Below are 55,991 nucleotides of genomic sequence, written 5' to 3'. Positions count from 1 at the left end.
GACGTGATCCAGGGCGGTGTCCCAGTCGGTCTCGACCGGATCGGAGTCGCGGTCCTTCCGCAGCAGGGGGCGGGTGAGCCGGTCGGGGACGGTGAGGACCTCGGCCGCGGTCCATCCCTTGCGGCACAGTCCGCCCCGGTTGGTCGGGAAGGGGGCCGGGCGGACGGCCGGACGTCCCTCCGGCCCCCGCTCCAGGCGCATGGCGCACTGGAGCGCGCAGTAGGGGCAGTGGGTGATGGTCATCGGGCCGTGGCCCCGACGTTCTCGACGGCGAGGGCGGGGCGTGCGGGGCGACGCATGTACACGGCCCAGGTGACCAGCGCGCAGAGAAGGTAGAAGGCGCCGAAGGCGAGGAAGGCGGGCGCGGTGGAACCGGTCGCGGCGAAGGACTCGCGGAAACCGACGTTGATGCCCACGCCTCCCAGAGCGCCGACCGCGCCGATGAGGCCGAGCATGGAGGAGGCCACGCGCTTGGCGCGGGCCAGGGCCCGGTCCCGGGGCTCACCGGCGGCGACGGCGTCCTCGGCGCGGGCCGCGTGGATGGAGGGGATCATCTTGTAGGTGGAGCCGTTGCCCAGTCCGGTGAGGGTGAACATCACCGCGAACGTCCCGATGAACAGGGGTGCCCGACCGGTCTGAACGGCCAGGACGAGCACGGCGGCGCAGGCGGCCATGGCGGTGAACACCCACAGCGTGACGCGGGCCCCGCCCAGGGAATCGGCCAGTCTTCCTCCGACCGGGCGGACGAGGGAACCCACGACCGGGCCCAGGACCGCGATCCCCGCGGCATGGACGGGTTCCAGGCCGAACTGGGCCTGAAGCAGCAGACCGAAGGCGAAACCGGTGCCGATGAACGAGCCGAAGGTGCCCACGTACAGCAACGACATGATCCAGAAGTGGGGGTCGCGGACGGCCGACAGGTGAGCGTCCGTCTCACCACGCGGGTGGACGAGGTTGTTCATGGATCGGTGGGCCCACCAGACCGACAGCAGGATCAAGGGCATATAGAAGAGCGGGACCAGGTGGCCCGCCGATGTGGTGAACAGGGCGATGACGGTCAGGCCGACCAGCTGGACGGTGGCGACCCCGATGTTGCCGCCACCGGCGTTCAGTCCCAGGGCCCACCCCTTCTCCCTCTCGGGGAAGTAGGAGTTGATGTTGGCCATGGAGGAGGAGAAGTTTCCGCCGCCCACACCGGCGGTGGCGGCCAGGACCAGGAGCAGCCAGAAGGGGGTGTCGGGGTTCCGGACGAGGAAGAACGCGGCGACCGTGGGGACGATGAGCGCCAAGGTCGCGATGACGGTCCACGTGCGTCCACCGAAGACGGGCACCGCCAGGGTGTAGGGCACCCGTAGGACGGCGCCGACCAGGGTGACCACCGACAGCAACAGGAACTTCTGTTCGGGGGTGGTGGAGAAGCCGTGCTCGGGGATCATGAACAGTACGAGCACCGACCAGATGCTCCACACCGAGAAGCCGATGTGCTCGGAGGCGATGGAGGCCCAGAGGTTGCGGCGGGCCACGTGGCGCCCCGTCTCCTCCCAGAACCGCCGGTCCTCGGGGTCCCAGTGGGAGATCCGGTCCCCGACCGCGCGCGGCGCGCGTCGGCCTGTCTCAGAGGTCACGTCCGGTGCCTTCCTACTCGACGGCTGTCGACCCTACCGAGGGTAGGAAGGCCGTGTTGCCCGGAGATGTCCGTCCGTGAAACACGAGAGACGGCCGGCTCACCCGGCGAGCACGGCCGCGGTGAGCGCGTCCGTCGGCGACGGATGATCCGTCCGGGGTCTCCGTCAACCCTGCTCGCCGTTGACGGCGAGTCTGCGCAGGGTCTGCTCCGAGGCGGTCGTCATCTCGTTCGGGACGCCGAGGGAATCGAGGAATTCGGCGGTGGCCCGCACCTCCTCACTGCGCCGGGAGGCGTGCTTGACGGTCCCGCTGAGAAAGCGGTCGACCAGCTCCGCGCCCCCCGTGAGCTGGGAGGCCACCTGTTCGCGCACCCATTCCTCCGCCCCCGCGGCCCTACCGGCCACGACGGCCTCGCACACCACCGAGGCGAGGGGCTTCATCAGGGAGCTGCGCAGGAGCTTGCGCGCCGTGGCCTCGCCCGGCTCTCCGGGCAGGACCTCCACGTCGGCGCCCAGGGACGCGCACACCCGCGCGACCTCGGGGGCGCCCGGACCACTGGCGATGAGGGCGGTGGCGGCTCCTCCGATCGTCATCGGGCCGAGGATGGCCACGTCGGCGAACCGGGCCCCGGTGGCCTGGACCTTCTCGCCGAGAGACCTCATGACGTCGGGGGTGGCGGAGGTGAGGTCGGCGTAGACGGTGTCCGGGGCGAGCGCTCCGAGCACGCTGTCCGCGACGGCGGGAGCGACGGAGGCGGAGGTGAGCACCAGCACCATGCCCGCTCCGGCCACGGCCTCGTGGGCGGACTCCGCGCGCCGGACGCCCTCGGGGGTGTCCGTGGGGCCGGGGTCGAAGCCGGTGACCTCGTGGCCCGCTCCGGCGAGCGCGGTGGCGTAGATGTTTCCGGCCTCACCCAGGCCGATGACGGTGATGCGCATGGTGACCTTTCGTCGTGTGAGAGCCGACGACGGGCCGGGACCGCACACGAGTGCGCCCGCTCGGTCCGGTCGCCGCTCCGCCGTGGTCCGGCGGGCGGCGTTCCCGATACGGGGTCGGGCGCTGGGCCGGATCACGGAAGGGGGTGCCGCCCACTGAGGGCGGAGGCTGCTCTTCGGAGTTCGGGGACGGCCTGACGCAGGCGGTCCCGGGATGTGTGTTCGGAAGGCCCGGAGACGGAGAGGGCGGCGAGCACCTCCCCGGTCGGGCCGGTGACGGCGACGGCCGCGGCGGCGACGGCGACGTCGCGCTCACCGATGGTCAGGCTGTAGCCGTCCTTGTCGATGTCCTCCAGTTCCCGGCGCACCCGCTCGGGATCGAGCGGTTCTCCCGAGGCGTTCGCGCACCCTTCCGACATCGCCACCACGGCGTCCCGCTCGTCCTTGGGCAGGTGGGCCGCGATGACCTTGCCGGACCCCACGTAGAGGGGGAACCAGCGGCCGATCGGAACCTGGTAGTGCAATTGAGGGCTGCCGTCGACCCGCGCCGCGAGCACGCGCTCGAAACCGCTGCGCACGTAGAGGGAGGAGGTCAGCCCGGTGACCGAGGTCAGACTCTGCATGACGGGCCGGGACTGCCGGGTGAGCCGGTCGTTGACCAGGAACCCATGGGCCATGCGCAGCACGGCCACACCCAGGCGGTAGGTCTGGTTCTCCGCGACCACGAGGCCTCTGCGCTGGAGTACCGCCAGCGACCGGAGCACGGTCGCCGGATGCAGGTCCACCAGGCGGCACAGGTCCACCAGACGCAGCGGAGTCTCGCTGCGCTCCAGGGCCTCCAGGACGTCGAGGGCACGCTCCACACTGCGCACCGTGGGCTGACCCGACGACTCTGTGGCCACTGCGGAACCCCTCAGACTCTGGAGCTGGATGTCCCGCAAATGCTACAGGGCGGCGATCCTGGCCCGAGCCTCCTCCTCGCCGGCGTGCTTGGCCTCGGCCGCCGCGACGATCTCCTCCAGACGGTGTCGAGGGATGACGGTGACCCCGTCGTCGTCGCCCACGATCACGTCACCGGGGTTGACCACCACACGGCCCACGGAGACCGGCACCTGGAGCAGGCCGGGGCCGTTGCGGTAGGGGCCGGCCGGGGTGACGGCGCGCGCCCAGGTCGGGAAGCCGATGGCGCCGAGGTCGTCGGCGTCGCGGATGGCTCCGTCCACGACGAACCCGGCGAGCCCTCGGGCCTTGGCGCGTCTGCCCATGAGGTCGCCGAGCAGGGCCCTGTGCGTGACCGCCTGGCCGTCGATCACGAGGACGTCACCGGGTGCCGCGGTGTCGATCGCCTCGTGGATGAGCTTGTTGTCGCCCCCGGCGGTCATCACCGTGAAGGCCGGCCCCACCACCTTCGCGCCCTTCCAGACGGTCGAGATGGCGGCCTCGGCCACGTACAGGCGGTCGAGCACGTCACCGACGTTGGCCGCGGGTAGCGATCCCAGGCGGCGGTACAGGTCTTCGGGAAGGGGCGTGGTCTGTCCCGTCATGGGATTCCTTTCGAGGGTGCGAGCCGCCGAGTATGTTCAGCGACATGTCTAACATTTCACCTAGCGAAGTTCATTGTCAATGTATGAAAAATTGACAGCTCCTCACACACGAATCGTGACTCTTGGTGATGGTTCGAGGCGGGGCGCCCGCCCTGGATCGGGCCGCGCCCCGCCTCAGCGAGTGGGAGGACCGGCGGGTCAGGCCGCCGGGGTCTCCTGGTCGTCCTTCTGGAGGTAGGAGGCCAGGAACGCGATGACGCCGAAGGTGGACGCGAGGGTCACCGCGGGGACCAGCAGGTGGTCGGACGCCGCGCTGACGAGCCCGGGCAGCGACAGGAGGGTCCCCACCAGCTGCCCCAGCACCATGAGGATCGCGACGAGGAAGAACGCGGCGAACGTCGCGACGAAGAGGACCCGGAGGATGCTCAGCGCGAGGTGGCGCGGCGACTGTTTGCGTTCGGACATCGGGTGCCCCTTTCTGTTCGGGCGGATGGCCGTGCCACCCGCCTGGGACCGCGGTGGATCAGACGACGAAGATGGGCAGGATTCCCCAGCCCACGAGGCAGGCCAGGAGGATGATGGGCACGAGGTAGAACAGGATCAGCGGAACGAAGGTCTTCTCCGCCTTGACCTGCACGATCCCCGAGGCGATGAAGATCGGCGCGGAGGGCGGAGAGGACCCCTCGGTCGAGGCGGCCACCAGCGGCACGACCAGCGCGATCACCGGATCCACACCCACGGCAACGAGGCTGAGGAAGGACACCTGGCCCACGGCGGTGAGGGCGGCGGTCGATGTCAAGGGGATGGAGACGATCGCGATCAGGAGTACGGTCAACGCCACCATGAGGAAAGGCCCGGCGTTGAAGTAGCCCAGCACCTGCTCGACGTCCTCGGCCAGGCCGAGGTCCGCGAGCACACCGCTGGCGGCCATCGCGAAGATCAGCAGCGCGCCGATGGTGCCCAGGCGCGGCATCGCCGCGAGCACGAAGTCGTACCACTGGCGCGCGCTCCCCGGCAGCTCACGGCGGCCGACGATGGCGGCGATGAGGATGATCAGGATCGGGATCCAGGTGATGAGCGAGATGTCACCGAGCGCGTCCCCGAGGCGGTCCGGCGAGCCCAGGTACTCCGAGAGCGGACCGGTGGTCACCGCGATCGGGATGAGGGCCCCGAGGTAGATGAGGGTGGCGGGCCAGCCGGTGCGCCACACCCGACCGAACGGCAGACGGGCCTGATCCTCCGCGGACCGTACGCCGTCCACCCGGATGAAGGCGAACGCCACCACGAGGCGATGCAGAACCTGGTAGAGACCGGTGACCAGCAGGGCCAGGTAGATGTCCCCGGTCGAGACGGCCGCGCCCGCGAAGCCGAGCATGATCACCATGGACGAACTGGGCGGCAGGGCGGCGCCCATGCCCCCGTTGCCCGCGAGGATCGTGGCCGCGCGCGCCCTGCTGAAGCCGTTGCGCACCATCCAGGGCCCGGTGACCGAACCGGTGGAGGCGACGTTGCCCGAGTTGGAGCCCGACAGCGCCCCCATCACTCCGGACGCCACGATGTCCACGTAGGCGGGGCCGCCCCGTAGTCGCCCCAAGGCGGCGTTGAGGATGTCGAGGATCTTGTTGATGAGGCCGGTGCGCTCGATCATGTAGGCCATGAACACGAAGGCCAGCGCGGCGTAGATGACCTCGTTCGAGGTGGTGTTCACGAGACCGGAGACCATCGCTCCGAAGAAGTCCCCTCCCGCGAACAGGCAGGTGGCGATGAAGCCGAGGAACATGGCCTCGCCCATGTTCCTCTTGAAGACGGCGCTCCAGACGATGATGACCGCGATGAAGGCGGCCAAGGCCAAGAGTGCAGAGGGCATGGGAGGCTCCCGAGCTCGGTGATGTGGGGACGGCGTCGCGGATTACGCCGGCGATGGCGCGCACCGCTCGGAGGAATCGAACGGTCGGCCCGATGGGGAGGTCGTCCTCGCCCGCATGTCGACACTTTTCACCTGAATGAAACAACGTTTCAAACAGTGAAGTTTAAGTTCGCTGTGTGAAGTGTGTCCCAGGTTACGTCGAACGTCAACCGTTGGCCGGAAATCTCTTGACCTGCGATGAAGCGGTCACACCACGCACATGACCGAGGGCACGCTCCAGGCACGCGTGGCGCGCCCCACCGCGATTCGTTCGGCGAGCGGGGCACTTCGGGGCCCTGAGGCGGGGGTGGGAAACGGACCGTCCCGCCTCAGGGGACGGGGCCTGACCTCAGTCCGCCCCCCGTTCGGCGATGCTCTCGGCCAGGGCGAGTGTGCGCAGGGCGGCCGTCACCACCGGCGCGTCGATGAAGCGACCATCGGCCAGGGCGATCGCGCCGCCTCCGCGGGCCGACCCGACGGAGGCGCACTCGGCCGCCTCCGCGATCTGGCGGGCACGGGACACCTCCTCCTCGGAGGGGGTGAAGGCCCGCCGGATCACCGGCACCTGGCGGGGGTGGATCGCGGTCCGGCCGAAGAGTCCGATGTCTCGCCCACGCAGGCAGGAGCGGTACAGGCCCTCCGTGTCCCGGACTTCGATGTAGGCCGCCATGCCCGGTGCCGCCAGCCCGGCGGCGGCCGAGGCGACGACGATGCGGGTCCGCAGCCAGGAGAAGGCCTCGTCGCCCCTGAGCCCCAGCTCGGCGGTCAGGTCCGCCTCGCCCAGGGCCAACGAGCGCACGGCGGGGTGCGCCGCGATCTCCGAGACGTTCTCCACCCCCCGCGCGGACTCCAGGAGGCAGTCCACGGGCACGCCCTCACCGACGGCTTCGACGACGAGGTCGACGTCCTCCGCCGACTCGATCTTGGGCACCCGGACCCCGTCCGCTCCCCCCGCCGCCACGGCGGCGGCGTCGAGCGCGAACCACTCGCTGTGCGGCGCGTTGACCCGGACGTGCACCCGCGCCCCATCGCCGACCGGCTCCGCGCGGCGGGTCTCGAGGAAGTCCCGCACGTGGCGCCGGGCCGCGTCCTTGACCGGCGGCAGGACCGCGTCCTCCAGGTCCAGGATGACCGCGTCCGCTCCGGAGGCCATCGCCTTGGCGAAGCGCTCGGGCCGGTCGCCGGGCACGTAGAGCCACGTGACCAGGGGCGTCTGCACGGCGCTCATCAGATGACCCCCGCTTCGCGCAGCCCGGTCCGGGCCTCCTCGGAGTAGCCGAGCTCCGCCAGCACCTCGTCGGTGTGACGGCCCTTGGGCGGACCCACCCACCGGATCTCGCCGGGGCTCTCGGACATACGGAAGGGCACGTTCTGGACGGCCACGCTCCCGAGCTCGTCGTCCGGGACGTGCACGATCGTCTCCAGGGCCCGGTACTGCGGATCGGTGGCGATGTCGGACGCGTCGTAGATCGGCGCGATGGCCGCCTGCGCCCGGTCGAACTCCTCGATCACCTCGTCCGCGTCGCGCGCGGCGATCCAGGCGCCCACGGCCTCGTCGAGTTCGTCGGCGTGCTCGTAGCGGGTGCGGCCGGACGCGAACCAGGGTTCGTCCACCAGGTCCTCGCGACCCACCAGGCGCATCACGCGCTCCGCGATGGACTGGGCGCTGGTCGAGATCGCCAGCCAGCGGCCGTCCCGGGTTCGGTAGGTGTTGCGGGGCGCGTTGCTGGTGGACCGGTTGCCGGTCCGCTCCGGGATCGCCCCGGTCGCATGGTAGGCGGTGAGCTGGGGGCCGAGGACCGTGAGGATCGGCTCGATGATGGCCAGGTCGATCACCTGGCCTCTACCGGTCTCCTCACGGTGGTGCACGGCGACCATGACGGCGTAGGCCACGGCCAGCGCCGCGATCCCATCGGCCAGGGCCAGGGGTGGGAGTGTGGGCGGACCGTCCGGCTGCCCGGTCATGGAGGCGAAGCCGCTCATGGCCTCGGCGAGGGTGCCGAAGCCCGGGCGGTGGGCCATCGGCCCCTTCTGTCCGAACCCGGTGACGCGGGCGATGATGAGCCGGGGGTTGCGTTCGAGAAGCGTCTCGGGGGAGAGGTTCCAGCGTTCGAGGGTGCCGGGGCGGAAGTTCTCGATGAGGACGTCGGCCTCGTCCAGCAGACGGAGCGCGACCTCCTGCCCCTCGGGCCGGGAGAGGTCGAGCGTGGTCGTGCGCTTGTTGCGGGCCAGCATCTTCCACCAGAGCCCGACCCCGTTCTTGGTGGGCCCGTGCCCCCGGGCGGGGTCGCCGCGACGGGGGTGCTCGACCTTCACGACCTCGGCCCCGAAGTCACCCAGGTAGGTGGCGGCCATCGGACCCGCGAAGAGCGTGGCAGCGTCGACGACCTTCAGGTTGCTCAGTGATCTCATATCAAACAACCTATAAGATATATAAACAGGCGCAAGGGGGTCGCCTCCGACGAACCACCCGGGACCCCGGCGGAGTGGGGGCGCCGGGCCTCTAAGCTTGGTTCCATGAACATCGTGTCGACAGGGAGGTCCTCTTTTGTCCGCCTCTGGTAGCGGGGAGACGGCGGGGCTCCCGCGCACCGGGCGCCCCCCGACGAGCAAGGCCGAGTACGTCCACGAGACGCTGCGACACGAGATCGTGAACGGGGTCCATCCCCCCGGCGCCTCCGTCAACCAGGACGAGGTCGCCACCCGTCTCGGGGTCTCCATCACCCCCGTGCGCGAGGCGCTGCGCCGCCTGGAGAGTGACGGCCTGGTGACCTACCGCGCGCACCATGGCGCCACCGTCTCCGCGCTCGGCGTCGAGGCGGCCGAGGAACTCCGACAGCTGCGCGCGGCGGTCGAGGGTCTGAGCGCGCGCCTGGCGGCCCAACGGATCACCGACGCCCAGCTGGCCGAGCTCACGGAGGTGCACGACCGCATGGTCTCCGGACGCGAATCGGCCGACTCACAGGATCTGGCCCGGGACAGTCACCTGTTCCACCAGATGGTCGCCGATGTGGGAGGCCCCGCCTTCCTGGGTGGACATGTCCGTTCCCTACGGCGCAACAACCCCATCCTGGAGACCGTCTCGCGCTGGAAGGATCCGGCCAGGGCCACCCTGTACCTGAACGCGCACGGGCGGATGTTGGAGGCCTTCGCTCAGAGGGACGGGGCCGAGGCCGAGCGCCTGATGGCCGAGCACATCCTGGCCTCCCCCGGGGGGAACGGCTCCGATTAGGGCCTCCCCAGGACCACGCCGCCGGTCGGACGGCACCCGAACGGAGGGCGCTCCGGGCCCGGGCCCGGAGCGCCCTCCTCGATCATCCGCCCTCGGTGAACCGCAGCCGGTACAGCGCGGACACGGAGGTCGCGATCGCCCTGCACTGGGTGAAGTGCGGCTGGGCGTCCGGGTGCTCGATCGCCTTGGTGAAGTGCTCCTCGCTCTCCCACTGCGCGTAGTTGCACACCTTGGTGCCGTCGAGGCCGACGTGCACGTTGGCCGAGACGAAGCCGGGGAAGTGGCGCATGACGTCCTCCGTCGCCTCGTGCAGGAGTTCCACCAGCCTCTCCTGGTCACGGGGTTCGACCGTGAACGTGTTGATGAGCGCGACGAGATCGCGATCGGTATCGATGACGGCCATGGCGGGCTCCTTGTGTCGTCTTCACCGTGACCCGCGATCTCCACGCGTGATCCGAGCATGTTCGAACACGTTCCGTGACGACCGGGAAGCCGTCCGGGGCCGCCAAGGGGGTGCGCCGAGCTCCGCCCAGGGGTCGTGACGCCGGTCGCGGGGGTCGAGGGCGGGCCCGGTCAGGATACGACGTCGCAGGTCGGGCGGCACGCAGCGTGCCTGGGCGAGTCGATCCCGGCCGCGGTACCGGTGAGGCGAGAGGGGGAGCCTCCCCCACCCCCGGAGGAATGTGACCGGAAGCACATCGGCACCGGAAAGCCCGTACCCACCGGCCCGGCGCTCTCTCCGGCACTCCTGTGAACTTCTGTGCCCCGCACCCCTGGTGTTGTCGTTTCCTATCATGTAAACGTTTACACGCACCGTTCTCGACGGTGCCGCCCTGGAACGCACGAAGGAGGTGGGGGACGCGATGGTGGGTATCAAGGACGTCGCCGAGGCCGCGGGACTGTCCGTGGCCACGGTGTCCCGGGCGCTCAACGGGAACCCGTCCGTCAGCGACGCGGCCCGTGAGCGGGTCCTCGCCGCCGCCGACGCCCTCGGCTACCGCCCCAACGTCGTGGCGCGTTCACTGCGCACCCACCGGACCGGCACGATCGGCCTGGTCATCAGCGACGTCCTCAACCCCTACTTCACCGAGTTGGCCAGGTCCGTGGAGGAGGAGGCCCGGGCGCTGGGCTACAGCGTCATCATCGGCAACGCCGACGAGCGGGCCGACCTGGAGGACCACCACGTCCGCAACCTGCTGGAGCGCCGGATCGACGGTCTTCTCGTCTCCCCCGCCGACGGCCACTCCCCCAGGACCCTGGAGGCGGCCTCGGGCCCCACCCCGGTGGTCTTCGTCGACCGTTGGATCCCCGGGGTCGACGTCCCCGTGGTGCGTTCCGACGGGCGCGGCGCGATCCGGGACCTGGTCGACCACCTGTGCTCGCTCGGTCATCGCAGGCTCGCCATCATCACCGGTCCGACCGCCACGACCACCGGACGCGAGCGGGTGGACGCCTTCCGCGAGACCCTGGCCGCGCACGGGATCCCCCTGCCGGAGTCCTACATCGGCCGCGGCGACTTCCAGGTCGAAAGCGGTCGGCTGGCCACGGAACGCTTCCTGGACCTGCCCGAACGCCCCGACGTCGTCTTCGCCACCGACAACCTCATGGCGTTGGGCGCCCTCGACGCGATCGGGGAGCGCGGCCTGCGCGTGCCCCACGACATCGGTCTGGCCGCCTTCGACGACATCCCGTGGTTCTCGCACACCGATCCGCCGATCACGACGATCTCCCAGCCCACGGCGGAGCTGGGACGGGTGGCCGTACGGGCGTTGGCCGACCTCGTCGAGGGCGGGGCCGCCTCCTCCACGGTCCTGCCCGCCCATCTCGTCGTACGCCGCTCCTGCGGCGAGCCCGATCCCCGAACCCCGAGCGGAGGAGCCGCACGTGAGTAGTCCGGACGAACTGCTGCGCATCGAGGGGGTGCGCAAGGCCTTTCCCGGGGTGGTCGCCCTCGACGAGGTCGACTTCGACCTCCGTCGCGGCGAGGTGCACGTCCTCCTGGGCGAGAACGGGGCCGGCAAGAGCACCCTCATCAAGGTGCTCTCCGGTGCCCATCGCCCCGACCGGGGGCGTGTACTGGTCAGGGGCGAGGAGGTGGTCATCCGTGACGCCCAGGACGCCGCGCGGCTGGGCATCGCCACCATCTACCAGGAGTTCAACCTGGTCCCCGACGTGACGGTGGCCGAGAACATCTTCCTGGGACGTCAGCCTCGACGTTTCGGGCTCATCGACCATCGCCGCATGGAGGCCGAGGCGGCCCTGCTGTTGGACCGGGTGGGCGTGGACGTGTCCCCGCGCGCCAAGGTCCGCGGTCTCGGTATCGCCCAACTCCAGATGGTGGAGATCGCCAAGGCGCTCAGTCTGGACGCCGGGATCCTCATCATGGACGAGCCCACGGCCGTGCTGACCACCGAGGAGGTCGAGCGGCTCTTCGCGATCGCCCGAAGGCTGCGCGACGAGGGCGTGGGCATCGTCTTCATCACCCACCACCTGGAGGAGATCGCCGCGCTCGGCGACCGTGTGACGGTACTGCGCGACGGCCGTTCGATCGACCGGGTGGCGGCGTCCACGCCCCAGGACGAGCTGGTGCGCCTCATGGTGGGTCGCGACATCGAGGAGCAGTACCCGCGTGAGCGCCCCGAGGCGGGCGAGCCGCTGCTGAGCGTGCGGGGTCTGACCCGGGCCGGTCGTTTTCACGACATCGACCTGGACGTACGGGCCGGCGAGGTCGTCGGACTGGCCGGTCTGGTCGGCGCCGGACGCACCGAGGTGGCCCGCGCCGTCTTCGGCGCCGACCCCTACGACTCGGGAACGGTCGAGGTCCTGGGCCGACGGATCCCCGGCGGCGACGTGAACGCGGCCATGGGCGCGGGTCTGGGGCTGGTGCCCGAGGACCGCAAGGGCCAGGGCCTGGTGTTGGACGCCTCGGTAGAGGAGAACCTGGGCCTGGTCACCCTCGGCCCGACCAGCCGGGTCGGGTTCGTGGACCTGGCCGGGCAGCGGGCCTCGGCCCGGCGGATCGCCGGCGAACTCGGTGTCCGTATGTCCGGCATCGACCAGCACGTGCGCACGCTCTCGGGCGGCAACCAGCAGAAGGTCGTCATCGGCAAGTGGCTGCTCGCCGACTCCAAGGTGCTGATCCTCGACGAGCCGACCCGGGGCGTCGACGCCGGCGCCAAGGTCGAGATCTACCGTCTCGTCAACGAACTGACCGCCTCCGGTCACGCGGTCCTGATGATCTCCAGCGACCTCCCCGAGGTCCTGGGGATGAGCGACCGGATCCTCGTCATGGCCCAGGGCCGCGTCACCGGTGAGCTCTCCGCAGAGGAGGCCACACAGGACGCCGTGATGTCCCTGGCCGTCGCCACCGACCCCGAAGAGAACGTAGTGGAGGGCCGGAATGGCCACTGACACAGCAAAGAGCGGCGGCGCCCGGTCCGTCGTCGGCCGTTTCCTGTTGGAGAACGGGGCCCTGACCGCGCTGGCCGTCCTGGTCGTGGTCATGTCGCTGCTCTCCGGCGACTTCCTGACCGCGCAGAACCTTCTGAACGTCGGTGTCCAGGCGGCCGTCATCGCGGTCCTGGCCTTCGGCGTCACCTTCGTCATCATCTCCGGCGGGATCGACCTGTCGGTGGGGTCGGTGGCGGCGTTGTCGGCGACGGCGCTGGCCTTCCTCGCCGCGATCGACGGGGTGCCGATCTGGCTGGCCGTGGTGTTGGCCGCCGCCACGGGTACCGCCTGCGGTCTGGTCAACGGGGCCCTGATCGCCTACGGCAAGCTTCCGCCGTTCATCGCCACTCTGGCGATGCTCTCCATCGGACGCGGGCTCTCCCTGGTGATCTCCGAGGGCAGCCCGATCGCGCTGCCGGACCCGGTGGCCCGTCTGGGCGACTCCCTCGGCGGGTGGTTCCCCGTCCCCGTGCTGATCATGCTCTTGATGGGTCTGGTCACCGCCGTGATCCTGCGCCGGACCTTCACCGGGCGCGCGATGTACGCGATCGGCGGCAACGAGGAGGCGGCCCGCCTGTCCGGGATCCGGGTCGAGCGGCAGAAGCTGGGCATCTACGCGCTCTCGGGTCTGTTCGCGGCCGTCGCCGGTGTCATCCTGGCGGCCCGTCTGGCCTCGGCCCAGCCGCAGGCGGCCCAGGGTTACGAGCTCGACGCGATCGCCGCCGTCGTCATCGGCGGCGCCAGCCTCGCCGGGGGTGTGGGCACCGCCCTGGGCACCCTGATCGGCGCGCTGATCCTCGCGGTGCTGCGCAACGGCCTCAACCTGCTCTCGGTCTCGGCGTTCTGGCAGCAGGTCGTGATCGGTGTGGTCATCGCGCTCGCCGTCCTGTTCGACACGCTGCGCCGCCGTTCCGGTGGCGCGGGCGGTGGTCCGGGCGCGGGCGGTCCGGGTGTCGGCGGTGGTCGACGCGGGGTCCGTCTCGCGCTCGCGGCCGCGGTCACCGCGCTGGTCGTGGGGGCGCTGTCCTTCCTGGTCCCGAACTCCTCCTCCGACGGTCCCCGGGTGGGGATGTCGCTGTCGACGCTCAACAACCCGTTCTTCCTCCAGATGCGCGACGGCGCGCAGGAGGAGGCGGACGAGGCCGGGGTGAACCTGATCGTCACCGACGCCCAGGACGACGCCTCGCAGCAGGCCGACCAGATCCAGAACTTCATCAGCACCGGTGTCGACGCCATGGTGCTCAACCCGGTGGACTCCGACGCCTCCGGCCCCCCGGTGCGCGGCGCCAACAACGCCGACATCCCGGTGATCGCCGCCGACCGCGGTGTCGAGGGCGCCGAGGTGGAGACCCTGGTCGCCTCCGACAACGTCGAGGGCGGTCGTGAGGCGGCCCGGGTGATGGCCGACGCGCTCGGTGAGGAGGGTCGGATCGTGGTGCTCCAGGGCACCCCCGGCACCTCCGCCAGCCGTGAGCGCGGGTCCGGTTTCGCCGAGGGGATCGCCGAGTTCCCCGACATCGAGGTCGTCTCGCAGCAGCCCGCGGACTTCGATCGTTCGCGCGGTCTGGACGTGATGACCAACATGTTGCAGAGCAACGGCGACGTGGACGGTGTCTTCGCGGAGAACGACGAGATGGCCCTGGGCGCGGCCGCGGCGCTCTCCTCCGCGGGGAAGGAGGCCGTGGTGATCGGCTTCGACGGCACCCCCGAGGGAGTCGACGCGGTCGGTGAGGGCGTCCTCTACGCCACCATCGCCCAGCGGCCGGCCGAGCTGGGTCGGGCCGCCGTGCGCAACGCGATCGCCGTGATCGAGGGTGAGCGGATCGAGGAGACCGTGAAGGTGCCGGTGGAGGTCGTCACCGAGGAGAACGTCGACGACTTCTCCTGACGTCGTCTCCCGTCGCGGGCCCCGCCCACCAGGGCGGGGCCCGCGGTGTGTCCAGGGTGTGGACACACCGTTGTCAGGCCGTCGCACCCTGATTAGCATGACCCGGGCCACACCCGGACCGGTCCCCTCCCTCGCCCCGGGGTCCGGTGAGAACGTTCGGAGCCCCCGTGAGACCACGCGCCCTCGTCGTCCCCCTGTTGTCGGTGTCCCTCCTCGCGGGTTGCGCCTCCCCGAACGCGGAACCCTCCGGGGAGGCCGCCGACGAGAGCCGTCTGGACCGGGTCCTGGACACGGGCGTGATCCGGGTGTGCACGACCGGCGACTACCGTCCCTTCACCTATCTCGACCCGGAGACCGACGAGTTCGTCGGCATCGACGTGGACATGGCGCGCGATCTGGCCGACGACCTGGGTGTGGAGGTCGAGTGGGTCCAGACGAGCTGGGACGACCTGATGGAGGACTTCCTCGCCGACTGCGACATCGCGGTGGGCGGCATCTCGATCAGTACCGACCGCTCCCGTCAGGTGTACTTCTCCGCGCCGGTGATGGAGGACGGCAAGACCCCCATCACCCTGTGCGAGAACGTCGACGACTATCGGACGATCGAGCAGATCAACCGGCCCGGGGTCCGTTCGATCATGCCCAGCGGCGGCACCAACGAGATCTTCGCCGAGGAGCACTACCCGGAGGGCACGCTCATCCGGCACGACAACAACACCGTCTTCGACGAGATCGTGGCGGGCAACGCCGACGTCATGACCACCGACGCCTCCGAGACGCTCTGGGTGGCCAACGAGTACGAGGAGCTGTGCGCCGTCCATCCGGAGGAGCCCTTCGACTACTTCGAGAAGGCGTTCATGCTGCCCCGAGGCGACGAGGTGATGAAGCACTACGTCGACCAGTGGTTGAACATCGCCCTCCACGACGGGACCTGGGACGAGGCGGTCGAGCCCTGGTTCGGCCCCGACGTGGAGCTGTGAGCCGGGCGCCTCTCACAGATGGGTGAGGGGCGCCTCGTTTTCGACCCAGCGCCAATCGACGGGCTTCCACTCCTTCTTGAGCCGGTTGCGTCGACGGTTGTGGTCGGCCAGGGCCTCGGCGACGACGGGGCCGAGGTCGGCGAGGTCGTCCGGGATCTCGATGTCGAGCATGAGGCCGTGCTCGGGCCGGATCAGGATCAGGGTGCCGTCGGGGGCGCAGGCCATCGGCTTCAGGTGCCGCAGCCCCTTGTAGGCCTTCTCGGTCGTGGGCAGCCTGGCGAGCAGCCGACCGTCGGCGTCCCACATGTACAGGCCGGAATGGTTGACGTGATAGGCGCGGCCTCGGGCCGGGTCGGTGACGACGGCGTAGTGCTCGCCCGGGATCGGGGAGGAGTCTCCCCGCCCCGGGCTCTCCAGTTCGCCGATCAGGGTGCCTCGGTCGTCGATCAGGGCGTAGCTGTAGGAGCTCCACCGGTCGGGTCGGGGGCTCTCGAAGAGGGGGATGACGAAGCGGTCCTCGGCGAGGACCCGATAGGCCTCGTAGTGGAAATCGGCGCGGCGGGGCGACAGAGACCAGACGCCGCCGCAGCCCCGGTCCCGGACCTCGGTCAGGAGGCTCGGGGTGGGGCGGTTGCCCGGTCCGGCCGGTGCCCCGTCGTGGATCGTGTGGGGGAGGCGCGGTGATCCCTCGTCCGCGACCCATTTCCCGGTGAACGGGCCGTCCCCCGGGACGACCAACGCCTTGATGATCCTTACGGTCGGCCGTTCCTCGGCGGTGAGGGGGTCTTCGGCCAACCCGATCAGGTTGGGTCGCGTCCCCATCCCGCCGGCCTCCCGTTCCGGGACCACGCACAGGAGCCGCCCGGCAGGGGTGGTGCGGATCAGCGTGGCGAAGCCGCCCCTCAGGTGTTCGGAGACGTCCCATTCGTCCCAGGAGGTGGACCGGTCCCCTCCCCAGGAGCCGATCGTCCCCCGCAGCTCGGCGTCGACCAGGAAGACCTCCCCTTGAGCGGCGGTCAAGGCCAGGGAGCCGTCGGGCAGGACGCACAGATCGTCGATGGTCGTCGGTAGCCCGCCCAACGTCTCCCGCTCTCCCACCCCTCGGGACAGGTGGAGGCCGAGTCTGCCGGCGAGCCCTCCGTCGGGGCGGAACCGGGAGATCAGGTGGGCGCACATCCCCTCCTTCCTGCCGGCGGAGATCTGGCGGATCCGGGTCAGCAGGTACCGGTCGCCCTTCGGGGAGACGTCCATGCACACGTGTTCGACGCCGGAGTAGGCGCCCGGACCGTCCATGTCGGACAGCAGGAGGGAGCCGGGCAGGGTGAGGGGAAGAGTGCGTGCCATGCCCACACTCTGCCCGCACGGTACGACAACGGCGCCTCGTGCCAGGTCGGAGCCGCTCCCAGGGGGCCGACCCCGCGACCGTCGGACCGGGTCGGCCGGCCCCGCGGATCCCCCTGCCGCACGCGCTTCCGGCGGCCCGCAAGGCCGTACCCAGGGGCTCTACGGTGAGCGCGCATTGGATTTCGGCGATTTTGTATGGAAACATCCCATAGTTGTCGTGCTCTCCTGAACGGTCGCCCAATTCCCTCCGAATGGGAACGCGCCCTCAGAGCGAGAGCACCGACCCGTCCTGTCCCCTACAGATCGAAAACTAAGTGCAGTCATTTTCTGAAGAATCCACCCTCACGCAGTTGGGCACGCCCGGCGTGCTCGCCCTTCTTCTCCTCTTCTACGGCGGCACCATGTGGATGTCCGTCGCGATTTCCAAGCGCAAGGAGAGCGCCGACGGCTACATGACCGCCGGCAACCGGATCGGCTTCGGTATCTCCGCCGCCTCCATGACCGCCACCTGGATCTGGGCGTCCTCGATGTACGCCTCGGCCACCGCGGGCTACACCTACGGTGTGGCCGGGCCCATCCACTACGGGCTCTGGGGCGCGCTGATGATCCTCTTCATCTACCCCTTCGGTAAACGGATCCGCGCCGTCGCGCCCAAGGCGCACACGCTGGCCGAGGTCATGTACGCCCGTCACGGTCGTTCCTCGCAGCTCATGCTCGCCGGATCCAACGTCCTCGGCTCCGTCATCTCCCTGACGTCGAACTTCATCGCGGGCGGGGCGATCATCGCGATGCTCTCCCCGCTGAGCTTCGGCGCGGGCATCGCCATCGTCGCCGGAGGCGTGCTGCTCTACACCCTCTGGTCCGGCTTCCGCGCCTCCGTGCTGACCGACTTCGTGCAGGTCGTGGCGATGCTCGGCGCCGCCGCGATCGTCATCCCGGTCATCTTCTTCGCCGCCGGCGGCTCCGAGATGTTCGAGGCCGGCCGCGCCATGGGCAACGTCACCCCGCAGCAGGAGAGCTTCTTCTCCTCGGACGCGTTCATGAACCAGGGCGCGCCCTACATCGCCGCGGTGCTGGCCTACGCGATCGGCAACCAGACCATCGCCCAGCGGCTCTTCGCGGTGCGCGAGGACCTGATCAAGCCCACCTTCGTCACCGCGACCGTGGGCTACGGCGCCACCGTGATCGGCGCGGGCATGGTCGGCGTCATGGCCCTCTACCTGGGCGTGCAGCCGCTCGACGGAGACGTGAACAACCTGCTCCCGCAGATGGCCGCCGAATACCTGCCGCTGCTCCTGCTGGGGCTGGCCTTCCTCATGATCATCGGCTCCCTGTCCTCCACCGCGGACTCCGACCTCGCGGCGCTGAGCTCGATCGTCATGGCCGACGTCTACGGCCAGTCCGTGGGTCGCGAGAAGGCGAACCCGAGGACGATGCTGCTGATCGGCCGCGCCACCATGGTCGTCGCGACGGGCGTCGCCCTGTACTTCGCGACGGCGAGGTTCAACATCCTCGACCTGCTCGTGTTCGTGGGCGCGCTGTGGGGCTGCCTCGTCTTCCCCGTCATCGCCTCCTTCTACTGGAAGAAGGTCACCAACCTCGCCTTCACCGTCTCGGTGCTCGCCGCGCTCGCGATGTTCCTGCCGGTGCGGTTCGAGTTCATCGCGCTCACCGGGGTCTGGGCCGTCCTCGTCGAGGCCCTGGCGATCGTGGGCGTGGGCGTGGTGCTGGGCATCATGGCCTTCGGTTTCTTCGGCCGTAAGGCGGCGGTCTGGGTGGGCGTGGTCGCGACCGTGGCGACCCTGCCGTTCGGTTTCGACTTCCTCCGCGACTACGCGGTGCTCTCCGGCTCCCTGGTCGCCTACGCGGTCTCGTTCCTCGTCTGCTGGGCGCTGTCGGTGCGCTCCAAGGCGGACTTCGACTTCGAGACCATCAAGCGGGTCACCGGGGACTTCGACGACGGTGGCCTCGACCCGCGAACGCAGGCCAACGAGAACACGGACGAGCCCGCGCCCACCACCACGAAGAACGAAGGGAACTGATCATGTCGGCGACCATTCTCACCGCCTACGTCCTCATCTGGCCGGTCCTCGTGGCCGGCGTCCTCGTGGCGATCGTCCGCGGGTTCGCCAAGGACGTGAAGGAGGCCCGCAAGGAGGGCCGTCCGCTCATCTGATCCCGTGCCCGGCCCCGACGGGGCGACGTACGCGGGATCGTCCGTCCCGGACCGGGACGGTCGGCCGGGGGCCGCTCGCGGTCACCCCCTCCCCCGGCTCCACCGCCCGTCACGATCGGCTTGTCGCCGAAGTCGACGACGAATACCCCGAGAAAGCGCGTGGTTCCCCGGAACATTCGCATAATCACCCTCGGTGATCGAAGTGGTCCGTTCTCCGCTTTCTCCGCACGGATTTCCGCCACGATCGAACGCCGGACGGCGCGCGAAATAGGAGCCGCCGTCCGGAACCGCGAACGTATCCGCCCGTGGATATTCGAGGAATTCACGCGCCCGCGTCTCATGGAGCGGACCGGATCCTCACTCTCCGGTGAAGACCGGATCGACACGGGCGAGGGAGGCGGCCACTCCGGCCTCGCTGTCCTCGGTCGCCAACAGGCGGGTCTGCTCGACGATCTCCCGTTCCAGGGCGGCGGGCAGCTCGGCGAGCAACCCGGCGCGCATGGTCGCCTTCATCGAACGCACCGCGAGCGGAGCGGAGGCGGCGATCCGATGGGCGTACTCCAGAGCCGCCTCGCGGACCGCGCCGTCCTCGACCAGGAGGTCGGCCAACCCGATGGCGTACGCCTCCTCGCCGGGGACCCGACGGGCGGTGTAGAGCATGTCGGCGGCCTTCTGGGCGCCCACGATCCGGGGCAGGGAGACGCTCAGCCCGAACCCCTGGTGCAGTCCGAGGCGGCCGAAGTTGGCGTGGAAGCGGGTTCCGGGAGAGGCCACACGGAAGTCCGCGGAGCAGGCCAGGCCGAGTCCCCCGCCCACGGCGGCGCCCTGGACGGCGGCGATCACCGGGACCGGAAGCGAGTACAGGCGCAGGCCCTGACCGTAGATGGCGCTGAGCGTGTGCACGGGGCTGTCGCCCACCCCGCCCGAGGCGAAGTCCACACCGGCGCAGAAATTCTTTCCCTCCGAGCACAGGACCAGGGCCCGGACGCCGTCGGCGACCAGCCTCTCGACGGTGTCGGCGAGCTCGGTGAGCACGTCGAGGGAGAAGTGGTTGTCGGGCGGACGGTGGACCTCCACGACGCCGACGTGATCGTCGACGTGGACGGACAGCTCCTCGCTCATGGGCGCCTTCCAGGGGTTCGGGCCGGAGACGGGGGGTGGACGGCCACGAGGGTATCGGGCCGCCCTCATCGGCCCGGCGGCGGTCCACGGATGACGCGCCCGGAGTGGGCGCGGTCCGTTCCCGCCGGGTGCCCCCTGGTTAACGTGACGCCATGAGCAACGAGATCGATCCGACCGTGCCGCCCAGCGGGAACGGCTGCCAGGAGTGCACGGAGCAGGGCGGCTGGTGGGTGCATCTGCGTCGCTGCGCCGCCTGTGGTCACGTGGGCTGTTGCGACAGTTCTCCCGGTCGGCACGGGACCATGCACTTCCGCAGGACCGGCCATCCGATCGTCCAGAGCTTCGAGCCCGGCGAGGAATGGTTCTACGACTTCCGCACCGAGGCGGTGGGCCGGGGACCGGAGCTGGCCCCGCCGACCTCCCACCCGGAGAGCCAGTCGGTACCGGGCCCGGCCGACCGGTTGCCGCCCGACTGGACGAACCGGGCCGGCGGTTGAGGGGGCGACCCGCCGTCCCCTTCGCTCGGCCCCGGCGGGGTGAACGGGCATAGTGGTGCCATGACGGACGCACAGCCCACCGTCGCCGACGCGGGCGACAGGTACACGATCACCGACGGCGGCGAGGTCGCCGGGTTCACCCGGTACGTGGACGCGGGGAACCGACGCATCTTCTTCCACACCGAGATCGAGGACCGTTTCGCCGGGCGCGGACTGGCCCGGACGCTCGTGGAGCGCGCTCTGGACCACACGCGGGGGCTGGGGATGCGGATCGTTCCGGTCTGCCCCTACGTGCACGGTTACGTGGATCGGCATCACGATTTCGACGACGCCCTGGAGCCGGTGACACCCGAGATCCTGGAGATCGTCCGGACCTCCCAGTACTGACCGCCGGCCCGGGGCCCGTCCCCGGGCCGCCCCTCGGCGGGCCGGGAGTGGATCACGGGCCGGGTCGTCCCTACCGTGGGGGTGACCCTCCCCTTCGATACCGGAGCGTGCCCGCATGACCACCGCCCACGACATCCCGGATCTGCTCTCCCCCGAGTTCCACGACGACCCCTACTCCGCCTACGCGCTCCTGCGCGAGCACGCCCCGCTGCTGTGGCACGAGCCCACCTCCGGTTACGTGCTGTCCCGTTACGCCGACGTCCGCCGTGTGTTCCAGGACCGGGAGGGGGCGTTCTCCACCGAGAACTACGCCTGGCAGTTGGAGCCGGTCCACGGGCGCACCATCCTCCAGCTCGACGGTCGTGAGCACGCGGTACGTCGGGCCCTGGTCGCGCCCGCCTTCCGGGGGCGGGACCTGAGCGAACGCTTCCTGCCGGTGATCGAACGCAACAGCCGTGAGCTCGTCGACGCCTTCCGCGACACCGGGCGCGTGGACCTGGTCTCCCAGTACGCGACACGGTTCCCCGTGAACGTCATCGTGGACATCCTGGGTCTGGACCGGGCCGACCACGACCGCTTCCACGAGTGGTACACCTCGATCATCGCCTTCCTCGGCAACCTGTCCCAGGACCCCGAGGTGACCGCCGCCGGGCTGCGCACCCACGACGAGCTGGCCGCGTACATGCTGCCGATCATCCGGGAGCGGCGGAACGACCCCGGCGACGACCTGCTCTCCCGGCTCTGCCTGGCCGAGGTCGACGGCACCCGGATGACCGACGAGGAGATCAAGGCGTTCTGTAGCCTCCTTCTGGCCGCCGGCGGGGAGACCACCGACAAGGCCCTGTCCTCCCTGTTCGCCAACCTGATCGCCCATCCCGAACAGCTGGCCGCCCTGCGCGAGGATCGTTCGCTGGTGCCCCGCGCCCTCGCCGAGTCCCTGCGCTACACCCCGCCGGTGCAGATGATCATGCGTCAGGCCACCCGGGACGTGGAGTTCGACGGTGGAACGGTGCCCCGGGGCGCCACCGTCACCTGTCTGATCGGGTCGGCCAACCGCGACCCCGAACGCTTCGCCGACCCCGACGCCTTCGACCTGTTCCGGGAGGAGCTGTCGGAGGCCACGTCCTTCTCGGCCGCGGCCGAGCACCTCTCCTTCGCCCTGGGGCGGCACTTCTGTGTGGGCGCCCTCCTGGCCGAGGCCGAGGTCCGGGTGGCCGTCGACGACCTGCTCGACGCCATGCCCGACCTGCGCCCGGCCGAGGGCGCGGCGCCGGTCGAGCGAGGGCTGTTCACCCGGGGGCTCGAGGCCCTGCCGTTGGAGTTCTCCCCGGTCCCCCGCGCTCGCCGCGCCGACTGACCGGATTCGACTCGCGCGGCCCGGCCCCGGACGGGCCGCGCGAGGGCTCCGGGCGGCTCAGCGGCCGGTCGGGGAGAAGAGCACGGGGAGTTCGTGGAGGCCGCGCATCCACACCGAGGGGCGCCGACGGAGCTCCTCCGAGGGCACCGCGAGACGCACGTCGGGCAGCCGGTCCAGGAGGGTCTCCACCGCGACGCGGGCGATCGTCTCCGCGATCATCGGCGCCGGGAAGGGGCAGCCGTGCTCGCCCGCGCCGAACGACATCTGGGCCCGGTTCGTGGTGTGGACGTGCGGCTCCCCGGTCTCCAGGCGCGGGTCGCAGTGGGCGGCGGCAGGCCCCAACACCAGCAGATCCCCCCGTTCGATCCTACGTCCTCCCAGTTCACAGGCTTGAACCGCCCAGCGGCCGATGATGTTCTGGGTGGGGGTGTCCTTCCACAGCACCTCGTTGAGCGCCTCGCCGACGCTGCCGCGTCCCCCTCGCAGGGTGAGCGAGAAGTCGCCGTCGAGCAGCATGAGGCGCAGGGTGTTGCCGATCCAGTCGCCGGTGGGCGCCTGGGCCGCCGTCAGGACCACGAGCAGGTCGACGACGGCCTCCTCGTCGGTGAGCTCGGCCTCGTGCGCCAGCAGGCGGGAGGGCACGTCGTTCCTCGGGTCGGCGCGCCGTTCCATGACCATCCGGACCATGCGTTCCCGGAGCCTGCGGTGGGCGCGGGGCGCCTCCGGCGTCACGTCCAGGGAGACCAGGACGTCCTGGACCAGGTCGGGCACCTCCTGTTCCGGGATCCCGTACAGGCGGGCGACCACCTCGGCCGGGATCCGGTGGGCGTACCGGTCGATCAGGTCGGCCCTCCCGTCCCCGGCGAACCGGTCGACGAGCATGTCCGAGACCTGACGGCACAGGGCGTTCAGGTCGGCCCGATGGACGGCGCCCAAGGCGTCGCCGACCGCGTCGATCCGCCTCCGGTGTTCGGCCCCTTCGGTGAACGTCACCGAGGGGGTCCACATCACGTACGGCATCAGCGGCCAGTCGTCGTCGACGCTCTCCCAGAGGTTCCACCGCCGACAGTCGCGGGCGAACCGTTCGGGGCTGCGGGTGACGTGGTGCAGTTCCCGGTAGCCGAGGACGAACCAGGCCGGGACGTCCCCGTCGAGGAGGACGGGCGCCACCGGACCGAACCTGCGGCGCATCTCCTCGTAGAGCGCCTCGGGTTCCCTCGCGATCTCGGGACCGTACAGGCGCATGGCGTGCTCGTGGTCGGGGGACGAACGCGCGGGCTCCGTCCCGGGGGATACGACCCCCGTGTCGTCGTTCACGTCGGTCCCTTCGGGGCGCGGCCCGTCGGTCGCTGTCCGGTCAGAGGCGTTGGAGGGCATGGAGCACCTGTTTCAGGGTCTCGGGGTCGTTCCGGGTCCCCTCTCCGTTGATCGGGGGCACGGGGTGGCGGGCGATCACCGCCCCACGATCGAGCAGGTCGCCCAGAAGGATCCGTACGACGCTCAGCGGGAGCCCGAGCCGGGCCGCCAGCTCCACCACCGCGACCGGCCGGGCGCACAGACGCAGGATGTCCACGTGTTCGGACTGCATGTCGGGCGAGGGGCCGGACTCGGCGACGACGAGGGACACCGGGTCGAGGGCGACGTCGACGCCGCGGCGCCCTCCGATGACCGTGTACAGCCGGTCGGGGCTCTCCACGCCGACGGGCCCGACCGTCACCACGGGGGCGCCGTCTCGTGGTCGCCGAGGGGGGACGGGTCCGATCCCGGGTGGAGCCGATCGGGGTGTTCCCAGACCTCCTCGGCCAGAGCCCGTCCCCGGGAGAGGCCGGTCCCGTTCCCCCAGGGCATCGAGGGGCGGATGTCCTCGTCCTGCGGCTCGATCCCGGGTCGGGCCCCGGCGGGCGCTCCGAGCCGGGCCCCTCCCCCGGACATCTCCCGGGCGACCTCGTGGGTCCGGGCTCCGACGTCCTCGCCCTCGAACGTCTCCTCGGCCGGCGCCGCTTCCGGTCGAGGGCCCACGTCGGTGAGGAGGGCGGGCGGGATCAGCATGACGACCCCGAGCCCGCCCCGTGCCGAGGGACGCAGGCTCACCTTGAGCCCGTACGCGGCGGCCAGGCGGCCGACCACGGCCAGCCCCGTCCGCGAGCCGGGCAGGGTGGACAGGTCCCGGGGCTCGGCGAGAAGGCTCTCGATGTGCCGGCGCTCCCGGTGGCGGATCCCCGGTCCGCTGTCCTCGACGGTGATGGAGACCCCGGTGTCCTCCTCCTGGGCGTAGACGTGCACGTCGGTGTCGTGGGCGGAGAAGCAGGCCGCGTTGTCCATGACCTCGGCCAGCGCCTGCATGACGCCCTCGGCGGCGTGCCCGACCACGGCCGTGGTCCCGGTGTGGTGGAGGCGGACACGGCGGTAGGCGGTGATCCGCCCCATGGCCCCGCGCAGGATGCTCTCCATCTCGATGGGCCGGGTCCAGCGTCGTCCCGAGCGGCCGCCGGCCAGGACGACGAGGCCGTCGGCCAGGCGTCCGGTGCGGGAGACGTTGTGGTCCACCTCCAACAGGTCGGTGAAAACGTCGGCGCGATCGCCGTAGCGTTCCTCCAACCCTCGGAGTTGGGCCAGCAGGGTGGTCAGGTGGGCCTGGAGCCGCGCCCCCGCGTCGGCGGCGGAGAGCATCGCCGTGTCGCGGCGGCGGTCGGCGGCCAGGAGTTCGCCGAGCACGCGGCGGCGCAGCCGTTCCACGACGGGGTCGACCCGGCGGAACTCCCGGCTCAGGGTCTCCTCCGCGAGGGGCCGGTCCTGCCGGATGCGGAGCAGCATGAGGGGGAGGTCGAGGTCGGCGAGCGAGGCGACCTGCTCCTCGATCCGCTCGGCCGTGTCCCGTTCCTCGGCGGAGCGGCGTTCGGCGCCGGCGATCCTCGTGGTGACGGCGTGGGAGAGGCGGTCGATGGCCGGGTGTGCGGGGCGGGCGTGCTCGCCCAGGACGTCGTGGACCGCCCTGCCCTCGCTCACCGCGTGGGAGAGGGCGGGAAGGAGGACGTCCACGACCCGGCCGGCCTCCTCCTCCAGTAGACGCGCCCCGGCGCCGACCCGGGCCGCGTGTTCCCGGGCGTTGCGGGCGATGGCGACCTGGTGGACGGCCACCGCCACGGCGACGCACAGCAGGAGCGCGGCGACCCCTCCGAAGAGGCCGACGGCCGGTCTGGCCGGATCGGGGCTCTCGCTCACCGTCCAGGACCAGGCCGGAACGATGACCGCGGAGGCGACCAGAAGTGCGACGAGTGCCTGTTGGCCGGGGCTCGGAAGGGGCCGTTTCCGGTCGGACAGGTGTGCTGTCATGGTGATTTTCCTGGCTGCGTGGGCGAGGTGGGAGAGAAAGGGCCGCATCGCCCGACCACACGGGCATGGGCGTCTCCACTGGAGCCCGGAAAGGGTCGATCGAGGCGGCCGGATTTCACGTTAGACCACCTCAGAGGGGAGTGGGAGCTTTCCCGGGAACACATCCGAAAGGCAGATCGGAGCATCCCTCTCCCCGGACGACAAAGCAGAGGAAAAGAGAGTGGCCCCCTTTGTTTGGTTTTCTCACAAAGGGGACCGATACGGTTTTAAGGGCCTTTTTCCTAGAGAACGCCCTTGGCCGCGGTGAGGATGACCAGGAGGGGCACCCGGCGGTCGGCGGGGACCACGTAGTGGCCGCGGCGGCGGGTGGTGAGCCATCCGGCGGAGGCCAGCAGGTTGACGTGGTGGTAGATCTGCCCGGTCGTACCGAACCCCTCGCGCTCCTTGAGTTCGGCCACGGTGGAGACCCCCGAACAGACGGCCTTGAGGATCGCGAGACGGACCGGGTGCCCGAGCGCGTCGAGGGTGCCGGACAGGGCGGACCAGTCCAACCCGTCGACCTGGTCGACGGTCAGACCGTACTGCCAGCCGAGGGGCCCGTCGTCCCCGTCGAGGCGGCCCGCGTAGACCACAGCTCCGACCCCGTCCGGGACGGTCTCCTCCAGCCCCTTCAGCACCCAGAGGTCCTCGGCCCTCGCCCCTTCCGCCTCCGATACGGGCGTGGAGGGGGCCGGGCCGCGTTCCAGCTCGGCGACCCGGCGTTCCAGATCGGCGAGGCGTTCCTGTGTCGATCGTTCGCTCACGCGGCCAGAATAGCCGATTATCCGAAATTACGTAGTAACGGACTGACCAGCTCGAAAATACAGAGAAAACATGACTTTGCCCGATCCGAAGCAACCGCTTCCGTGCCCCTTGCCCGACGTGCCCCATCATGAAGGAGCGGCGTTCGGCTCCGCTCGCCCGTGTCCATCCGAGGTTCCGTCCCCCGGCGACCGGTTCGGCCGGACGGGACGACCGGTAAGGAGCACACCCCATGCGCTCGTCCAACGGTTGGCAGTACTTCGTCTGCACTCTGCTCGTCGTCATCGGCGCCATCAACATCATCCAGGGGCTCACCGCGATGTTCACCCCGGCCTTCTTCCTGGCCGACGAGTCCCGACTGCTCATGTTGGAGTACGAGGGCTGGGGCCTCCTGCTCGGAGGCTGGGGCGTGGTCATGGTCGTCGCCGGTCTGGCGATCCTGTCCGGCAGCGCCTGGGCCCGGATCTTCGGTATCGTCCTGGCCTCCGTGAACGCCCTGGCCCAACTGGCCTTCCTGATCGCCATGCCGCTCTGGTCGGCCATCGTCATCGCCATCGACATAGTGGTCGTCTACGGGCTCACCGCCGGCTGGCCCTCGGCCACCCGCGACGAGGAGGCCCCCGAGACCCGGAACTCCGCGTACCGGGCGGGCTACCGGGCGGCCCACGAACGTCCCGCCTCGACCCCTCCCCCCACCCGCTCCCCGGAGCACGGCGACCAGCGTCGCAGGACCAACGGCTGAGCCGTCCCGTTCACCGCCCCGTCCCGCCGGTTCCGGGACGGGGCGGTCCGTGTTCGGCCCCCGCGAGGCTCGGCACGGCGGGGGCGGCCGCACTCGTCACCCGGCGAGAGAGCGCCTCACGCCCCTTCGCCGCGGACCGGCCCGACCGATACCGGACGAGAACACTCCCTACGCGGAAAAGGGCCTGTGGACGACCGGGGGGATCGTCTCCGGAGAACGTAGGGTCGAAGACATGATCTCCCCCCGTCCCGGCCTCTCGCCCTCCGTATCCGTGTCCGTGATGAGCCATCCCGACCGCGCCGAGGCCGCGCGGCGCCTGGCCGACTCCCTGCCAGAGCTCTCCCCCATCGTGATCCCCGACCCCGATCACCAGGGCCCGCCCTCGGCCCTCCGCGCCGCCGGGGCCGCCTGGGCCGCCGCCCCCGAGGGGGCCGGCCACCATCTGGTCCTCCAGGACGACGCCCGGCCGGCCGCCGGGTTCGCCACGACCCTGGAGCGGGTCCTGCGGGCCCACCCCGAGGCCGCCGTCTCGCTGTTCGTCGAGTGGGGTTCGCGCACCGCCGTCCTGGCCCGCTGGGCGGTGTACACCGGGGCCGGAGCGGTGCCGGTGGTCAACCCCTACGTGCCCACCGTCGCGTTGGCGCTGCCGGCGGAGCACGCGAGAGCGCTGGGCCGCTTCCTGGCCACGGCGGACGAGGACGAGGCGGACGACCGCGCGGTGCTGAGGTTCGTCCGTCGCTCCGGGCTCACCCCGCTGGTCGCGGTGCCCAACCCGGTCGAACACGACGACCGGCCCAGCCTGGTGGGCAACTCCGACCACGGGATACGGCGGTCGGCCTGCTTCACCCCATCGCCGGCGGCCGACCTCTCCCCCGCCGTCCTCGAACCGCCCCGGTTCCTGCCGTTCCTGCGCTGGAACATCGGCACCCCGGTCCTGATCGACCTGGACCACGACGTCCCGGAGGCGCATCGCCCCTTGGCCGAGGTCCTCGACGCGTGGGGTCTGCCCGAGGACGATCGGTCCGAGGCCCTGCGGAAGAGGGTCGAGGCGGGCACCCTCTCCGAGGTCGTCCCCGAACCGCACCTGACCGCTCTGTGGCACACGGTGGTGGCCGAAGGGGTGGTGCTCCGATCCCGATGGCCGGAGGTCGTCGACTCCCTGCGCTCTCGAGCCGACGGACCGACGGTGCGCGCGGCCCTGGCCTCCCTGGCCCCGGGGGCGCTCCGATGCCTCGTCGACGTCGAGGCCCTGGCCCGCCACGAGGCGGAGGTCGTCGACCTGGTCCTGGCCGGGCTGGAGTACGGGGCGGCCCACGGCCGGATCCCGAAGGGGTGGACATGACCCTCATCGCCCCGCCCATCTCCCTCTTCCGGAAGACGAGGTTCCCTTCATGATCGACCCGTCCACCCGATCCGCCGAGGCCACGTCGAGCGTCCGGATCTCCTGCGCCGTGATGAGCCACCCCGACCGTGCCGAGGCCGCGCGGCGCCTGGCCGACTCCCTCCCCGAACTCTCCCCCGCCGTGGTCACCGACCCCTCGCCCGAGGGCCCGCCCACCACTCTGCGCACCTCGCTCGCCGCCTGGGCCGCCGCCCCCGAGGGTGCCACCCACCATCTGGTCCTCCAGGACGACGCGGAGCCGTGTCCCGGCATGGTCGAGACCCTGACCCGGATGGTGACCGCCCACCCCGAGCGGGTCCTGAGCCTGTTCTGCGAATGGGGTTCGGGCACCGCCACCATGGCTCGCTGGGCGGCCCTGGGCGGATACGGGCTCGCCGAGTGCGCGGACCGCTACGTGCCCACGGTCGGGATCCTGATGCCCACGCCCCTGGCCCGACGGCTGGTGGCCTCGGTGTCCCCCGAGGGCCGAGAGGAGGAGCCCGACGACGAGGCGACGGCCCGCTTCCTGGAGGGGATCGGCCGTCCGGCCCTGGTCACCGTGCCCAACCTGATCGAGCACGATGGGGACCTCAGCCTCGTCGGCAACGCCCACCGGATGGGGGTGCGCCGTTCGGTCCTGCTGCGCGAGAAGGGGGATCCGGCGCCCTCGCCCCGGGTGCTGCGCGCCCCCGCGCGCGTCCCGTTCATGAGTTGGCGTCGGGCCCGCGCGTCGATCGTCCGTCGGGACATCGACAGAGGCGTGTACGACAGTCACGACGGTCTGGTCCGGGCCGAGGCCGAACGCTCGGGGACCTCGCGTCGGTCCGTGGTCGAGGCCCTGGACCTGTGGCTCGACACCGCCGAGGCGGGGCGTCGGCTGGAGGGGGCGCTGGGCTATGGGACGACGTACGAACTGTGGCTGACGGCGGCCGTGACGGCCCTGTGGGCCCCGATCCCCACCGCCGATCTGCGCTCGCCCACGCCGGCGGCGCGCAGAGCATTGCGCACTCTGGCCCCGGGCGGGCTGCGCACGGTGGTCCCCGAGGTACTGACCGACGCCGGGCTCCGCGCCGACCTGGACGTACTGGTGGGCGCCGCCCACGACTTCGGCGTCGCCCACCGTTAGGGAGTCCTGCCCGTGTCCGCCGGTGGTCCGGCGGACACGGGCGCGGATCAGCGCTTCTTGACGTGCAGCCGGCTGGTGACGGCCAGCCGGTTGTAGAGGTTGATCATCGCGATCGCCGACATCAGGGCGGCGAGCTCGGTGTCGTCGTAGTGCTCGGCCGCCTCGGCGTAGGTCTCGTCGGACACCCCGTGCTCGCCCATGCGGGTCATCTCGTCGGTGAGGGCGAGAGCGGCCCGCTCGGCCGGGGTGAAGATGTCGCCCGCCTCGTACCAGGTGGCCACCAGGAAGAGCCGCTGCTGACTCTCCCCCTCCTTGAGGGCGCGCTGGGTGTGCAGGTCCACGCAGAAGGAGCAGCCGTTCAGGACCGAGGAGCGGAGCTTGACCAGTTCGAGCAGCCGGATGTCCAGCTCCTCGGCGATGACCTGGTCGATCTCGTCCAGCTTCTTGTAGACCTGGGGGACCTTCTTCGCCCAGACCACGCGTTCGTTCGCCATGGGGCGCCTCCTCAACCGTCGGTCGTCCTGTCGAGGCCGATGCTACGGCCAGCCCCTCGCCCGAGGTCGGCAACCCCCCGAGGAGCCGCGTCGGCCCGGGTCAGTCCGGGTCGCGGGCGTCGTGGGCGAGCAGCGCCAGTTGGATCCGTCCGCTCAGGTCCAGTTTGGTGAGGGCACTGGACACGTGCGCCTTGACCGTCCCCATCGACATGTACAACCGCTCGGCGATCTCGGCGTTGGACAGTCCGGCCGTCACCGCCTCGGCCACCTCGCGTTCCCGTGCGCTGAGCAGCGCGAGCCGGGCTCGGGCCCGGGCCCTGCGGTCCGCTCCGGAGGAGCACTCCTCGGGGTCCTGACCGGCGACCCGGTCCATCAGGGCGCGCGCCACGCTCGGCGACAACACCGGCTCTCCCGAGGCGGCCCGTCGTACCGCCTCCACGATGCGTTCGGGGTCGGTGTGCTTGAGCAGATAGCCGGCGGCTCCGGCTCGCAGGGCCCGGGCCACGGTGGCGTCGGCGTCGAAGGTGGTGAGCACGATGACCTGGGGCCCGGGGGCGCTCCCCGACCGCAGTTCCTCGGTGGCGGCGATCCCGTCCATGACCGGCATGCGCACGTCCATGAGGACCACGTCGGGCCGGCATTCGGCGACCGCCTCGCGGACGCCCGCCCCGTCCTCGCTCTCCCCCGCGATCACGATGTCGCCGTCACCGGAGAGCATCATGCGCAGCCCGGATCGGACCAGGGGGTCGTCGTCCACGAGCAGGACTCTGATCAGGGGTCTGGTCACCTTCACGGCACCTTTCGATGGTCGTTCCTCCTGGAGGCGTCGGCCCCCTCCTCGGGCCAGGGGAGGACGACGGCCAGCCGGAAGCGGCCCTCCTCGGGCCCGTACTCCAGACTCCCGCCGTCCAAGCGGACGCGTTCGCTCAGCCCGGCCAGCCCTGCCCCGGTCCCCGGCACCTCGCGCCCCGCCCGGCCGACCGGCAGCGCGTTGACCACCACGATCTCCAGCGCCCGCCCGGGAGCCCCCGAGACCTCGACCGTGGTCCTCGCCCCGGGGGCGTGCTTACGGACGTTGGTCAGCCCCTCCTGGACCACCCGGTAGGCGGTGCGCTGCACCTGGTCGCGGGGTTCGGCGTCCTCGGGCAGGTCGAAGGAGGCGTGGACCCGCTCTCCCGCGTCGACCGCCTCCTCGACCAGCCGGGGCAGGTCGGTCAATCGCGGCTGAGGTGTGCCGCCCTCTTCTCCGGCGAGGTCGCCGGAGCGCAGCACGTCGAGGATGTCGCCGAGTTCGTCCAGGACGCGGTGGGCGTTGTCGCGGATCACCCGGACCGCGGCGCCCACCTCGGCGGGTGTGGGGGGTTCGCCCCGTCCGCTCTCGGCCCGTTCCGTGCGGTAGGCCAGGGCTCCGGCGTGCACGGACAGCAGGGACATGCGGTGGGCGACGACGTCGTGCATCTCGCGGGCGATCCGGCGGCGTTCCTCCACCCGGGCCAGGCCCAGGCGCTCCTCCCGTATCTCCCGCTCTCGTCGCACGTCCTCACGGAGCCGTTCGACGAGTCTTCGTTGGGAGCGGATGGCCGCGCCCCAGGCCACGCAGGCGTTGAGCATGATGACGATCGCGACCATCGTCACCCCGACGGCGCCGGGGGTGACCGGGACCAGCAGTGCCCAGGGCAGGGACAGCACCGTGGCGAGGGTGGCCGCGCCGATCGCCATGAGGGGCGGCCGGTGGATCGCCAGGGAGATCAGGCAGACGATCAGGGCGCCGATCACCGCCACCGAGAACGAGGAGACCAGGATGATCCCCGTGGCGACCGCCAGGGGGTGGGAACGCCGCCACCACAGGGCGACGCAGGCCGGCGGCAGACAGCTCAGGTCCGCCCACAGCACCCAGGTGGGCACCCGGTCGGTGGGGTGCAGGTCGTTCCCGTAGGCGGAGAAGGCCAGAAGTCCGCAGACCAGCACGAACACGGTGAGCAGGACGTCCACGGACAGGTCCCGACGGCTCCGTTCCACGCCCTCCCCCTCCGTCCCTCCGTATCGTCCGAGTCCCCAGGGTAGAACGGGTTCCTCTCCGGCGCCTCGACCGTCCGGCCGGCGTGGGCGCGCCGGTCGGAGGGGGAAGTGGTCGCCCGACCAACCCCGGATGTCCGTACGGCCGATGCGCCCTTCGAACACGGGCTCTCACGATGGGGACATGACAAGCGCTCACGGACCCGAAGAGAGCGTGCCGGCGTTGGAGCTGGACTCGCTGACCAAGACCTTCGACGAGACCCGGGCCGCCGACCGGGTGAGCCTCTCCGTGCCGAGGGGGTCGTGGACGGGGCTGGTCGGCCCCAACGGGGCGGGGAAGACCACCTCGCTGTCGATGGCGGTGGGTCTGCTGCGGCCCGACTCGGGCACCGCCCGGGTCCTGGGCGTGGACGTGTGGGCCGAACCAGTCGAGGCCAAACGTCGCCTGGGCGTCCTGCCCGACGGTCTCTCCCTGCCCGAGCGGTTGACCGGGGGCGAGCTCCTCGACTACTGGGGGCGGTTGCGCGGCCTGGATCGCGATCTCACGCGTGACCGGAGCGAGGAGATGCTCCGGATCCTGGAGCTGGATCGGGCCGAACGGAACGGGACCCTGATCGCCGAGTACTCGACGGGGATGCGCAAGAAGATCGGGCTGGCCACGGCCCTGCTGCACACGCCCGAGGTTCTGGTCCTGGACGAGCCCTACGAGGCGGTGGATCCGGTGTCGGCGCGCGTGCTGACCGCGATCCTGCGCCGCTACACCGACGGCGGCGGCACCGTGATCATCTCCAGTCACGTGATGGCCCTGGTCGAACGGATCACCGACCGGGTCGCGATCATCGCCGACGGTCGGGTGCTGGCGGACGGGCCGCTCGACCTGGTGCGCGGAGACGACCCCGCCTTGGAGGACACCTTCGTCCGGTTGGTCGGCGCTCGTGAGGTCGGGGAGGGGGATCTGGCGTGGTTGGGGTTCTGATCCGGCTCGAATCCACCCTGGGGCGGCACGGCGCCTCTGGGACGCGTGGCGGCACCCTGGCTCTGCTCGTGGGCGGGGCCGCTCTGACCTGGTACGTCACCGTGGTCGCCTCCTCCGCCGAGGTCAGGTCGCAACTGTTGATGCTGCTCGGCGCGGTGTGGGCGGGCGCCTGGATCCTGGGGCCGACCATCACCAACGGCGTCGGGGTGCTGCGCCCGCAGTACTTCACCCTGTTGCCGTTGGAGCGTTCGCAGGTGGGCACCGGTCTGTGGGCGACCGCGTTCGTGGGGGTCGGGCCGGCGCTGACCCTCGTGGCCATGGCGTCCACGGCCCGTCACGCCTGGCTCTTGGAGCCCGCCACCCTCTCCCTGGGGCTGCTGGGGATGCTGTTGTCGGTGGTGTTCATGGTGTCCCTCTCCCATCTGGTGTTCCGTGCGCTGGGGGCGGCGATGCACACGAGGGTGGGCATGGAGATCGCCTCGGTCCAGTGGGGGCTGATCGTCGCCGGCCTGTTCTTCGGCTGGGCGGCGATCGGGCCCGCCCTCTCGGCGGCCGGGGACCTCGCCGAGCGGGGGTTCCCGGCCCCGGTGGTCACGGTCCTGGCGGCCCTGCCCACCTCGTGGCCGATCGCGGCCGTGGACGCCGCCGCCTCCGGGGCCTGGGGCACCGCCTTCGGCCTGTTGGGGGCCTTCACCCTGCTGACCGCGGCGACCGTACTGGCCACCGTGCGTCTGTTGGCCCCACGCGTGAACGCCCGAGGTCGGGGAAGGCGTTCACGTCCTCTCGGGCATCGACGTTCGGCGAGGCGCCTCCCCCTCCTTCCGGACGGTCCGCTGGGCGCGGTCGTCGGCAAGGAACTACGGTCCTGGTGGCGGGATCCCTGGCGGGCCCTGGAGTTGCGGTCGGCCCTGTACGCGGGCCTGTTCATCGGCCTGTTCGGGCTGATGGCCGACCGTCCCTGGATCACGCTGTCCGCCGGGGTGTTCACGGCGCTGGTCATGGCGATGGGCGGCTCCAACATGTACGGTCACGACGGCAGCGCCCTGTGGCTGACCGTCGTGGGGCAGGGGCGGGACACGGTCCGTGCCGACGTGCGCGGTCGTCAGATCGCCATCGCCCTGCTCATCGTGCCCGGCACGCTCCTGCTGGGCCTGGTCTCCGTCCTCGTCTCCGGGGAGCCCGGCGCGTCGCCGTACGTGCTGGCCGGGCTGCTGGTGATCCTCGGGGTGGGCAACGGTCTGTCCGTCCTGCTGTCCGTGGTGGCGGCGACCCCCGGGGTGGAACCGCACCTGCGGGTGGACGCCAACGACACCGGGGACACCCGGGTCCAGGTGTGGACGTCGCTGATCGCGATCCCACTGCTGTCCTCCCCCACCATCGTGGTGGCCCTGCTGGCGGGGGGTTGGTGGGCGGTCCCGGTCGCCCTGGTCAACGGCTCGGTGGGGGCCTGGCTGTTGGGTCGGCTGGCCCACCGGCGGCTGGCCGCACGTCTGCCGGAGACCTTCGCCCGGATCCGTTACGGCGGTCGGGTGGCGGAACGGTCGCTGCCCCGGTCCGGTGGGGACCCGCTCGATCTGTTGGAACGGACCGCTCTGAGCACGAACGAGGACACCCGTCCGACCGGTTCGTGAGGTTCCGGGCGTTCCGGGCCGTGTGGACGGCGGCCCGGGGCCCGGTCATCCCCGGGAGGTCCGGACCGTCTCGAAGACGGGGGTCAGGCCGTCGAGGAAGGCGGTGAGCGCCAGTTCGAAGCTGTCCTCGTCGATCTCGGTGGCGACCTCCGCCAGCAGGTGGGCCTGGGAGAGGTTGGGGTACCGGTCACGGTAGACGCGCGCGTCGTCGTCGAAACCGCGCGCGAAGGAGCGGGTGGCGGCTCCGACCACCAGGTACTTGGTGGAGGCGCCGATCATGGTGGCGTAGCGCGGCGGCCATCCGGCTCCGACCAGACCTCCGTGCACGACGTCGGCCCGGCGGAGCGCCTCCTCCCTCCGCCCGGGCCCGGAGGCGATCACCGGCAGCAGGTTCGGGTGCTCGATCAGGGCCGCCCGGTAGGAGCGGGCCCAGGTGGCGAGTCCGGCCCGCCAGTCCCCGCCCTCGAAGCCCGAGACGTCGATGTCGGCGGTGACCTCGTCGGCGATGTCGCCGAGCAGCTCCTCCTTGGTCCGGTAGTGGCCGTAGAGGGAGGCGGCCCGCACGTCCAGCTCCTCGGCGAGCCTGCGCATGGAGAGCCGTTCCAGCCCGTCCCGGTCGAGGAGTTCCAGCGCGGCCCGCCGGATGACCGGTTTGCTCAGGATCGGCGTCTTGGGTCGGGCCACGGAAAGGGTCTCCTTCTGCGCTGGGCCATCACGGGGCCGGTCGGTCCGGCGTCCGCCGATCATCGCACGACGTCCTGCGGCCGTCTCGGAGCCGACGCCCCTCTCGAAGACGACCACCCTTGCGGTCATCGCCGACCACGTCGTACCTTCGTATAACCGAACACCGTTAGGTTAATGGGAGCGGCCGTGATCGATTTCTCCTTGAGCGAAGAACAACGGGCCATCCGGGACTGGGTACGGACCTTCGTACGACGCGAACTCATGCCGTTGGAGAACGAGGCCCTGCGCCGCGAACGTCAGGGGCACCCGCCAGGTCTGACCACCGAGGAACGCCACGGGCTGCGCTCCCTGGCCCGCTCCTCCGGTTTCTGGGGCGTGTCCACCCCGCAGGAGTACGGCGGCATGGGGCTGGACGCGGTCACCGAGGCCCTCATCGAGACCGAGCTCGGCCGCACCTTCCTGACCTTCAAGTTCGGCGGCGAGGCGGACAACATCCTCTACCACGCCGACGAGGAGCAGAGACGGCGCTACCTGCTGCCCACCATCGAGGGCGAACTCCGGTCCTGTTTCGCCATCACCGAGCCGGGCGCCGGCTCCGACGCCAAGGCCATCCGCACCCGCGCCGTCCGGGACGGCGACGCGTGGGTCCTCAACGGCGAGAAGACCTTCATCACCGGCGGGAACGAGGCCGATTTCGCCCTGGTGTTCGCGGTCACCGACCCCGAGAAGGGCGCCGACGGCGGCGTCACCTGCTTCCTCGTCGACCGCGACATGGGGTGGACCTCCGAGCCCATCGACACCATGGGCGAGCGTCGCCCCGCCTCCCTGGTCTTCCAGGACGTGCGGGTCCCGAACGCCAACGTCCTGGGCGAGGAGGGCCGCGGCTTCGCGCTGGCCATGCGGTGGATCGGCAAGGGACGCTACCTGCTGCCCGCCCGCGCCCTGGGCGGCTGCGAACGCCTGCTCGACATGGCGATCGAGTACTCCCGGACGCGCGAGACCTTCGGGGCGCCGATCGCCGACCGGCAGGCGATCCAGTGGATGATCGCCGACTCCCAGACCGAGATCGAGGCGCTGCGGCTGCTGGTGCTGCACGCCGCCTGGCTGGTCTCCCAGGGGCGGGACTCCCGGCACGCCCAGTCGATCGCCAAACTGTTCGGGGGCGTGAAGGCCAACGAGATCGTCGACCGGGTCCTCCAGATCCACGGCGGTATGGGCTACACCCGCGAACTGCCGATCGAACGCTTCTACCGCGACCTGCGGCTGTTGCGCATCTTCGAGGGCACCGACGAGATCCAGCGGCGCACCATCGCCCGCGACCTGCTCAAGGGCCACGTGAAGGTCGGCGCGGGCCTGACCTGACCGTACGCGCCCATCGTTCCCGCTACCGGGGGCGGTGGGCCGTGCCCGGCAGGGTGTGCAGCGAGAGAGGGGCCGGCGGGGGCAGCCTCGCCCCGGAGGTGTCGGCGCGGAACGCGTGGAGCAGGTAGGCGACCAGCCTCCGGGAGGCCGCCTCGTCGTCCGGAAGCGTCGCCACCAGACCGGCGTGCGCCAGCATGACCAGGACGAGGTCGGAGGGGTGGAAGTCGGACCGCAGGGCGCCCGAGGCCTGCGCACGGCGCATCAGACGCACGAGATCCCCTTCGGCGTGTGCCCGGACCCGCGCGTGTTCGTCCGCCCGCTCGGGGAAGGTCGCCATGAACGCGGCCGGAAACCCCCGTTCCTCCCGTTGAAGTTCGCAGAGCGTCTCGACCAGTCGGACGAACCCCTCCCAGGGGTCGGGGTCCGCCAGAGCGTCCACGAGCGCGTTCGCGCAGGTCCGCATCTGTCGCTCGAACGCGCTCCGGACCAGGTCGTCCCGGGTCGGAAAGTGGCGGTACAGCGTCGCCACGCCGACCCCGGCCCTCCGGGCCACCGTCGCCACCGGGGCGTCGATCCCCCGCTCGGCGAAGACCTCGCGCGCCGCGACGAGCACACGCTCCCTGTTGCGTCGGGCGTCGGCCCGCATGCCTCCGGTGTCCCCGATCCGAGAGGATCCCGCCATCACCGTCTCCCACTTCCGGTCCGTACGGACGATCGCGTCCACCGCAGAGCCTACGGTCGGCCCCGGATCCCCGTCACGAAGGTGGAGTCATGGACGATCGGATGATGAGGTCGGTCCTCTTCGACCGCTACGGCCCTCCCGAGGTGCTCTACACGGCCCGGGTGCCGCGTCCCGAGCCGGGGCCGGGAGAGGTGTTGGTGCGTGTGCGCGCGTTCAGCGTCAACGGTGGTGAGACGGCGGCCCGGGCCGGGCGGGTCCGGATCCTGACCGGTCGGCGCTTCCCTCAGCGGACGGGGCTGGACTTCGCCGGTGAGGTCGCCGCCCTGGGCGTCGGCGTGACGGGGTTCGCGGTCGGTGAGCCCGTGTGGGGCGTGCTGGGCCGTACCTCCGGGTTCGGTAGCGCGGCCGAGTACGTGGTCGCCTCCCCCGAGCGGCTGGGCCGGATCCCCGACGGGACGGACCCGGTGGCGGCGGCCGCGCTGCCGGTCGCCACCACGGCGGTCACCGCGCTGCGGGACAAGGCCGGGCTGCGGCAGGGGGAACGGCTCCTCGTCCGAGGCGCGGCGGGCGGTGTGGGCAACGCCGCCGTCCAACTCGGACGGGCCTACGGCGCGAAGGTCACCGCGCTGGCCCGGGACGCCAACCTCGACTTCGTCCGCGACCTCGGAGCGCACGAGGCCTTCGACCACCGATCGACCCCGCTCGAGGCCCTGAGCCGTTTCGACGTGGTCATGGACACCGTCGGGACCGGGCTTTCGGCCTTACGGCGTCTTCTGAACCCGGGTGGTCGCATGGTCGCCATCGCCTTCGACCTGTCCCGTCCGGTCGGGTCGCTCGGAGGTATCGCGCTCAGCGCGGTCCACGGGCGCGGCCGGGTGCGTTTCTTCAGCGGCGACCCCCGTCGAAAGGACTTCGACGATCTGGCCCGCCACGTGGTCGAGGGGTCGCTGCTCCCGGCGGTGGACACGGTCTTCTCCCTGGAGGAGACGGCCGAGGCGCATCGGGCCCTGGAGGCCGGTGGGGTGCGGGGGAAGTACGTGGTCAAGGTCGGCTGAGAGAGGTCGCCCGCAAGAACACGGGGGCGTCGAGGAAGGGCTGTGCGCACCGTTCCTCGGCACCCCCGATGTGGAGGCGTGGCCTAGGCCACGTCCACCAGGTCCACGACGAAGACGAGGGTCTCGCCGCCCTTGATGACGCCGCCGGCGCCGCGGTCGCCGTAGGCCAGGTGCGGCGGGATGATGAGCTCGCGACGGCCACCGACGCGCATGCCCATGACACCCTGGTCCCAGCCGGGGATGACCTGCCTGGCACCGAGCTGGAAGCGCAGGGGCTCGCCGCGGTTCCAGCTCGCGTCGAACTCCTCACCGGTGGAGAAGGCGACGCCGACGTACTGGACGCTGACCTTGCTGCCGTGACCGGCCTGGTCGCCCTCACCGACCTTGATGTCCCTGATCTTCAGCTCGGTGGGCGGGGGGCCGTCGAGGAAGTCGATCTCGGGGCGTTCGAGCGCCATGGTGGGTCCTCTCTGATTCATGTGAACGTCGAGGGCCAAGGTTATCGGTGATGTCCGAGTGCTCCCGAAGCTCCGACCGGCCGGGACGAGCACCGATGGGCGACCGCGCTTCTCAGTCGGAGCCGACGGTCGCCGCGATCACGTGACCGTGTCCCTCCACCTTGATGGGACCGCTGTCGGCCTGCACGAACACCGATTCACCGCGCCGTAGGAGCATGCCCTCGCCGACCTCGGCGACCAGTTCGACGTCGCCGTGCAGGGCCAGCACCACGGTGGGCCCGTTCCCGGGCAGGTAGGCGGTGATCCGTCCGGGGCCGATCTCGTGGAGGGCGAACTCGGGGGCGGCCGGGCGGAACTCGCGGCGTCCGTCGAGGAGGTCGGGGCGGGCGTAGGGGATGGGCAGGACGGAGAAGTCGACGACGTCGAGCAGTTCGGGGGCGTCGACGTGCTTGCCGGTGAGCCCGGCCCGGAGCACGTTGTCGGAGCTGGCCATCACCTCGATGGCGGTGCCCTGGAGGTAGGCGTGCAGGTTGCCGGCGGGCAGGAAGAGGGCCTGCCCCGGCCAGAGAGTGATGCGGTTGAGCAGCAGGGCGGCGACCGCGCCGGGGTCGGCCGGGTAGCGGTCGGCCAGGTCGGTGATGATTCCGGCGTGGGCGCAGAGCCGTCCCCGCTCGGCCCACTCGGTGACGAAGGCGTCGATCAGTCGGGGGCGGTCGGCCTCGGGGAGACTGAGCAGGCGGGTCAGCGCGGCGCGCAGCGCGATCCGGGTATCGGGGTTCGACAGATCGTCGCGCAGCAGGGCCGCGAGTTCGGAGTCGAGTCCGACCAGGTCGGCGAGGGCGGCGGAGGGCTCGCGGAAACCGCACAGGGCGTCGAAGGGTTCCAACGCCAGCAGCAGCTCGGGCTTGTGGTGGGGGTCCCGGTAGTTGCGGTGGGGGGCGTCCACCGGGATGCCGGCGCGTTCCTCGGCCTCGTAGCCGGAACGGGCGCGGGCGGCGTCGGGGTGCACCTGGAGGGAGAGGGGCGCCTCCGCGGCCAGGTACTTGAGCAGGTAGGGCAGGCGGGCGCCGAAGCGGGCGGTGGTCTCGGGTCCGAGGACGCGGTGCGGGTCGTCGGCGATCAGGGTGGGGAGGGGTCTGGAGCCGTCCTCGCAGTGCACGGTGCTGGGGGCGCCGTGGTGGGCCCCCAGCCAGAGTTCGGCCTGGGGTCCGCCGTCGGGCTCGACCCCCAACAGGTGTGGGATGGCGGCGCGCGCTCCCCAGGCGTACGGTCGTACCTGGTTGGTGAGCCTGTGCATCCGCTCCCCGCTTTCCAGTCTGTGTTCTCTCACCCCGTGGACACCCTGGTGAGGTGGGAACAGTCTGGCGAAGAGACGTTCTCGGGTCGACACGGCACGCCCCACTCCTCGAGGTAGTGCACGCCTCACCTCAGCCGGCGTGCGGGCCCGAGGTCGGTCCGGGAACCGGCCTCGGCCACGAAGTTACTGGGAAGTAAATCATGATCCGAGACACGTGAACAGCACCACACGATCACCTTCCGACGACACCGGCCGCCCCCGGGCCACCGGCTCTCGGCCGGCCGACGGGGACTGACATTATGCCCGTCCGAGTCCCGTTCCATCCCCTGACGAAGGAGAACCGATGCGCCTGCGCCGCGGCGGCCCCGAGGACGCCCCCACCCTGCTGGCCTTGTTCGACGAGGCGGTCGCCTGGCTGACGGCGCGCGGTTCGGCCTCGCAGTGGGGCACCGAACCCTGGTCCGGGATCCCGGAGCGAGTGGCGTTGGTGGAACGGATCGCCGGCGAGGAACTGTGGCTCGCCGAGATCGACGGAACCGTCGCCGGGGCCCTGGCCGTCGCCGAGACGCCCATCTCCTACGCCCCTCCGGTGGACGAACGGGAGCTCTACGTCCACCTGCTCCTGGTCTCGCGGGGCCACGGCGGACGGAACGTGGGCGGCCGGCTGCTGGACCACGCCCGCGGCCTGGCCCGGGAACGGGGGATCTCCCTGGTCAGGGTCGACTGTTGGGCCGGCGGGGACGGGGAGCTGGTCCGCTACTACGAGGGACAGGGGTTCACCCCCTCCCAGCGCGTGCGGGTACGTGACACCGAGGCGCAGGTCTTCGAGGAGCGGGTCCTCCCCCGCCCCGCCCACGGGGGCTAGCGCGCGCGACGCACCTTGTCGGACTCCTCGACGAGCCGGTCGATCATCTGCCCGGTGAGCTCCGGGTCCGGCGGGGCCAGTCCGGCGATCGCCGCCATGTACAGGCCGTCGCCCGCGCGCAGGATGATCTCGGCGAGGACGGGGTCGGTGAGCTCCTCGTGCAGCAGTTCGCGCCAGTGCTCGAACAGGTACTGCACGTGCCGGACCGCCTCCTCCTCCAGCTCCTCGTGGCTGCGCAGGGCCGCGATGAGCGCCCAGTACAGCTCCTTCTCCTCCGGGCTCTGCGGCAGCGAGGTGCGCAGGAAGACCCGGACCAGGCCCTCCTCGCTCTCGCGCGCCTGTCTGAACTCCTCCTCCGCGAGTTCTCGCAGTCGCTCGATCAGCCCGTTCACCATGGCCGCCTTGGACGGGAAGTGGTAGAGCAGCCCGCCCTTGGACACCTCCGCCTCCCTCGCCACGGCCTCCAGGGTCACCGCGGAATAACCGCCCCGGATCAGGGTGTCCTGTAGAGCGTCGAGGATGCGGTCGCGTGTGTTCGAAGTACTCACGATTGACACTGTACCGTCCGGACGGTACTGTACCGTCTGGACGGTCGAAGAGTCCCGAAGTGTGTCTCGAGCCCACCCGGTCGACCAGGCTTCCCGTCCGCCCGGACGATCTCCGCACTCCGCCGGGCCACCTCCGCGAGCTCGACCGAGCCGCGATCCACCCCGCGATCGATGACGAGGGAATGATGAGTACCGCCGAGGCCGGAAACGGCTCCACCCGCGCACACGCGAGCGACGGGAGGCCGCCCGCGCTCGCGGGGCCGCGCGAGTGGGCCGCACTCGCCGTCCTGGTCCTGCCCGTGCTGTTGATCTCGGTCGACATGACCGTGCTCGGCTTCGCCGTGCCCGCGCTCAGTGAGGCCCTGAGCCCCACCGCCGGTCAGCTTCTGTGGATCATCGACATCTACGGCTTCATCCTGGCCGGGCTGCTGATCACCATGGGCTCGCTCGGCGACCGGATCGGCCGACGACGACTCCTCATGATCGGTTCCGCCGCCTTCGGCGTGGCGTCGCTGATCGCGGCCTTCTCGCCCAACGCCGAGGTGCTGATCCTGGCCCGCGCCCTGCTGGGCGTCGCGGGCGCCTCGCTCATGCCCTCGACCCTGTCGCTGCTGCGGAACATCTTCCTGGACCCCCGACAGCGCCTGCTGGCCATCGCGATCTGGGCCTCCGGTTTCTCCGGAGGCGCGGCGCTCGGCCCCATCCTGGGCGGTTGGCTGCTCGAGCACTTCTTCTGGGGTTCGGTCTTCTTGATCAACCTGCCCGTGATGGTGTTGATCCTGATCCTGGTGCCCCTGCTGGTGCGCGAGTCGCGTAACCCCGACTCCGGTCGGATCGACCTGGTGAGCGTCCTGCTGTCCCTGGGCGCCATGCTGCCCGCCGTGTACGGCATCAAGAAGCTGGCCACCGGCGGTGTGGACGTGCTGCCGTTCGTCTCGCTCGTGTTCGGCCTGACCCTGGGCTACCTGTTCGTCCGCCGGCAGAAGAAGCTCGACGACCCGCTCATCGACGTCCACCTGTTCCGCAACCGTGTGTTCAGCGTGGCCGTGGTCACCAACCTGATGATCGTGTTCTCGATGGTGGGGTCGCTGTTCTTCCTCACCCAGTACCTGCAACTGGTGCTGAACGTCTCGCCGATGCGCGCCGGCATGGTGCTGGTCCCCGGCCTGGTGCTGTCCGTCGTGGCCGGCCTGGTCGCCGCCCGCGTGGCCCGGTACCTGAGCCTGGCCACCGTGATCGGGGTGTCCCTGCTGGTCACCGCGGGCGGGTTCGCCACCTTGATCTTCACCCCGGCCGACGACGTCACCCGGGGTGTGACCCTGGTCGTGATCGCCTTCGCCCTCATCGCCTTGGGCACCGGTTTCGCCGAGACGCTGACCAACGGCGCCATCATGTCGGCGGCCCCGCCCAAGCGGGCGGGCGCGGCCTCGGCGATCTCCGAGACCGCCTACGAGATGGGCGGTGCTCTGGGCGTGGCCATCCTGGGCAGCGCGTTGACCGCGTTCTATCGGGCGCACCTGACCGAGGTGGACGGGGTGCCGACCGCCGCCACCGACGCCGCCCGGGAGACCCTGGGCGGTGCCTCCAACGCCGCCGAGCAGGTGGGCGGCGCGGCCGGCGCCACCCTGCTGGACAACGCCCAACTGGCGTTCACCAACGGCATGCACATGACCTCGACCATCGCCGTGGTGATCGTGCTGGCCGCCGCGGTCCAGGCCTGGTTCCTGCTGCGCGGGCAGGGCAACCCGGCGGTGGAGGGGCAGGCCACCGACGAGGAGCGACGCGAGAAGCCCGAGGCGGAGACCGTCGTCGAGGAGGAGCGTCCGGAGACCGTCCTGGCCGCCGCCGATGCCACGAACGACGGCGCGGACGACACCGTCAGGTAGTCGCGCCGCCCACGCACCGCACGGCCCCCGGAGAAGCCTTTCTCCGGGGGCCGACGTATGTCCGAACCTAGGCCCCGTAGGGCGGCCGGGGCAGTCGCAGCAGCTCCACGTCCTCGCCCGGCCCCTCCGGCGGAACGACCGCGTAGGCCTCCGCCAGGGCGGCGCCCCACAGGCTCGCGGGACGGTCGTGACCCACCGGCACGGCCCCCTCCGGCCCGAGGCGCACCGCGACCAGCGAGGTCCGGCCCGGTCTCCCCCGCACCTCGCCGACCAACGGCGTCCGGCCCGCTCCGGCGGTCGGTTCCGTACGGCCGAGCATCCCGGCCAGCAACGGCACCAGAAGAGTCAACGAGGCCACCAGCGCCGCGTTCGGGTTGCCCGGCAGCCCCACGAACACCGTGTCGTCCGAGTGCGCCAACAACTGCGGATGTCCGGGGCGACAGTCCACCCCGTCGACCACCACCTCGGCGCCCGCCTCCCGCAGGACCGTGCGCAGATGATCGGCCGGCCCCTTCGATGAGGATCCGCACACCACCACCACGTCGGCCTCGGCGTCGGCCAAGGCCGCGCCCAGCTCTTCGCGCCCGTCGCCCAGGTGGCGCGTCCGCATGGTGCTCCCGCCGGCCCAGGCCACCACCCCGTCCAGCATCGGGCCGATCGCGTCCCGGACCACCCCCGCCCCGGGCAGCCCCTCGACGGCGATCTCGTCCCCGGTGACCAGCACCTCGACCCGGGGCATTCGCACTCGCAACAGGTCGTGTCCGAGCGCCGCCGCCAACCCCAGGACCGCCGGGGTCACCTCCGTCCCCGCCGGCAGTACCGACTCCCCCGGGGCGATCTCCTCACCGCTCCAGCGCACGTGACGGCCCCGCTCCACCTCACCGTGGATCCGGTCCTTCACGACCGTGGCCGCCTCGTAGGGCAGGACGGCCTCGGTCCCCTTGGGCACCAGCGCCCCCGTGGCGATCTCCACCGCCTCGCCCTCGGCCAGGCAGACCTCCGAGGCCGGAACACCCGCCAACCGGACCCCCACCGGACGCCAGGGGCCCATGCCGCGGACCGCGTAGCCGTCCATCGCCGAGGCGTCGAAGGAGGGCGATCCCACCAGTGCCCTCAGATCGTCCGCCAGCCGTCCGCCCAGCGCCGAGGCCGACGGAAGCACCCCGATCGGACACCCCCACCGCTCCCCCAGCCCTCGGGCCAGCTCACGCGCCCGATCCCAGGGGGTGGAACCCCGATGGCCACCGCACTCCGCCACGACCATGCCCTTTCTTCGCCGCCAGGGTGCGTCCCCGACCGATTCGACGCGCCCGAGGCGGACGCTACCGGGCGCGCGGGGCACCGTCGTCGACCGCCGCACCCGCCCCTCGAACTCCGATTTGCCGTCTGTCGAATCTCCGCTAAAGTCTTTACCAGCAGCAAGGCGCGGCCCACGGAAACGGGGGCGGCCCGGCAGCAAGCGGACGTGGCTCAGCTGGTAGAGCATCACCTTGCCAAGGTGAGGGTCGCGGGTTCGAATCCCGTCGTCCGCTCGGAGGAGACATACGGGTGAGCGATCACCCGGCGTGTACTCGGTGGAGTGGCCGAGAGGCGAGGCAGCGGCCTGCAAAGCCGTCTACACGGGTTCGAATCCCGTCTCCACCTCGAGCAGTATCCGGGGCGATTAGCTCAGTTGGCTAGAGCACTACCTCGACACGGTAGGGGTCACAGGTTCGAGTCCTGTATCGCCCACCCCGGGCTAAGGCCGGAATCCACAAGGATTCCGGCCTTAGTCGTTTTCCACCCCCGTGACACACGCCCCCATAACGCGCCGGCCCCGGACGGAGCACCGGCGCCCTCCATGACCGGGGCGGCGCCAGCACGCTCGCGCACCCCAGGGGGCACCGCCACCCCCCGGCCCCCACCTCCCAAAGACCCGCCCTCAGGCCTGGGGGATCAAAGCAGCCAGGCGCCGCGCGGCCTCCGCCACCGCCACGCCGACCGTCTCGGGGTCCTTCAGTTCCAGGACCGAGACCCCCACCGCGGCCACGGGCTTGCCCTGCCGCCCTACGACGGGGGCGGAGACGCCGCTCACCGCGTGGGTGACCTCGCCGTGGGTGATGGCGTAGCCGCGGCTTCGGGCCTGGGTCACCTCTTCTCGTTCCTGTTCGCGCGGCGGCATCGCCGAGAGGAGGGCGAGTCCCGCCGAGCCCTGGTCCATCGGGTCGACTCGGCCGGCTCGGAAGGCGATGTGCGCGTGCGCGCCGCGCGGTTCGACCACCATGAGCGCCCTGGCCTCCGCCTCCCCTTCGGGGACGACGAGGTGCGCGGTGGCGCCCTGGGTCTCCGCCAGTTCCATGAGGACGGGTCCGGCGACGGTGCGCAGGTCGACCTCGACGGCTTCGGCCAGGGACACCAGGCCGGGCCCGAGGGTGACGCGTTTGGAGGGGTCACGGGTGCACAGACGGTGCTCTTCCAGGGTGCGGATCAGCCGGTGGGCGACCGTCCGGTGCACCCCGACCCCTTCGGCGACCTCGGAGACCGTCAGCCCGTGTGGGTTGCGCGCGAGCAGCTCCAGCACCTCGATGCCGTTGTGGAGCGTCTTCGACGTCTTGGTGTCGGGTCGGTCTCCCTGTGCAGGTGGCACGCGTTTCCTTTCGATGGCGGACACACGCCACCCCCTTGACGGGAGTGACGTGTGACACGTACGTTAACTTTTAATCGCACGGCGCGTGCGATTATAGCACACCGGAGATGTATGGACACCCCGACGGCCTCCCAGATCCACCAGTTCTACGCGCGGCAGTCCCACCTCATCGACTCCGGTCGCGCGCGGGAGTGGGCCGACACCTTCACCCCGGACGGCGAGTTCCACTCACCGACCTATCCCGAACCCGTGGTCGGGTCCGCGGCCCTGGCCGACTTCGCGGCCGGGTTCCACCGCAGGGCCGCCGAACAGGGCGAGGTCCACCGGCACGTGGTCACCAACGTCTGGGTGCGCTCCGACGAGGAGGCGCCCTTCGACGGCGTCGTCGTCGAGGCCTACCTCCAGGTCTTGGCGACAGCGGTCGGCGGATCGACCCGCGTCCTGCGCATGACCACCCTGACCGACCACCTGGTGGTCTCGGAGGGCCGGTGGTCGGTCGCCAGGCGCGAGGTGCGCCGCGACGACTCCCCCCGCTGAGACTCGCCCCCACCACGAGACCCCACTCCCCTCATCCTGAAAGGAACCCCCGATGACCCAGCACGAGGGCACCGGCCCCGCACGCGTCGACGACCGGCCGGTGACCGCGCTGTACCCCGAACTGCTCGGCACCACCGCGGTGGTCACCGGAGCAGCGCGGGGTATGGGCCGCGCCTTCACCCGCGCCCTCGCCCTGCGGGGCGTCAACGTCGTGGCGGCGGACATCGACGACGCGGCCATGAAGGCGACCGCTGAGGAGATCAACCGGAACGCGGCGGCGGAGGCGCTCGTGTCGACCCCCGGCAGGGTCCTGGCCCGCCGCGTCGACGTGACCGTCGCCGAGCAGCACGACGAGCTGGCCCGCGTCGCCCTCTCCGAGTTCGGTTCCCTCGATTCCTGGGTGAACAACGCCGGGATCTTCCCGTACGCCCCGGTCGGGGAGATCGACACCGACCAGATGAGCGCCGTGCTCGACGTCAACGTGCAGGGCGTCCTGCACGGAGCCCAGGCCGCCGCCCGCCACATGCGCCCGGGCGCGGCCATCGTGAACATGTCCTCGATCTCCGCGGTCCGGGTGCGCAAGGGGCGCGCGGCCTACTGCGCGTCCAAGGCCGCGGTGGCCCACCTGTCGGAATCGTTGGCGGTCGAGCTCGGGGACCGGGGCATACGGGTCAACTCCATCGCTCCCGGCTTCATCGACACCGAGATGACCCGCTGGCTCCAGGACGACCCCGAAGCCCTCGCGGCCGCCATGGACCGGGTGCCGCTGCACCGGGTGGGCTCGCCCGAGGAGGTCGTGGGGGTGCTGCTCTTCCTGCTCTCCGACAGCAGCAGATACGTGACCGGCCACAGCATCGCCGTGGACGGGGGGTCGCGCCATGTCTGAGGCCCACGAGCACGACGTGATCGTGATCGGTGGCGGCGGTGCCGGGTTGGCGGCTGCGGCGAGCGCCGCCGAACGGGGGGCCAGGGTCCTGCTGTTCGAGTCCGAGACCGAACTCGGCGGATCGACGCAACTGTCGGCCGGCCTGTTCACCGCGGCGGGCACCAGCGTGCAGGCGGCGCTCGGCGTCGAGGACTCCCCCGAACGCTTCTACCAGCACTACATGGACCTCAACCAGTGGATGCTGGAGCCCGGGCTGATCGAGACGTTCTGTCGGCGGAGCGGTCCGGCGCTCGAATGGCTCATCGGGCTCGGCGTCGAGTTCCCCGCCGTGCTCTCCACCAACGCCCACACGCCCGGTCTGACCCGGGCCGGGGTGGAGGACGTCTGGCGGGGCCACGTGCCCAAGGACCAGGGGTACGGGCTGGTGAGCGTCCTGGCCGCCGCCTGCCGGGAGCGACGTGTGGAGGTCGTCCTGAACACGCGGGTCGAGGACCTGTTGTTCGAGGACGGACGTGTGGTCGGCGCGGTCGCGGACGGCGTCGAGGTGCGCGCGGCGGCGGTCGTGGTGACCACGGGCGGCTTCTCCCACGACCCCGCCCTGTTGGAGGAGCACTATCCGGACGCGCTGAGGTCCGGTGCGGACGGCTTCGTCGTCGCCGCCGAGGGCAGCCGGGGCGACCACCTGCGCTTCGCCGACCGGGTGGGGGCGTCGGTGACCGGGTCGGGATGGGGTCTGATCCTGCCCACCGCCTACTTCCAGCGCCGGCACCACTGGCAGTCGGGGTTCCCGCCGCTGTCGCGGATCCACGTGGACGAACGGGGACTGCGCTTCATGGACGAGGACGCCTCCTACGCGGTCTCGACCGGCATCATCGACGCGCGGGGCGGCCGGGTCTGGTGCGTCTTCGACGAGCGGGCGAGGAGGTCCCTGCCCGCCGGCTACTCCGACTGGACCCCCGACCGGATCACCGAGGAGGCCGAGGCGGGTCGCACGCTCCGCGCCGACACGCTGGAGGAACTCGCCGGCATGATGGGCGTCCCGGAACGGGCCCTGGTCACCACGGTGCGGGACTGGAACGAACAGCTGCCGCACGGCCGGGATCCGCTCTTCCTGCGGCACCGCACCCTGGAGGCCAAGGGGCTGACCTCACCGCCCGATCCCATCGGTCCCGGGCCGTACTACGCCGCCCGGTACCTGCCGACCGAACTGGTCTGCACCCACGCCGGGCTGGCCGTGGACGGCCGCGCCGCCGTCCGCGACCGCGCCGGCCGGCCCATCGACGGCCTCTTCGCCGCTGGTGAGGCCGGTGCCGGGGTGCTCGGTCCCCGCTACGTCGGCGGCGGCAACGCCGTCTCCAACGCCGTCACCATGGGTCGCGTCGCGGGCCTCGAGGCGGCCGCCGGGCTCTGACCCGGAATCCCCCGATTCATCAGGGCCGCGGTGTCCGATCCCGGCCCGACCTGCCCACTAGGAGGCAGCATGTCACTGGACCCCCAGCCGTCCCGGACCCCGGAGCGGACCTCGGATCACGGCGACTTCCGCTCACGTCTGAAGGTCATCCGCGCCGCGGTGCTCGGCACGATCGTGGAGTACTACGACTTCGGCATCTACGGTTACATGGCGACGTTCGTCGCGGCCCTGTTCTTCGTATCGGACGATCCGACCGCGGCGATGCTGGGCACCTTCGCCGCCTTCGCCGTCGCCTTCTTCATGCGGGTGCCCGGCGGGATCTTCTTCGGCCACATCGGTGACAAGTACGGACGCAAGCAGGCGCTGTCGTGGACCATCCTGCTCATGGTGCTGGCCACGGCGCTGATCGGGGTACTGCCGAACTACTACACCCTGGGCATGTGGGCGACGAGCATGCTCGTCTTCTGCCGCTGTCTCCAGGGGTTCGCGGCCGGCGGCGAACTGGGCGGGGCCAACGCCTTCGTCGCGGAGTCCGCCCCGGCGCGTTGGCGCGCCACCCAGACCTCGCTGGTCAACTCCGGCACCTACCTCGGTTCGCTCTTCGCGGCCCTGGTCGCGCTGACCGCCACCAGCGTCTTCACCGATCAGCAGATCCTCGACTGGGCGTGGCGGATCCCGTTCCTGCTGAGCCTGCCGATCGGTGTCATCGGCCTGTACATCCGCAGCCACCTCGACGACACCCCGCAGTTCAAGGAGCTCAGCGCCCAGGGTGAGACCAAGAAGGTCCCCGTGCGCGACCTCCTGGTCACCAACTGGCGATCGGTCGTGAAGATCGTCTGCCTCGGCGCCGTGATCACGGGCGGGTACTACATCGCCTCGGTGTACGCGGCCACCTACCTTCAGACCACGGCGGGGCACTCCTCGCAGGTGGCCTTCGCCTCGACCTCGGTGGCCATGGTGCTCGGGGCGTTGACCCTGCCGCTGTCCGGTTATCTGGCGGACACCGTCGGCCGGAAGAAGGTCCTGTTCATCGGGAGCGCCGGAGCCGCGCTCCTCGGCGTGCCGATGTTCATGATGATGGCGGCGGGGCCCGCCTGGGCGGCCTTCGTGGGCCAGTCCGTGCTCTTCGTCCTCGTGTCGGTGGTCAACGGCGCCTCGTTCGTCACCTACGCGGAGATGCTCAGCGCTTCGACCCGCTACAGCGGCATCGCCCTGGGCAACAACGTGACCAACACGCTTCTGGGCGGTACCGCCCCCTTCATCGCCACCTGGCTGATCAGCGTCACCGGGAACGATCTCGCCCCCGCCGGCTACTTCGTTCTCACCGCCCTGATCACCCTGGGGGCCGTCTTCTTCGTGACCGAGACGCGCGGCAGCGAACTGCGCATCGACTAAGGAGCGGTTCATGGACCACCACGGACTCAAGGGCCTCACCGTCGTCGTCACGGGCGCCGCCACCGGCATGGGCCGCGCCGAGGCCACGGAACTGGCCGCGCGGGGCGCCCACGTATGGATCGCCGATGTCGCCGAGGACCCCGGCCGCGAACTCGCGCGCACGCTCACGGATCGTGGGGGCCGTGCCGAGTTCTTCCGCCTCGACGTGACCGACCCCTCGGCGTGGGCGGACCTGCGCGACGCGCTCACCGAGGGCCCGGGCGTCGTCCACGGCCTGGTGAACAACGCGGGGGTGAGCCACCGTCACGGCATCGTCGACACCGCCGACGAGGACTGGCAGCGGGTGCTCGACATCAACCTGTCCGGAATCTTCTACGGCATGAAGTACCTCGCGCCCCTGCTCAAGGAGGCGGGCTCGGCCTCTGTGGTGAACGTGTCCTCCATCGCCGGGATGACCGGCTACTTCGCCGCCGGGTACGCGGCGAGCAAATGGGGGGTCCGCGGCATCAGCAAGACCGGAGCACTGGAGTTCGCGCGCTGGGGTGTTCGGGTCAACTCCCTGCATCCCGGCCTCGTGGACACGCCCCTGCTGTGGTCCGGCGCTCCGGAGTTCGTACACGAGAGCCTGCGCTCGGTGCCCGCCGGGCGGGTCGCAACACCCGAGGAGATCACCGACGCGGTGCTGTTCCTGTTGTCCGACGCCTCGCGCTACGTCACCGGAACGGAGCTGGTCGTGGACGGCGGGATGACCTCGTCCGGGCTCTACCACCGTCTGCTCTCGGGGCTCGGCGACCAGGAGGGGTGAGGGAACGGTCGAGGCCCGGTGCGGCTCTGTGGCAGCCTCGCCCCCACTCCGGTGGGGGTGGCTCCCCTTCTCGTGGCGTGGGACTGGTTCGGCAGTACGGCTCTACCGGGTTCGTCCAGGGTGACGCGGTGAGTCGTGGCCTGTGGTCGGTATCGATCTCTGCTCCATAGGAGGACGACCGGTCTTCTGTGGTGGAGGCGGTGGTGGTCGGACGATCCCCGAAACGCCCTCCGTTCGAGGCGACCGGGCTCATCAGCGAGAGCAAAGACCCCGCTCGAGGCGTCCCGATGGTGGAGGCACACGTTGGTCGGGGGCCGCACCCGAAGTGCGCTTCGGGTGCGGCCCCCGCGGAGGGTCCCGATCGGAGCCGCCGGGTCTCCAGGCCCTGTGCTCCGACATCCAGCCGGCCCTCACGATCTATGGCTGCTCCGACCCGTCGAGTGCGGAGCGCTCTTCCTCGCATCGTTGCGCGAAGGTTCGTGGAGGGGCCGGAGGTGGTGGTGACACCCCCGGCCCGCTCCCCCACGACCCCACCCGGATCCAGGTCCGGGCAGGGCCTCGCCACCCGAAGGCGGCGGGGCTTGGAAGGTATGGCGGTACGGGACCTGACGGAGCTCGCGAAGAGGTGGTCCGCGATGTCCGAGGTCGACCGCACCGTCACGCCGGCTTTCACACCGCTGGCGCGGTCCGCAGGCGGATCATCGTCCGGGTTCGGTGAGCAGGCGTTGGACATCGGACTTGAAGTACCGGCGATGTCCGCCCAGAGTGCGGACCCACCGCAATCTGCCTTCCTGGGCCCACAGACGGACGGTCTTGGGATCCACCCGGAACGCCTGCGCGACCTCCTGGGGTGTGAGCAGGTCCATGGGGTCGACATCCGGCTGCGTCATGTTCTTCTCTCAGGGGGTCGTTATCGGGGGTCGTGGAAGTTCAGGGGGTTGGGTCGTGTGCGCCAGGCCCGTGTCAGGGGCGTGGAAGTCGTAACAGGGAGAGGTTCAGCGCGCCGGTGTCCGTGTCCGGGCGGAGTGCAGTGCGGCCAGTACCTGGACCAGTCGTCCTTCGGCATCGTCCAGCAAGGCGTTCCTGCGGGCTTGGCTGTTGCCCGCCCACTGGGCGCGAGTGAGATAGCGGGCGGCATCCTCGGCCGCACTCGCTCCGGCCAACAAGGTGGGACCGCAGGCCGGGCGGGCGGCCTGGTCCCACGCGGGACGGGTGCCCTCGACCTGCCGACGCCGGGTCTGAAGCGGCAGTTGGGCCTGGTCCCAGAGCAGGTAGGCCTGCTCCCGCCCCTCCTGGTCGGCTTCGTAGGAGTCCAACAGTCTGGTCAGGAGCTCATGAGAGGGGCGGATGCGTCCGGTCTCGATCCGCGAGACCGTCGACTGATCCACCCCCGACAACCGATACCCGCTCAACCCGGCCGCCTTGCGCAACCGCTTCAGGTGGACGCCGAGCTCCTTCTTGCTGTCGGTGCACAGGGAGTCCGCGTCCTGATCCACCTGGGTCTCCTTGGTTTTCGCCGATGTGGGCTGTTCGGGGCCCGGTGGACGAGATGTACGAGAGCTTCTCGGTTCTTCCGGGCGAGCTGTCACTCGGAGGGGTGGGCCCCAGGAGGGCGCCGGCAAGGGCGCGCCTCCTGGGACACCGGACGGGCCACGCATTGCTGCTGCCAGGCCGCAAGTGCCCCGTCGTCTTAGTGAGGTCGGTCAGGCGAGGGTGCGCACCAGCGCGTCCCAAGCACTGCCCGGCAACGTCAGTCGGACCTGGTCGGGGTTCTGGGTGTCGCCCATCAACACGTTCCCGCCCGCGATGAGCTTGGCGGCAGCGCAGTTGGAGGCGCCCTGCGAGGCCTCGGCCTTGTGCCACACCCCGGCGGTCAAGGACCTACGACCCTGGGTCTGCACGATCTTCATGAAATATCCTCTACCTGCTTGTTCTTGCGGTTGACACCCCGGGAGGCGGCGGCAACCGCCCCCGGGAACGAGCCCTGGCGGGCTCTACGGTGCCCTCACTTCTCGGGTGAGGGCACCGAGCCTTTTCACGGACCGGTCAGTCGACCCCGCTGGAGGGAGCAGACCGCACGGGAGAAGCGGTGCACTCCGCGCGTTCAGGCGGCGCGGTCCGGGAAGCCCGGTTAGATCGGGCGAGGGTGGTCAGAGCGGCGATCGGCGGCTCTCCCCCACCCGACTCACGCGGCGACAACCCCCGCCAACGCCCCCAACCCGCGGCTTCGAACACCTTCCGCAACCCATCCGGATCGCGTGCCACCAACCGGGTATCCGCACCCTGCTCCTGGGCCTGGTCGGTATAGACCTCGGCGGCGCCGACCATCCCGGACAGGTGGGTGATCCCCCACCCACTCCCCGGAGCAAGCCCCGCAGCGAGCGCCTCGACCAACCCCGACAGCTCTTCGTCTTCAAGGTGGTCGAGGGTCAGGGTGGAGAGCACCCCCACCGGAACCGACAGATCCAGATGCTCACCCAGAGCGTTGACCAGGGTTTCCGGATAGCGCAGATCCAAATCCAGCACCCGCACGTTGTACCCCCGAACCTGAGCCGAGTGCTCCCACCACGCCCGCGCCGCCGCCAGGGCGGCCAGGTCGTGGTCGACATAGACCGTCCTCGCCCGCGACCCCCACAGCACCCGGCCGCGTTCGTGTGGAGCGCGGCGCATCGCCGGCAGCCCGCAGCCCAGGTCGATCACCTGGGAGAAGGAGCGACAGACCGCGTCGACCACGCCTTCTCGGGCCTTGCGGTGCACCAACATCTGCCCCGCCAGACCGGGTGAGGCCTCGGCCATCTTGACGGCCGTGTGGCGATCCTGGCTCCACGAGTCTTTCCCGTAGTCCAGGTAGTCGAACGTCCGGGCCGCGTTGGTCAAAGCCCATTCCTCACGATCCAACAAAGTGCCACTGCGGGCCGCGCCCCACGTCATCGTCATCGCTACCCCCGCATTCGCATCGTGGTTCGGATAGGGGGCGACACCTGTGGCCCGGGCACGCCGGACCTGGTCGACGGTGCCCTGGAGGTAGTAGTAACGACGCCCCACATGCAGAGCCGGGATGATGCCCTCGCGGGCCCAGCGGGCGGCGGTCGCATACGACACCCCCCACTGCAAGGCGGCCTGGGCGGGGGTCAAGAGGTCGTCCATGTCCGACCTCCCATGGCGAGGTAGCGCTTGACCGCGACCCCGAGCTCTTGGGTGCCGGCGTCCTGCTCGGCCTGCTCCGCTTCGCGCAACTGCCGTTCCACCCGGGAGCGTTCGTCCAAGATCCCGTCGACCAACAGCCGGGCCAGACTCAACCGGTGATCCACCCGCGCCAACCGCTGCTGCACGCTCAACCGGCCCAACAACCGCAACGCGCTCAACTCCGCGGCCGCGTTCTGCTCCACCGAACCCGAAGCAGGGGTCGGAGGACCGGACGGAGATCGCGGGGTGCGCCGAGGCAGAGGGACCGGAGGCTTCGGCGGAACGGGCCGCTCAGGCTCGCCGGAGATCGGGAGGAACCCGGCCCAGTGAGCGAACCGGCGCCGAAGACCGAACCAGCCCCTCCGAACCTTCGGGATGACCGGGCCAGCGGTGGTGTCGGTGGTCTTAGATGGAGCGAGGGTCCCCGCCCGAGCTGTCGGGGCATACGTGCCCCTCCGGGACGGCTGGGCGTGCCTGCCCCGCTGCACCGAGGTCGACGTGGTGCTGGTCTTGGGAGGGGTGAACGTGGTGGTTGGGAGGGTGCGTCGGACCTGTGTCGGGATCATGCTCACGGTGTGCTCCTTGCTACTGGTCAGGGAAGTTCGATCCGGGCCTTGACCGTCACCGGTAGACCCGCGCATCCGTCCCAGTCCCAATAGAAGGAGAGTGAAGCCACCCGCCCCAGACCACCGCCGTGGCTCTTCTGCTCCGGGAACGAGAGCTTCTTAGTACTGCAACGACAGGTTGCGATGTGATGGCCGCACACGGTAAGTAATCGTGTGTGGCCATCACTGACCTTGAGACCTGGTCGCGGTCCTTCTCCGAGTTCACCGCGTCCTTCGCCCACCGCTTTCCCCGCGTTGAGTCCCGCCGCCAGGCCACCTCCTACCTGCGTGGACTCCTCAGCGAACTGGAACGCAAGAACGGGTGGACCCTGGCCGAGATGTGCGGTGAACAGGGTCCCGAGCGCCTTCAGCGCCTGCTGAACTTCTACGCCTGGGACACTGACGGTGTGCGGGACGACGTCCGCGACCTGGTGGTAGAGGTCCTGGCCGATCCCGACCACGGTGTGCTGATCCTGGACGACACCGGGTTCCTCAAGAAAGGCACGAAATCGGCCGGGGTAGCCCGCCAGTACTCGGGAACCGCCGGAAGAATCGAGAACTGCCAGATCGGCGTGTTCCTGGCCTATGCCAGCAGCAAGGGCCGGGCGTTGATCGACCGGGAACTCTACCTGCCCAAAGCCTGGACCGAGGACCGCGACCGATGCCGGGCCTCCGGTATCGGTGAACAGGTCGCCTTCGCAACCAAGAACGAACTCGGCCACGCAATGCTCCGCAGGGCCGTTCAATCCGGAATTCCTT

56 protein-coding genes and 3 tRNA genes (1 of these 59 running past the window's edge) are annotated in these 55,991 nt (G+C 70.7%); 28 read left to right on the top strand and 31 right to left on the bottom strand.

What is annotated here, in order from left to right; translation table 11 throughout:
* The 9 genes from TR33_RS14370 to TR33_RS14330 form a co-directional block, all read right to left on the bottom strand.
* On the bottom strand, positions 1-243 hold the 5' portion of the coding sequence (locus TR33_RS14370; protein WP_042283632.1) for a molybdopterin oxidoreductase family protein. 1,893 nt of this gene lie to the left of the window's left edge; the window shows 243 of its 2,136 coding nt (coding positions 1-243); it begins with the start codon at positions 241-243; the stop codon falls past the left edge of the window.
* Positions 240-1,625, bottom strand: a complete 1,386-nt coding sequence (locus TR33_RS14365; RefSeq protein WP_042283630.1) for an MFS transporter — start codon at positions 1,623-1,625, stop codon at positions 240-242. Before TR33_RS14365 ends, TR33_RS14370 begins: the two co-directional genes overlap by 4 nt.
* Positions 1,626-1,790: 165 nt before the next feature.
* Positions 1,791-2,564: an NAD(P)-dependent oxidoreductase gene (locus TR33_RS14360; protein ID WP_017535024.1), complete on the bottom strand. Its 774-nt coding sequence runs from the start codon at positions 2,562-2,564 to the stop codon at positions 1,791-1,793.
* Between the two features lie 131 nt (positions 2,565-2,695).
* Positions 2,696-3,463, bottom strand: coding sequence for an IclR family transcriptional regulator (locus tag TR33_RS14355; protein ID WP_026125085.1), 768 nt, complete (start codon positions 3,461-3,463; stop codon positions 2,696-2,698).
* A 42-nt stretch (positions 3,464-3,505) separates the two neighbouring features.
* The gene (locus TR33_RS14350; protein WP_014908729.1) at positions 3,506-4,105 is read right to left on the bottom strand and encodes an RraA family protein; all 600 of its coding nucleotides are present in this window, start codon (positions 4,103-4,105) and stop codon (positions 3,506-3,508) included.
* Positions 4,106-4,303: 198 nt separating this feature from the next.
* Entirely contained in the window at positions 4,304-4,570 is a 267-nt protein-coding gene (locus TR33_RS14345) for a membrane protein (protein ID WP_017535022.1), read from the bottom strand.
* A 58-nt stretch (positions 4,571-4,628) separates the two neighbouring features.
* The gene (locus TR33_RS14340) at positions 4,629-5,972 is read right to left on the bottom strand and encodes a TRAP transporter large permease subunit (protein ID WP_017535021.1); all 1,344 of its coding nucleotides are present in this window, start codon (positions 5,970-5,972) and stop codon (positions 4,629-4,631) included.
* A gap of 388 nt (positions 5,973-6,360) precedes the next feature.
* Entirely contained in the window at positions 6,361-7,239 is an 879-nt protein-coding gene (locus tag TR33_RS14335; RefSeq protein ID WP_017535020.1) for an HpcH/HpaI aldolase/citrate lyase family protein, read from the bottom strand.
* Positions 7,239-8,423: a CaiB/BaiF CoA transferase family protein gene (locus TR33_RS14330; RefSeq protein WP_017535019.1), complete on the bottom strand. Its 1,185-nt coding sequence runs from the start codon at positions 8,421-8,423 to the stop codon at positions 7,239-7,241. The genes TR33_RS14335 and TR33_RS14330 overlap by 1 nt, the downstream gene beginning before the upstream one ends.
* 136 nt (positions 8,424-8,559) lie before the next feature.
* On the opposite strand from TR33_RS14330, the gene TR33_RS14325 reads away from it, so the two are divergent.
* Positions 8,560-9,243: a GntR family transcriptional regulator gene (locus TR33_RS14325; RefSeq protein WP_017535018.1), complete on the top strand. Its 684-nt coding sequence runs from the start codon at positions 8,560-8,562 to the stop codon at positions 9,241-9,243.
* An 82-nt stretch (positions 9,244-9,325) separates the two neighbouring features.
* On the opposite strand, the gene TR33_RS14320 is transcribed toward TR33_RS14325, so the two are convergent.
* Positions 9,326-9,646: an antibiotic biosynthesis monooxygenase family protein gene (locus TR33_RS14320; RefSeq protein ID WP_014908423.1), complete on the bottom strand. Its 321-nt coding sequence runs from the start codon at positions 9,644-9,646 to the stop codon at positions 9,326-9,328.
* 460 nt (positions 9,647-10,106) lie between these two features.
* Here TR33_RS14320 and TR33_RS14315 point away from each other — a divergent pair, with 460 nt between their 5' ends.
* The 4 genes from TR33_RS14315 (at position 10,107) to TR33_RS14300 (ending at position 15,561) form a co-directional block, all read left to right on the top strand.
* Positions 10,107-11,135 carry a LacI family DNA-binding transcriptional regulator gene (locus tag TR33_RS14315; protein ID WP_014912817.1) on the top strand — a complete coding sequence of 343 codons (1,029 nt, stop codon included), beginning with the start codon at positions 10,107-10,109 and terminating at the stop codon, positions 11,133-11,135.
* Positions 11,128-12,654: a sugar ABC transporter ATP-binding protein gene (locus TR33_RS14310; RefSeq protein WP_017535017.1), complete on the top strand. Its 1,527-nt coding sequence runs from the start codon at positions 11,128-11,130 to the stop codon at positions 12,652-12,654. Before TR33_RS14315 ends, TR33_RS14310 begins: the two co-directional genes overlap by 8 nt.
* Positions 12,644-14,581: an ABC transporter permease/substrate-binding protein gene (locus TR33_RS14305; RefSeq protein WP_017535016.1), complete on the top strand. Its 1,938-nt coding sequence runs from the start codon at positions 12,644-12,646 to the stop codon at positions 14,579-14,581. Before TR33_RS14310 ends, TR33_RS14305 begins: the two co-directional genes overlap by 11 nt.
* 167 nt (positions 14,582-14,748) lie before the next feature.
* Positions 14,749-15,561 carry a transporter substrate-binding domain-containing protein gene (locus TR33_RS14300; RefSeq protein ID WP_017535015.1) on the top strand — a complete coding sequence of 271 codons (813 nt, stop codon included), beginning with the start codon at positions 14,749-14,751 and terminating at the stop codon, positions 15,559-15,561.
* 12 nt (positions 15,562-15,573) lie between these two features.
* Here the strand turns inward: TR33_RS14300 and TR33_RS14295 are convergent, their stop codons facing one another.
* Entirely contained in the window at positions 15,574-16,905 is a 1,332-nt protein-coding gene (locus TR33_RS14295) for a hypothetical protein (protein WP_017535014.1), read from the bottom strand.
* A 350-nt stretch (positions 16,906-17,255) separates the two neighbouring features.
* On the opposite strand from TR33_RS14295, the gene TR33_RS14290 reads away from it, so the two are divergent.
* Complete coding sequence (locus TR33_RS14290; RefSeq protein WP_234305846.1) at positions 17,256-18,947, top strand: sodium:solute symporter family protein; 1,692 nt, start codon at positions 17,256-17,258, stop codon at positions 18,945-18,947.
* A 2-nt stretch (positions 18,948-18,949) separates the two neighbouring features.
* Positions 18,950-19,081, top strand: a complete 132-nt coding sequence (locus TR33_RS27260) for a putative transporter small subunit (protein ID WP_014909044.1) — start codon at positions 18,950-18,952, stop codon at positions 19,079-19,081.
* Between the two features lie 357 nt (positions 19,082-19,438).
* Here the strand turns inward: TR33_RS27260 and TR33_RS14280 are convergent, their stop codons facing one another.
* Positions 19,439-20,203: an enoyl-CoA hydratase/isomerase family protein gene (locus TR33_RS14280; RefSeq protein WP_017535012.1), complete on the bottom strand. Its 765-nt coding sequence runs from the start codon at positions 20,201-20,203 to the stop codon at positions 19,439-19,441.
* Between the two features lie 152 nt (positions 20,204-20,355).
* On the opposite strand from TR33_RS14280, the gene TR33_RS14275 reads away from it, so the two are divergent.
* The 3 genes from TR33_RS14275 to TR33_RS14265 all read left to right on the top strand — a co-directional run bounded on the left by TR33_RS14275 (position 20,356) and on the right by TR33_RS14265 (position 22,444).
* The gene (locus TR33_RS14275) at positions 20,356-20,700 is read left to right on the top strand and encodes a UBP-type zinc finger domain-containing protein (protein WP_017535011.1); all 345 of its coding nucleotides are present in this window, start codon (positions 20,356-20,358) and stop codon (positions 20,698-20,700) included.
* A 60-nt stretch (positions 20,701-20,760) separates the two neighbouring features.
* The gene (locus TR33_RS14270; protein ID WP_017535010.1) at positions 20,761-21,087 is read left to right on the top strand and encodes a GNAT family N-acetyltransferase; all 327 of its coding nucleotides are present in this window, start codon (positions 20,761-20,763) and stop codon (positions 21,085-21,087) included.
* A 115-nt stretch (positions 21,088-21,202) separates the two neighbouring features.
* Positions 21,203-22,444 carry a cytochrome P450 gene (locus tag TR33_RS14265; RefSeq protein ID WP_017535009.1) on the top strand — a complete coding sequence of 414 codons (1,242 nt, stop codon included), beginning with the start codon at positions 21,203-21,205 and terminating at the stop codon, positions 22,442-22,444.
* A 57-nt stretch (positions 22,445-22,501) separates the two neighbouring features.
* Here TR33_RS14265 and TR33_RS14260 read toward each other — a convergent pair whose 3' ends face one another.
* The 4 genes from TR33_RS14260 to TR33_RS14245 form a co-directional block, all read right to left on the bottom strand.
* Positions 22,502-23,761, bottom strand: a complete 1,260-nt coding sequence (locus tag TR33_RS14260) for a cytochrome P450 (RefSeq protein WP_017535008.1) — start codon at positions 23,759-23,761, stop codon at positions 22,502-22,504.
* Positions 23,762-23,801: 40 nt separating this feature from the next.
* Positions 23,802-24,164, bottom strand: coding sequence for a DUF742 domain-containing protein (locus TR33_RS14255; protein WP_017535007.1), 363 nt, complete (start codon positions 24,162-24,164; stop codon positions 23,802-23,804).
* Positions 24,158-25,777: a sensor histidine kinase gene (locus TR33_RS14250; protein ID WP_026125083.1), complete on the bottom strand. Its 1,620-nt coding sequence runs from the start codon at positions 25,775-25,777 to the stop codon at positions 24,158-24,160. The genes TR33_RS14255 and TR33_RS14250 overlap by 7 nt, the downstream gene beginning before the upstream one ends.
* Before the next feature lie 281 nt (positions 25,778-26,058).
* Entirely contained in the window at positions 26,059-26,580 is a 522-nt protein-coding gene (locus tag TR33_RS14245) for an ArsR/SmtB family transcription factor (protein WP_017535006.1), read from the bottom strand.
* 230 nt (positions 26,581-26,810) lie between these two features.
* Here TR33_RS14245 and TR33_RS14240 point away from each other — a divergent pair, with 230 nt between their 5' ends.
* The 3 genes from TR33_RS14240 (at position 26,811) to TR33_RS14230 (ending at position 29,827) form a co-directional block, all read left to right on the top strand.
* Positions 26,811-27,320, top strand: a complete 510-nt coding sequence (locus TR33_RS14240; RefSeq protein WP_014912597.1) for a DUF7144 family membrane protein — start codon at positions 26,811-26,813, stop codon at positions 27,318-27,320.
* Positions 27,321-27,552: 232 nt separating this feature from the next.
* Positions 27,553-28,662, top strand: coding sequence for a hypothetical protein (locus TR33_RS14235; RefSeq protein WP_042283627.1), 1,110 nt, complete (start codon positions 27,553-27,555; stop codon positions 28,660-28,662).
* 49 nt (positions 28,663-28,711) lie between these two features.
* On the top strand, positions 28,712-29,827 hold the full coding sequence (locus TR33_RS14230) for a hypothetical protein (protein WP_017536443.1): 1,116 nt from the start codon (positions 28,712-28,714) through the stop codon (positions 29,825-29,827).
* Between the two features lie 47 nt (positions 29,828-29,874).
* Here TR33_RS14230 and TR33_RS14225 read toward each other — a convergent pair whose 3' ends face one another.
* From TR33_RS14225 to TR33_RS14215, 3 genes are all read right to left on the bottom strand, one after another.
* Positions 29,875-30,321 (bottom strand): carboxymuconolactone decarboxylase family protein, encoded by a 447-nt coding sequence (locus tag TR33_RS14225; protein ID WP_017536444.1) that lies wholly within the window; start codon positions 30,319-30,321, stop codon positions 29,875-29,877.
* Positions 30,322-30,421: 100 nt separating this feature from the next.
* Complete coding sequence (locus TR33_RS14220) at positions 30,422-31,114, bottom strand: response regulator transcription factor (RefSeq protein ID WP_017536445.1); 693 nt, start codon at positions 31,112-31,114, stop codon at positions 30,422-30,424.
* Positions 31,111-32,340, bottom strand: a complete 1,230-nt coding sequence (locus tag TR33_RS14215) for a sensor histidine kinase (protein ID WP_017536446.1) — start codon at positions 32,338-32,340, stop codon at positions 31,111-31,113. The genes TR33_RS14220 and TR33_RS14215 overlap by 4 nt, the downstream gene beginning before the upstream one ends.
* Positions 32,341-32,521: 181 nt before the next feature.
* Between TR33_RS14215 and TR33_RS14210 the strand changes: the two genes are divergently transcribed.
* Both TR33_RS14210 and TR33_RS14205 read left to right on the top strand, forming a co-directional pair.
* The gene (locus TR33_RS14210; protein ID WP_026125356.1) at positions 32,522-33,313 is read left to right on the top strand and encodes an ABC transporter ATP-binding protein; all 792 of its coding nucleotides are present in this window, start codon (positions 32,522-32,524) and stop codon (positions 33,311-33,313) included.
* A complete protein-coding gene (locus TR33_RS14205; RefSeq protein WP_042283624.1) occupies positions 33,298-34,944 on the top strand; it encodes a hypothetical protein in 1,647 nt (548 codons plus the stop codon). The genes TR33_RS14210 and TR33_RS14205 overlap by 16 nt, the downstream gene beginning before the upstream one ends.
* A gap of 45 nt (positions 34,945-34,989) precedes the next feature.
* Here TR33_RS14205 and TR33_RS14200 read toward each other — a convergent pair whose 3' ends face one another.
* Complete coding sequence (locus tag TR33_RS14200) at positions 34,990-35,628, bottom strand: TetR/AcrR family transcriptional regulator (protein WP_014913415.1); 639 nt, start codon at positions 35,626-35,628, stop codon at positions 34,990-34,992.
* Between the two features lie 186 nt (positions 35,629-35,814).
* Between TR33_RS14200 and TR33_RS14195 the strand changes: the two genes are divergently transcribed.
* Complete coding sequence (locus TR33_RS14195) at positions 35,815-36,990, top strand: acyl-CoA dehydrogenase family protein (RefSeq protein ID WP_042283782.1); 1,176 nt, start codon at positions 35,815-35,817, stop codon at positions 36,988-36,990.
* 22 nt (positions 36,991-37,012) lie between these two features.
* Here the strand turns inward: TR33_RS14195 and TR33_RS14190 are convergent, their stop codons facing one another.
* Positions 37,013-37,714: a TetR/AcrR family transcriptional regulator gene (locus TR33_RS14190; RefSeq protein ID WP_234305845.1), complete on the bottom strand. Its 702-nt coding sequence runs from the start codon at positions 37,712-37,714 to the stop codon at positions 37,013-37,015.
* A gap of 47 nt (positions 37,715-37,761) precedes the next feature.
* On the opposite strand from TR33_RS14190, the gene TR33_RS14185 reads away from it, so the two are divergent.
* Positions 37,762-38,727 (top strand): NAD(P)-dependent alcohol dehydrogenase, encoded by a 966-nt coding sequence (locus tag TR33_RS14185; protein ID WP_042283621.1) that lies wholly within the window; start codon positions 37,762-37,764, stop codon positions 38,725-38,727.
* An 83-nt stretch (positions 38,728-38,810) separates the two neighbouring features.
* Here TR33_RS14185 and TR33_RS14180 read toward each other — a convergent pair whose 3' ends face one another.
* Complete coding sequence (locus TR33_RS14180; RefSeq protein WP_017536453.1) at positions 38,811-39,185, bottom strand: FKBP-type peptidyl-prolyl cis-trans isomerase; 375 nt, start codon at positions 39,183-39,185, stop codon at positions 38,811-38,813.
* 112 nt (positions 39,186-39,297) lie between these two features.
* Complete coding sequence (gene manA / locus TR33_RS14175; protein WP_026125358.1) at positions 39,298-40,482, bottom strand: mannose-6-phosphate isomerase, class I; 1,185 nt, start codon at positions 40,480-40,482, stop codon at positions 39,298-39,300.
* 343 nt (positions 40,483-40,825) lie between these two features.
* On the opposite strand from manA, the gene TR33_RS14170 reads away from it, so the two are divergent.
* On the top strand, positions 40,826-41,347 hold the full coding sequence (locus TR33_RS14170; RefSeq protein WP_017536455.1) for a GNAT family N-acetyltransferase: 522 nt from the start codon (positions 40,826-40,828) through the stop codon (positions 41,345-41,347).
* On the opposite strand, the gene TR33_RS14165 is transcribed toward TR33_RS14170, so the two are convergent.
* Positions 41,344-41,895 carry a TetR/AcrR family transcriptional regulator gene (locus TR33_RS14165; protein WP_026125359.1) on the bottom strand — a complete coding sequence of 184 codons (552 nt, stop codon included), beginning with the start codon at positions 41,893-41,895 and terminating at the stop codon, positions 41,344-41,346. The two genes, TR33_RS14170 and TR33_RS14165, sit on opposite strands and share 4 nt — an antisense overlap.
* 185 nt (positions 41,896-42,080) lie before the next feature.
* Here TR33_RS14165 and TR33_RS14160 point away from each other — a divergent pair, with 185 nt between their 5' ends.
* On the top strand, positions 42,081-43,781 hold the full coding sequence (locus TR33_RS14160; RefSeq protein WP_042283779.1) for an MFS transporter: 1,701 nt from the start codon (positions 42,081-42,083) through the stop codon (positions 43,779-43,781).
* 67 nt (positions 43,782-43,848) lie between these two features.
* Here the strand turns inward: TR33_RS14160 and TR33_RS14155 are convergent, their stop codons facing one another.
* Positions 43,849-45,045 carry a molybdopterin molybdotransferase MoeA gene (locus tag TR33_RS14155; RefSeq protein WP_042283617.1) on the bottom strand — a complete coding sequence of 399 codons (1,197 nt, stop codon included), beginning with the start codon at positions 45,043-45,045 and terminating at the stop codon, positions 43,849-43,851.
* 195 nt (positions 45,046-45,240) lie between these two features.
* Here TR33_RS14155 and TR33_RS14150 point away from each other — a divergent pair.
* From TR33_RS14150 to TR33_RS14140, 3 genes are all read left to right on the top strand, one after another.
* A tRNA-Gly gene (locus tag TR33_RS14150) sits at positions 45,241-45,313 on the top strand.
* A gap of 41 nt (positions 45,314-45,354) precedes the next feature.
* Positions 45,355-45,425, top strand: a tRNA-Cys gene (locus TR33_RS14145).
* A gap of 13 nt (positions 45,426-45,438) precedes the next feature.
* A tRNA-Val gene (locus TR33_RS14140) sits at positions 45,439-45,512 on the top strand.
* 190 nt (positions 45,513-45,702) lie between these two features.
* On the opposite strand, the gene TR33_RS14135 is transcribed toward TR33_RS14140, so the two are convergent.
* On the bottom strand, positions 45,703-46,407 hold the full coding sequence (locus TR33_RS14135) for an IclR family transcriptional regulator (RefSeq protein WP_052358172.1): 705 nt from the start codon (positions 46,405-46,407) through the stop codon (positions 45,703-45,705).
* A gap of 111 nt (positions 46,408-46,518) precedes the next feature.
* Between TR33_RS14135 and TR33_RS14130 the strand changes: the two genes are divergently transcribed.
* The 5 genes from TR33_RS14130 (at position 46,519) to TR33_RS14110 (ending at position 51,441) form a co-directional block, all read left to right on the top strand.
* Entirely contained in the window at positions 46,519-46,944 is a 426-nt protein-coding gene (locus TR33_RS14130) for a nuclear transport factor 2 family protein (RefSeq protein WP_042283611.1), read from the top strand.
* Positions 46,945-46,996: 52 nt separating this feature from the next.
* Entirely contained in the window at positions 46,997-47,830 is an 834-nt protein-coding gene (locus TR33_RS14125) for an SDR family NAD(P)-dependent oxidoreductase (protein ID WP_017536465.1), read from the top strand.
* The gene (locus TR33_RS14120) at positions 47,823-49,241 is read left to right on the top strand and encodes an FAD-dependent oxidoreductase (protein ID WP_042283608.1); all 1,419 of its coding nucleotides are present in this window, start codon (positions 47,823-47,825) and stop codon (positions 49,239-49,241) included. The genes TR33_RS14125 and TR33_RS14120 overlap by 8 nt, the downstream gene beginning before the upstream one ends.
* Before the next feature lie 69 nt (positions 49,242-49,310).
* Complete coding sequence (locus TR33_RS14115; protein ID WP_042283604.1) at positions 49,311-50,636, top strand: MFS transporter; 1,326 nt, start codon at positions 49,311-49,313, stop codon at positions 50,634-50,636.
* Positions 50,637-50,646: 10 nt separating this feature from the next.
* Entirely contained in the window at positions 50,647-51,441 is a 795-nt protein-coding gene (locus TR33_RS14110; protein WP_042283601.1) for an SDR family NAD(P)-dependent oxidoreductase, read from the top strand.
* 698 nt (positions 51,442-52,139) lie between these two features.
* Here the strand turns inward: TR33_RS14110 and TR33_RS14105 are convergent.
* From TR33_RS14105 to TR33_RS14085, 5 genes are all read right to left on the bottom strand, one after another.
* Complete coding sequence (locus TR33_RS14105) at positions 52,140-52,307, bottom strand: BldC family transcriptional regulator (protein WP_014910824.1); 168 nt, start codon at positions 52,305-52,307, stop codon at positions 52,140-52,142.
* A 129-nt stretch (positions 52,308-52,436) separates the two neighbouring features.
* Positions 52,437-52,937 (bottom strand): helix-turn-helix domain-containing protein, encoded by a 501-nt coding sequence (locus TR33_RS14100; protein WP_042283598.1) that lies wholly within the window; start codon positions 52,935-52,937, stop codon positions 52,437-52,439.
* A gap of 207 nt (positions 52,938-53,144) precedes the next feature.
* On the bottom strand, positions 53,145-53,351 hold the full coding sequence (locus tag TR33_RS14095; RefSeq protein ID WP_042283595.1) for a DUF397 domain-containing protein: 207 nt from the start codon (positions 53,349-53,351) through the stop codon (positions 53,145-53,147).
* A gap of 136 nt (positions 53,352-53,487) precedes the next feature.
* The gene (locus tag TR33_RS14090; protein WP_042283592.1) at positions 53,488-54,588 is read right to left on the bottom strand and encodes a helix-turn-helix domain-containing protein; all 1,101 of its coding nucleotides are present in this window, start codon (positions 54,586-54,588) and stop codon (positions 53,488-53,490) included.
* Positions 54,573-54,830: a hypothetical protein gene (locus TR33_RS14085; protein WP_026125378.1), complete on the bottom strand. Its 258-nt coding sequence runs from the start codon at positions 54,828-54,830 to the stop codon at positions 54,573-54,575. The genes TR33_RS14090 and TR33_RS14085 overlap by 16 nt, the downstream gene beginning before the upstream one ends.
* 584 nt (positions 54,831-55,414) lie before the next feature.
* Between TR33_RS14085 and TR33_RS14080 the strand changes: the two genes are divergently transcribed.
* Positions 55,415-55,991 (top strand): IS701 family transposase (locus TR33_RS14080; protein ID WP_199806146.1); only part of this gene is annotated, 577 nt, incomplete at its 3' end.

The organism is Nocardiopsis alba, from assembly GCF_000710955.1.
Classification (GTDB): Bacteria; Actinomycetota; Actinomycetes; order Streptosporangiales; family Streptosporangiaceae; genus Nocardiopsis; species Nocardiopsis alba.
The sequence above is the reverse complement of the archived record's forward strand: the minus strand, read 5'-3'. Positions and strand labels throughout refer to the sequence as shown.

Coding starts and splice junctions, on each gene's coding strand:
- TR33_RS14360 (WP_017535024.1), bottom strand. CDS start 2,564: ATGCGCATCACCGTCATCGGCCTGGGTGAGGCCGGAAACATCTACGCC.
- TR33_RS14350 (WP_014908729.1), bottom strand. CDS start 4,105: ATGACGGGACAGACCACGCCCCTTCCCGAAGACCTGTACCGCCGCCTG.
- TR33_RS14345 (WP_017535022.1), bottom strand. CDS start 4,570: ATGTCCGAACGCAAACAGTCGCCGCGCCACCTCGCGCTGAGCATCCTC.
- TR33_RS14340 (WP_017535021.1), bottom strand. CDS start 5,972: ATGCCCTCTGCACTCTTGGCCTTGGCCGCCTTCATCGCGGTCATCATC.
- TR33_RS14335 (WP_017535020.1), bottom strand. CDS start 7,239: ATGAGCGCCGTGCAGACGCCCCTGGTCACGTGGCTCTACGTGCCCGGC.
- TR33_RS14330 (WP_017535019.1), bottom strand. CDS start 8,423: ATGAGATCACTGAGCAACCTGAAGGTCGTCGACGCTGCCACGCTCTTC.
- TR33_RS14320 (WP_014908423.1), bottom strand. CDS start 9,646: ATGGCCGTCATCGATACCGATCGCGATCTCGTCGCGCTCATCAACACG.
- TR33_RS14315 (WP_014912817.1), top strand. CDS start 10,107: ATGGTGGGTATCAAGGACGTCGCCGAGGCCGCGGGACTGTCCGTGGCC.
- TR33_RS14305 (WP_017535016.1), top strand. CDS start 12,644: ATGGCCACTGACACAGCAAAGAGCGGCGGCGCCCGGTCCGTCGTCGGC.
- TR33_RS14295 (WP_017535014.1), bottom strand. CDS start 16,905: ATGGCACGCACTCTTCCCCTCACCCTGCCCGGCTCCCTCCTGCTGTCC.
- TR33_RS27260 (WP_014909044.1), top strand. CDS start 18,950: ATGTCGGCGACCATTCTCACCGCCTACGTCCTCATCTGGCCGGTCCTC.
- TR33_RS14280 (WP_017535012.1), bottom strand. CDS start 20,203: ATGAGCGAGGAGCTGTCCGTCCACGTCGACGATCACGTCGGCGTCGTG.
- TR33_RS14275 (WP_017535011.1), top strand. CDS start 20,356: ATGAGCAACGAGATCGATCCGACCGTGCCGCCCAGCGGGAACGGCTGC.
- TR33_RS14270 (WP_017535010.1), top strand. CDS start 20,761: ATGACGGACGCACAGCCCACCGTCGCCGACGCGGGCGACAGGTACACG.
- TR33_RS14265 (WP_017535009.1), top strand. CDS start 21,203: ATGACCACCGCCCACGACATCCCGGATCTGCTCTCCCCCGAGTTCCAC.
- TR33_RS14250 (WP_026125083.1), bottom strand. CDS start 25,777: ATGACAGCACACCTGTCCGACCGGAAACGGCCCCTTCCGAGCCCCGGC.
- TR33_RS14240 (WP_014912597.1), top strand. CDS start 26,811: ATGCGCTCGTCCAACGGTTGGCAGTACTTCGTCTGCACTCTGCTCGTC.
- TR33_RS14235 (WP_042283627.1), top strand. CDS start 27,553: ATGATCTCCCCCCGTCCCGGCCTCTCGCCCTCCGTATCCGTGTCCGTG.
- TR33_RS14230 (WP_017536443.1), top strand. CDS start 28,712: ATGATCGACCCGTCCACCCGATCCGCCGAGGCCACGTCGAGCGTCCGG.
- TR33_RS14225 (WP_017536444.1), bottom strand. CDS start 30,321: ATGGCGAACGAACGCGTGGTCTGGGCGAAGAAGGTCCCCCAGGTCTAC.
- TR33_RS14210 (WP_026125356.1), top strand. CDS start 32,522: ATGACAAGCGCTCACGGACCCGAAGAGAGCGTGCCGGCGTTGGAGCTG.
- TR33_RS14185 (WP_042283621.1), top strand. CDS start 37,762: ATGGACGATCGGATGATGAGGTCGGTCCTCTTCGACCGCTACGGCCCT.
- TR33_RS14180 (WP_017536453.1), bottom strand. CDS start 39,185: ATGGCGCTCGAACGCCCCGAGATCGACTTCCTCGACGGCCCCCCGCCC.
- manA (WP_026125358.1), bottom strand. CDS start 40,482: ATGCACAGGCTCACCAACCAGGTACGACCGTACGCCTGGGGAGCGCGC.
- TR33_RS14170 (WP_017536455.1), top strand. CDS start 40,826: ATGCGCCTGCGCCGCGGCGGCCCCGAGGACGCCCCCACCCTGCTGGCC.
- TR33_RS14160 (WP_042283779.1), top strand. CDS start 42,081: ATGAGTACCGCCGAGGCCGGAAACGGCTCCACCCGCGCACACGCGAGC.
- TR33_RS14155 (WP_042283617.1), bottom strand. CDS start 45,045: ATGGTCGTGGCGGAGTGCGGTGGCCATCGGGGTTCCACCCCCTGGGAT.
- TR33_RS14130 (WP_042283611.1), top strand. CDS start 46,519: ATGGACACCCCGACGGCCTCCCAGATCCACCAGTTCTACGCGCGGCAG.
- TR33_RS14125 (WP_017536465.1), top strand. CDS start 46,997: ATGACCCAGCACGAGGGCACCGGCCCCGCACGCGTCGACGACCGGCCG.
- TR33_RS14120 (WP_042283608.1), top strand. CDS start 47,823: ATGTCTGAGGCCCACGAGCACGACGTGATCGTGATCGGTGGCGGCGGT.
- TR33_RS14115 (WP_042283604.1), top strand. CDS start 49,311: ATGTCACTGGACCCCCAGCCGTCCCGGACCCCGGAGCGGACCTCGGAT.
- TR33_RS14110 (WP_042283601.1), top strand. CDS start 50,647: ATGGACCACCACGGACTCAAGGGCCTCACCGTCGTCGTCACGGGCGCC.
- TR33_RS14105 (WP_014910824.1), bottom strand. CDS start 52,307: ATGGACCTGCTCACACCCCAGGAGGTCGCGCAGGCGTTCCGGGTGGAT.
- TR33_RS14095 (WP_042283595.1), bottom strand. CDS start 53,351: ATGAAGATCGTGCAGACCCAGGGTCGTAGGTCCTTGACCGCCGGGGTG.
- TR33_RS14090 (WP_042283592.1), bottom strand. CDS start 54,588: ATGGACGACCTCTTGACCCCCGCCCAGGCCGCCTTGCAGTGGGGGGTG.